Here is a 57,671-nt window from a genome sequence, read left to right on the forward strand (position 1 = left end):
TAGCTCATAAAATTTTTTAAAATTTAAATATACAAAAATGCTTTGTGTTCTTCATTGAAAATTGAATCTTATTAATTTATAAGCTGTATTTATATGATGTGTAACTTTATGTTTTGTTATATAGTTAATTGTATTATATCTATTTATGTTTTTAATATGTCGCTTATGTATTGTCTGTTATTTTTAAGCTCATTTTTACTGATTTGAAGAATTCTATTTTCAATTTTTCTTTTTGTAATTGCCATTACTCGACTGAGCTGTTTTAGCTCGTATGTGCTATTCTATTTATTGGTGGTGTATTAGGTAGAGGAATAGAATATACTGTCTTAAATCGATTAAAAATACTATTACAAGCTATATCCTAGGGCAACAGTATATTTGGTCCTTCTGATTGAATCAACTATGTGGAAAAATAGGCAAAATTTTTATTGATTAAGCGTCTTTTCATCTATATTGCCATTTAGAGGCTTTTTGGCTTCATTGTAATTCCCCGCCGCTATAAGTTTGCTTGAATTTCCATTTATTGCTCTAGATCGCGCTAAATGCCTGCTTAATCGAAAGTAAATACATTGCGACGACCCATGTCGTCTATATCGATCTATATCAATGCAGCATGGATAAGTTTAAAGGGGCATGATATAACTGATCGCTATAGAGCGATGCCGTTTAATACAGTAAAAAGATTGGATAAAATTTTATCCAATCTTTTTATTGTATTAAATAAGCATTATATGTCATTTTAATTGGTAATTTTTCTATTTATATAAGTTACGTAAAATATTGTTTTTTAGATATTAATAATTATTTATTTCGGTATTTTTGCGACGGTATGCAATATCATGTAAAATCACCTTTATAGTCAGTAAATATTAACCTTTTTTTAAAATTTAATCCAAAAGAAAGACGGAGAAAGGGCGGTCAAAGAATGATAAGCTATTAGAAAATGTAATCATTTTCCTTGTTTACAACGCTGCTTAACTAAAATGTGTACTATTTTCAATTGTTTGTATGGGGACTGACCTCATTGTTATACCTGTCTCGATATCATGACTGTTTCTCATGCTTCATGTAACTTATCCGTATATAAGACTATTGTATAAATTGAGGTTAGGGTGTCATAGATACTTTTTTTTTATATAAAAATCTTATTTTCATATTTATTATGTTCTTTATGTCAAGGTTTAGTTGTGCTTATTTAATAAGCACAGGTCGACACAACATTACCTTGAAGACAAGTCTGCCATCATAATGTTTAGTGTTATTATCAAGCTTTATTTGAAAGGATATGCATTTTAGTCAATAGAATTATTCCTTTAAAGAGCTCATTATTGAATTGGCTAACGGCCGCTTTTTGAAGCATTGCCGAAAGCTTTTTTGGTATGATCTTAAACTCATGGTGTAATGGGTTATGTTGCTGTTTTGAACAAAATTATAGCCGCTTACCGCAGTTGGCAAAGTTTTGCTAGCAACCAGCCAAAGAGTTTAGTTTGATTGCAACCGCTTTAGGCTATTCCCAAGTTTTGAGGTTTTTTGGATAAAATGTCCATTCAGGAGTTTTTATTATGTCCTGATCTATATCATACCAAGGACTGAGTTTGCTATCATTCCAATTGTTTAAAATTTGTATATCTTGAGCTGGCATGTAGCTTTGGGCGAGTAGCACAATTGTTTTTCCGCTATTATTCTTGGCCAGATCAACAACGATAACTGCATGGCCAATAGGCGATCCTTTTTGAATAAAAGTGTCTCCAATTTTAACTTCTTGGGTAGTGTTTACTTGATGAAGTTCGTCGTGTAGCGAAGCGGTATTTGCATAGGCGAAGATGTATTCCAAGTACTTCCAATAGGTCGGGTAGGAGTAGTCTCCCTTTGCGTAGTTTGTATACGCTCGGGGTTTGCCATCCGAGAGAAAGTTAAATTTTATATCCTTATAGCGCTTTTGTCCGTATAAATAATCCGCCCTGAGTCGCATGATTGCATCGGCGCACTGATGTAAATCTCGTTTTCCTATGTGCAGTTTTACAACACTATTGTAGATGTTTTCTCTACGTTTAATCTTTCCATTGTAATAATGTACCTCCTGATCGATAGAATAAAGTGGGAGATTTTCAAGAAAACTCCCAAATGCAACAGTTTTGTATTGCAGCCTTTTGAATCCTTCTGGTAATAGAAAGCGTGATTTAATGGTCATTCCATTAGGGTCAATAAATTGGTATCCGTCCGTCCGTATAGCTTCCTTGGATGCCGAATCGATACTTTGTGTTTTCGATGCGGTGATATTGGGCTGTCCACAACCAAGAAAAGCCTGACAAGAGAACAAGGGGATGAGTATAGTTAGTGGTCTCATAGTTCTACATAGTATATTACAATTTAACGAATATACTTAAATTTATGGGGAAATCGGGAGAAGAGTAAGGCTTTAAAATTAAGAAATTTTTAAGCTATTGATTTGCTCTTTGGATCATTTTCTGATGTAGCTTAGCCGAAGTTAATGAGAATACTATTATGTCAGAAAAACAGATTTTTCAGACGTCGAGCAAAAAGCGCTGGTACGCTTTTTCTTGGATGAGCAGGGCATTGGTGATTGGTTTGATCATTGGTGTTATAGGTGTAATTTATACATTAGGTAAGATCCAGATTCCTCCGTTCCCAATAATTAATACCAACACGCCGTTGACTGAAAAGTCTACTGCCAGATTAAAGAAATCAAAACAATTCAAGGAATTTACCATTTTAAAATCCGAATTGGAGAAAATCAAATATGATCGTGATCGCAAGCATCTAAAACATATTGGCTCAAAAAGTAGGATCAATATGGGATTTTACGTCAGTTCCTGGTCAAACGAAGTCCGTGAGCAGTCCCTATCTGATTTACGCCGCAACATCGGTCATTTGGATATGGTCGCCATGGAGTCATTTTTTACAGTACCCAATCAGGATACGGTGGTAGATAAAGCGGATACTGCCGCGCTCAAGGTTATTCATCAGTATAAGCGTAAAGCTATCGCACAGATTTCAAATTTTAGTGGTAACGATTTTGACGGGCAAACCGTAAAAGCAATCTTAGTTGATCCAGAAAAACAACAACGTTTTATAGACGATATTCTGTTAAAAGTGAAGCGAGATGGTTTTGGGGGAGTAAATATTGATTTTGAAAACTTACAATTGGACGACCGGAAGTCATTAAATGATTTTATGGCTCACATTTATACCGTGTTTCATACCGAGGGGCTTCTTGTGTCGCAGGATATTTCGCCCGAAAATGATGATTACGACCCGATTGCCTTGCAGAAATATAATGATTACATAATCTTAATGGCCTATGATCAGCATTCCATTGAAAGTAATGCAGGCGCTATCTCCCATCAGGCATGGGTCGAAAAAAATCTCGATGAGCTCTGTAGTAAGGTCAATGCGGACAAGGTAATTTTGGCGTTGGCATGTTATGGCTATGATTGGCCTAAAGGTAGTGTTGGACAGACATTGACTTATGATAATGCAGTCATTTTGGCGCATAATTACAATGCCAAGATTGCTTTTAATCCCGAATCGGCAAATCTAAGTTTTAGTTATACCGACGGAGGAGGAATGCATCATGATGTTTACTTCACAGATGCAGCAACCTATTTTAATCTTATCCGTAAAGCAGATGACTGGGGATTAGCCGGTATTGCTCTTTGGCGTTTAGGTAGTGAAGACGCCCGTTTATGGTCTTTTATTTCAAGATCATTAAGTCAAGAAAGCTTAAAGAAAGATCCATTTGACTTTGGAAAGATACAACAAATCCTTGTTGGAGGGATTCAATATATTGGCGATGGGGAGATTTTGGATTTGGTGAATAGCCCGGTTCCTGGGGAAGTTAAATTTACTTACGATTCATCGACGCTAATGATTCAGGACCAAGTGTATGTAAAAACACCGAGCAATTACGTTATTAAGCGCTTTGGAGAAAGAGACAAGACGGTGGTGCTCACATTTGATGATGGGCCTGACCCTACTTATACGCCACAAGTATTGGACATCTTAAAAAAAGAACGTGTTCCGGGAGCTTTCTTTCTTGTGGGTATGATGGCTGAGAAAAATATGGATCTGGTCCGTCGCGAATACCAGGAGGGACATGAAATCGGTAACCATACTTTTTTTCACCCCGATATGTCCACAATAGGGCCAAATCGTGTTAAGTTCGAGTTGAACGCGACCCGAAAGATCATTGAATGTATAACCGGTCATAGTACAATTCTTTTCAGAGCTCCTTTTAATGCGGATGCCGAACCACAGACGGTGGCCGAAATTCTGCCCGTGGCCCAGAGTCGTAAAGAGAACTATATCAATATTGGCGAATACATCGATCCCAACGATTGGGTACCTGGCCGTACAGCAGATGAAGTCTATAATGAAGTCATCAAACAACGCGATAATGGAAACATTATCCTATTACATGATGCTGGAGGCAATCGAGAAGCGACCATAGCCGCCCTGCCACGTATTATTCATTATTTTAAATCTCATGGATATAAATTTGCAACGATTGGTGATTTAATGGGCAAAAAACGAGATGAATTGATGCCACCTGTTGAAAATGCTTCCGATTCGGGATTTAGTGGATCTTCCAACCGCTTGTTCTTAGGAACCTTGTTTTATGGTAACATCTTCTTGAATCTGGTTTTTTCCATTGCGATTGTATTGGCAATTTTTAGAACAGCAATGATCGCTTATTTGGCAATCCGGCAAAAGCGAAGGAGTAAAAAGGAACATTCCCAATTGATAGTTGATCCTCAAGACAAGGTGAGCGTTATTATTCCTGCCTATAATGAAGAAATAACCGTACTGGCGACGATAAAAAGTCTTTTGAATTTGGATTATCCAGATTATGAATTGGTTTTTGTGGATGACGGATCGAAAGACAAAACGTTTGAGCTGGTTAGTAAGGTGTATGGCGACCATCCTAAAGTAAGGCTGTTTACCAAACAAAATGGGGGCAAAGCTTCTGCGCTTAACTATGGTATCCAACAATCCCAAGCGCAGTTTGTGCTCTGCATCGATGCCGATACGCAACTAAAGACAAATGCATTAAAAGAATTGATGAAGTATTTTAATAAGGACCAGGTTGCAGCGGTTGCCGGAAGTGTGAAGGTCGGTAATGTACATAATATTTTGACGCATTGGCAATCGATCGAGTACATCACGTCACAGAATATGGATCGACGAGCCTTTGATCTGCTCAATATGATATCGGTAGTGCCTGGAGCAATTGGCGCCTTTCGTAAATCCGCTCTTTTGGAGGTGGGGGGATTTACAACCGATACCCTGGCGGAAGATTGTGATTTAACCATGCGTATATTAAAAGCCGGCTATATCGTTCGTAATGCATCAGAAGCAATCGCGTATACCGAAGCGCCAGATACGGTTGGCATGCTCTTTAAGCAAAGATTCCGCTGGAGTTTTGGTGTATTGCAAAGTTTTTGGAAGAATAAACAGACCTTATTAAATCCGAGATACGGCTATTTTGGTATGGTTGGAATGCCCAATATCCTGATCTTTCAGATTATTCTTCCGCTATTTGCACCTTTGGCCGACATATTTATGCTGTTCTCCTTGGTAAGCGGTCTTTTCTCCCTAAGTGAGGTAAATGGTATCAGCTGGACAGGAATTGCCGGATTGTTTTCATTGCATACGGGTTTTGGTCAGGTGATGTTCTATTACTTCCTATTTGTTGCCGTCGATATTTGCTTTGCGGCTATTGCGTTTAAATTGGAAGGAGAAAAGCTCGTCAACTTAATTTATTTGTTTCCACAACGTTTTTTCTGGCGCCAATTGATGTACTTCGTCTTATTTAAGTCGGTCAAAAAAGCCATTAAAGGAGAATTAAATACATGGGGTACCCTGAAACGAACTGGAGGAGTGAAGCAGGTCACCGCAAGTGAATAGAAAGCGCTCATTGACAGCGAAAGCTTGGATCTGCATGTACATCACTATCCTTAGCCAAAAAGTATACTGATATTTTTATTTGATCTCAGGATTAGTTACTTTCAATAAAAATAAGAAGAACGATGAAGATACTATCCGCTCAGCAAATGAGGAGCATCGATGGCGAAACATTAAAAGATCAAGGTGTCAACAGCCTGGATCTTATGGAGCGTGCTGCAACTGTTGTTTTCGAGGAAGTTAAAAGACTTCATTCCCGGATGGAGCGTGAAACATTTTACATTTTTTGTGGCAAAGGGAATAATGGTGGTGATGGCCTGGTTCTTGCTCGCTTATTGAATCAAGAGCAGGCAATGGTAAAGGTCTACATCGTCGATGTGGAGGAGTATTCCGCTGACAATCTTGCTAATCAAAAGCGTTTGTCCAACCAGGTAATCCAAAAGATCAATCCCGAAGAGCAAGTGGATATTCCTTCCAATGCAATCGTACTGGATTGCCTGTTTGGTTATGGGTTAAATACAGTCCTCACAGCAGAATGGAATGGTATTATTTCGAGTATAAATGGATGCGGTGCAAGAATATACTCAGTGGATATGCCTTCTGGGCTTCTAGCGGATAAAAATACGCCGCCTGATGCTCTAGTTGTTAGGGCAGACTTTGTGTTTACCTTTCAGGCGCCCAAGCTCGCCTTGCTACTGCCGGAAAACCAATGGTATGTCAAAGACTTTAAGGTGTTGGATATCAATCTCAGTCGGCTGGCCATTGACGAAACAGAAACTGATCTCTTTTATGTTGATCAGCTCCTTGTCGCTTCTTTTTATCGAAAGCGACGGAAATTTGATCATAAAGGGACATTTGGTCATACGTTGATTATTGGCGGGAGTAAGGGTAAAATGGGAGCTGTGCAGCTTGCGTTACGAGCAGCCCTTCGCGCCGGATGCGGTTTAGCCACAGCATATGTGCCCGCTTGTGGCCATACGATCTTACAGACTGCTGTGCCCGAAGCAATGATCTTGACAGATCCTGAAACGGATTTTATTACCCAAATCCCCAACATCACGAGTTATCAGTCTATTGGTATGGGTATTGGTATGGGTACAACGCAATATACTATTGATGCCTTAAAGGTATTTATTTCTACTAAAAGTAATACCCCGTTGGTATTAGATGCCGATGCATTGAATATTCTAGCTCGAGATCCTGATCTATGGGCATTTGTACCGGCAGACAGTATATTGACTCCACATCCAAAAGAGCTTAGTCGAATATTGGGTCCTTGGAAGGATGATTTCGAAAAGATGGAAAAAGTAAAAGCTTTCGCCGTCAAACACCAATTTTATATGCTGGTTAAAGGGGCCAATAGCATGATGGTTATGAACGATGGGGCACTCTATTTCAACAGTACAGGGAATGTTGGGATGGCGACGGGTGGCAGTGGCGATATCCTGACAGGTATCATCGCAGCGCTTCTAGGACAGGGGTATTCATCCAAACAAGCTCTAATTATGGGTGTATATATCCATGGGCGTGCAGCAGATATTGCGGTAGAGAAGATTGGAGTCTATTCCTTGTTGCCTTCCGACACAATCAACTATCTTTCCAGTGCACTGATTGGATTAGAACAGGAGTATGATGGATTGGTACATTGAGCAAGTTTTTGCTGCCCGAACTTGGAAACTGCGAAAAGAAGTCTTTTCTCCCGAGGGGAAGCTTGGTGAAGTAATGCTAGATGGCGATTTTGAAGCCACGCATTTTGCAGCCTACGATGGAAATGATGTCGTTGGTGTTCTCAGCCTGATTTCTCTCGGCGATAACTACATCATCCATTTTCTTGCCGTTGCCCCACATGTTAGAATGCAGGGGATAGGCACGGCATTATTAGGCTACGCTAGACGATTTATAGGTACATTTAATGGTAAAATTGTGCTAGCCGAAGCCCTTCTTGATCAACAGCACTTTTGGAAAAAGAACGGTTTTGATGCGGTAAAGCAAAAGGATACCACCGTCACCTATTCATTAGCGCTAAGGTAATTTTATTCGCCAAGGTCAGTAAATACAATAATAGGGTGCTCCTGGTTCATCCAGCATGTGTGGCTTTACTAACTTTCGACGTAGTCGATTCGATCCGATTCAGTTATCGGGCGAAGGATCCGGCAAGGATTGCCAGCCGCTATGACGTTTGATGGAATATCTTTAGTAACGACTGATCCAGAGCCAATCACCGAATTTCTTCCAATCCGCACGCCGGGATTGACAACAACATGCCCACCTATCCATACGTTATCTTCGATAACGATTGGAAGCGCAAATTCCCAGCCTTGATTTCTTGCTTCAAAATGAAGGGGGTGACCGGCGGTGAATAGGCTCACATTGGGTCCAAACAGTACATTATCGCCGATAGTAACTGGAGCACAGTCTAAAATAGTGCAACTATAATTGCTGTAAAAGTTTTCACCAATAGTAATGTTATAGCCGTAGTCACAACGAAATGGAGGCTCAAGAAAAAAACGATGTCCTGTTGCGTTAAATAGTTTCTGAATAATCTGTTTTCTAAATTTGATTTGTTTAGGTTCCGAATCGTTAAATCGCTTAAGCTCTTCTTTGGCGTATTGCCTATCTTTAAATAACTGTCCATCCGAATCAAGATAGGGAAGGCCGGCAATCATTTTTTCTTTTGGTGATTTCATTCAGTACTTCCTTTTAGTTGGCAAACATAGACAAATTGATGTTTAAATACAATACTAATCTAACGACCGTTCATAGGGGATTCACCCCCCAAGTACCTTTTCTTTGAATTCCTCCCTATGTGACAAAACAATTTTCGTCCGAAAAGCATTTAGATAATGTAGCACACATCTGCTTCAGCCTAGTTCTGGGCTTTATCCAATAATTATTATTGCAATGAAGATCGCTTATATAAGTACCTATTTACCGAAAGAATGTGGTATTGCCACCTTTACATCAGATTTGTTGCAGGCTGTTTCGCTGCATAATGAGGAATTGACACAACATGTTTTTGCTGTTGCGGACCGGGATTATGTATATCCCAATGAAGTTGTTTTCCAAATAGACCAACATGCTCAGCTGTCGTATATCGAAGCGGCCAACTATATTAATGAAAACGGTTACGATTGTGTGATATTGGAGCACGAGTACGGTATCTTTGGTGGTAATAGCGGGATGTATATCTTATCCTTGATCAATGCACTGCATATTCCATTACTGGTTAATTTTCACACCATCCTGGAAAAGCCGAATGTCGATGAGAAAGCTATTCTTATTGAAATTGTTAAGCGGGCTTCGATTGTTACTGTGATGAGCAATTATGCGATAACATTACTCAAAAATATTTATAGGGTCAATACGACAAAAGTTGTATTAATACATCACGGAGTGCCAGAATTTACCTTGGATCATGAACTTGCAAAGTTTAAAAAAGGCCTGTCAGGGAAGAAGGTTCTGTTAACTTTTGGTTTTTTGGGACGAAATAAGGGTATTGAAATGGTGATTGAATCTCTACCCGAAGTGGTCAAAAATGAGCCTGATCTAGTATACCTCATCGTTGGTAAAACACACCCGAATGTATTGGCGCATTCGGGGGAGGAATATCGGGAGTATCTCGGCAGTCTAGTAGAAGCCTACCATTTGGAGGAACATGTCCGATTTGTTAATTCCTTCGTCAGCCAGTCCGATCTTGTCGAGTATCTATGCGCCTGCGACGTCTATGTCACTCCTTATATTAACGAGGCGCAGATTACCAGTGGGACATTATCGTATGCCATCGGAGCGGGAGCAGCGGTAGTGTCTACTCCTTATTGGCATGCCAAGGAATTGCTTGCCGATGGAAGAGGAGTACTGGTTGAATTTAAAAATTCAGCCGGAATGGCTGAAGTGCTTAAAAATCTGTTCTCAAATTTAGATTATCGCACCACATTGAGAGAAAATGCGAGCGCGTTCGGAAGAGAGTTAACCTGGAAAAATATAGGCCTTCGTTATACGCGGGTTTTGGAAAGAATCATTCCAACCTCCGACAGCCTGAAAGAAAATGTAGCCTTTACAAAAGATGAAATGCCCAAATTCAGTTGGAAGCATATTGATCGACTTACTAATCAAGTCGGTATCTTGCAGCATGCAACGTATTCACTGCCAAACTACAAAGAAGGCTACTGCATCGACGATAATGCCAGAGCACTTCTACTCACCTTATTGGCTCAAGATGATTTTGCTGATAAGAAGTTAGATCGTCGTATCTCCACTTACCTCAGTTATATCTATTATCACCAGCGCGAAGATGGACTATTTCATAATTTTATGGATTTCCAGCATAATTTTCTCGATGACGTTGGTTCGGAAGATTCTTTTGGGCGGACAATATGGGCCTTGGGCGTACTTCTTCGTAAAACTGAATTGACTAGCTACTATCAATTGGGACGCGAATTATTTTTTAGAGCTGTGCCAAATTTCAGTCAGTTGCGCTCCATCCGTGCGATAGCATATACCGTATTGGGAATTGCAGAATATTTGCATGACCAATCCAACGATGAAGTAATGATAGAGTTGATGCGTACTCTTATTGGTAAGTTGGTGTGGGAATATGACGCCAGTTCTGATGAACATTGGCAATGGTTTGAATCAGTATTGACTTATGACAATGCGATATTGCCCTATGCGTTGTTGGCCGCAAGTTCATTTTTAAACGATGATAAAATAAAACATTTAGGACTATCTACACTCAAATTTCTCGAAAGCATAACCATACAAAATGGCACGCTTTCATTGGTTGGAAATCAGGAATGGGCCAAGCAAGGCAAGCATATCAGCAAATTTGGCCAGCAGCCTCTTGATGTAACGGCGATGGTATTTATGTATCGCGAAGCATTTAAACTGACGAAGAAGAAAATCTATTTTAACCGAATGATTGCCTCGTTTCGCTGGTTTTTGGGAGAAAATGATCTTCGTCTTGGACTTTATGACGAGGAGACCAAGGGTTGTTGCGATGGTTTGGAATCGTATGGCATCAATAGAAACCAAGGGGCTGAAAGCACCCTGTGTTTCTATTTAGCTTATATTGAAGTATATCGTGCTTTTAAAGATACCGATCAGGGTTTAAGATAGCGAGTAGTAAATCTTCGAGTTTGATAGTTGCGTAAGTGGACTCATAATCAGACATTGCATACGGTAAAATGAGGTAGTCATTGTGTACAATCGCTCCACAAGAATAAATGACGTTAGGTACGTATCCTTCTCGTTCTTCATCATTTGGTGTCATCAAGGGGCTATGTAGGCGACCAATTTCAACATGGGGGTTATCCAGATCCAAAAGGGAGGCCCCCAAAACATACTCACGCATTGGCCCTACGGCATGGGTAAGGATCAGCCAGCCATATTGTGTTTCTATTGGCGACCCGCAATTACCAATCTGCACAAATTCGTATGGATATTCGGGCTCTTGAATGCGGATTGCCGTTTCCTGCCATATATTAATATTATTAGAGTAAGCAATATAATTGTTCTCACCGTCGATGCGGCAGAGCATGGCATATCGTCCGTTTATTTTTCGTGGAAATAATGCGGCACCCTTATTGGCGATTTCACCATAGATAGGTTTCACTTTAAAATGGTAAAAATCTTTTGTGGTCAATAGCTTAGGGAGAATGCTAAATCCGTCATAGGCGGTATAGGTTGCATAATATACGCTCTCACCCTTCTCATCTTTGAACTGCACAAACCGGGCATCTTCAATACCTCTTTTTTCGGTGTCAGCGAGCGGAAATATCACGCGTTCTGAAATAGAAGTGTCCCAGGAGAATGTCATTTCATAATGCGAGGAAGCGAGCCAGAATGCCTGCTGTAAAAATGTCACATTTTCAAGGTTTTCCTCGCTATCATGGCGCACTTCATCAATATACCGCTTCAATTCCTCGTAAGTAAAGGTATCTGTCAGTTTTGCCTCCAGTTTAGACTTTACTTCAGTGGGATCGGCATGTAACTCATTCATTTTCTTTAAGAAAGATTCTTTATGATAACGATGATTTTTGACCTGAATAGGTTTGTCCAATAAACTACCGACATAGTCAATATGAATATTATTGTTAACATCCAATGTGCCCGAGCGAAAAACGATGGAAGAGACATGGCCTTCGCCAGTGGCCCTGAAACTTAGAATAACACGTTTTTCCCCTTTAAACAATTCTGTCTGGTCCGGATGTTCTATTATGGACGGATTGAACAACGCCGCAGACTCTATCGAATACTCCATGGTAAAGTAAGAGCCAATCAGTAACTTGTCAATATGACTTAGTTTCTCTTTTGAAAAAGGAATCTTTGCTAATAAGTGGCTTACCCGGTCAAAATTTCGTTCAAAGATATGAACAATGCTCCGATGCCTTTTCGTATAGCTCCGCAGGACCTGCCCAAAGACTTCTTTCCGCTGCGATTCTTTAAGGGATAAGATGCGTTTAATGACTTTGATTGTGCGATCATCTCCTAAAAAAAAGAAACGTGCTAGCACTCTTTTTTTATCTGGCTTAAAGTAAATATCTTTTCGTTCAACTTGTACTGGTTTATGCATAATATTATGTTCATGTTTACATCCTTATTAGAACGAATGGCGCCTGTCTTTTGTTTTTATTCCCAGTCAATAATCAAAGGATATCTGATAAAAATCGAGTACCTTTGGCTTAGGAAAATTTTAAGATATGATTGAAAATAGTTTAGATACGTTAGAGCCGAAAGCAATTTGGAGGAATTTCTCTGCGCTAAATGGGGTGCCAAGAGCTTCAAAGAAAGAAGCACGCGTAATTGCTTTTATGGTAGACTTTGGAAAATCACTAGGGTTGGCGACGAGCGTAGATGAGATTGGAAATGTGCTTATTAAAAAGCCCGCTACTAAAGGAATGGAAAATCGTAAAACGATTGTATTGCAGTCGCATTTAGATATGGTCCACCAAAAAAACAACGATACTGTTTTTGATTTCGATACCGAAGGTATAAATATGTATGTGGATGGTGACTGGGTAAAAGCAGACGGCACCACTTTAGGCGCGGATAATGGTCTTGGCGTCGCGACAATCATGTCGATTTTGGAATCATCTGCTATTGTGCACCCAGCTATTGAAGCTTTATTTACCGTTGATGAAGAGACCGGAATGACAGGAGCGTTAGGATTAAAAGGTGGCGTGCTTTCGGGCGAAATCCTGTTAAATTTAGATACCGAAAATGACAGCGAGATTGATATTGGCTGTGCAGGAGGGATTGATGTAACGGCAACACAGTCGTATAGTGCAGAACCTTGTCCTTTTGACATGCTATCATTTGAACTTACGGTGAAAGGACTGCATGGAGGACACTCCGGAATGGATATCCATAAAGGTTTCGCGAATGCAAATAAGGTGATGAACCGCTTGCTCTATAAAGCTTATCAGCAGTATGGGCTTCGAATTGCGTCGCTTTTAGGCGGAAGCCTCCGCAATGCTATTCCGAGAGAAAGCGTTGCTAAGGTGGTTGTTGTCAAGGATAAGGCAAGCAGCTTTGTTCAGAATCTGACTCAATTGGCGCAGGATATTAAAATGGAATTTGCCACAACGGAACCGGCTATGGAAATTGTCGTAAAGCAAACTGATGCTGCTTATGCAACAGTAGTTCCAGTAAACGTGCAGGAAAACCTGATCAACAGTGTTTATGCAGCCTTGAATGGAGTATACCGTGTGAGTGCCGATTTTGAAGACCTAGTAGAAACCTCCAATAATATTGCTAAAGTTGAAGTCGGAGGCGAAAAGGTTTCCATCAAATGTTTAACGAGATCTTCTGTCGAAACATCTAAATTTGATTTAGCCCAATCTTTGCAGGCTGCATTCGAACACGGTAATTTTAAGGTTGATTTTTCGGGTAATTACCCCGGATGGGCCCCTAATCCGAATTCTGAAATTTTGGAAGTTCTAAAATCCATTTACACGGTACAACACGGTGAAGCGCCAGAAGTCGTAGCCTGTCACGCTGGACTTGAGTGTGGTATTTTGGGTACAAACTACCCTGGAATGGATATGATTTCCTTTGGTCCCACAATCTTAGGAGCACATTCGCCAGCAGAGCGCGTCTCCATTTCTTCCGTGCAGAAGTTTTGGAGGTTTATCCTCGAAATTCTTAAAGAGATTCCGAAAAAGCAAAGTTAAATAACAGCATCCTTAGTCCTTGACAGATAGTTGATAAAATACGGCAATAGATCATGAAAAAAGAAAGGTATGGTAATAAGCCATACCTTTCTGCTTTATACTAATTTTTCTTTTTTTAAGAAAAAATGAAAAAATATCCTTACTTTGAAATTGAAAAAACGATTTACTAGACCAAAATAATATGTAATCTCTGCATTTGAGAGAATCCTAATTATGATATAATGACTATACTCCTCATTGTAATCAGCATTTGTTTGCTTATCCTTTGCATAACTTATTTTAAGATCAATGCCTTTCTCGCTTTTTTAGTTGTTACCCTACTCAGCGGACTTTGTTTGGGTATTCCACCGGCACAGTTGGTGGGTACAGTTGAAAAAGGTGTTGCAGGCGTCATGGGAAGCCTAACTTTAATCATTGTTTTGGGCGCAATGTTGGGGAAAATTGTTGCTGAAAGTGGGGCCGCTGAGATAATTGCTGAGCAAATGGTCCGCCTGATGGGAGAGCGATACTTGCAGTGGGGGCTTATGTTGACGGGTTTTATCGTTGGAATACCGCTATTTTATGGAATCGGATTTGTCTTATTAGTCCCCTTGATATTTTCGATTTCCTACCGCTATAAGTTGCCGACAGTATATATCGGATTACCGATGCTGGCAGCCCTGTCTGTGACACATGGCTTTATTCCGCCGCATCCTTCCCCGGTTGCATTAGTTGCTCTGTTTCACGCTGATATGGGACTGACACTTATCTATGGTCTTTTGATCGCCATACCCGCTATTATTTTGGGTGGGCCAATTTTTGGAAGAAGCCTCAAAAATATACGGGCAAGTCAGGAATCAATTTTCCGCGAGAAAGATCATTCGGAGTCAGCGCAGTATCCGCGCCCGACAGTGGGGGTAAGTCTGGCCGTTGCCTTGCTGCCGGTATTGCTCATTGTCTTATTTACATTGCTTCCTTATTGCTATCATACAAGCAATATAGTGCTGCAGGAGGGATTGAAATTCGTCGGTAACCCTACCGTTGTTATGGTTATTGCGGTCGGTGTAGCAACCTATTTATTAGGATTGAAATTGGGGCGATCGATGGCCAATGTGATGAAAATCTATGAATCTGCAGTGAAAGATATTGCCATGATCCTACTGATTATCGCTGGCTCGGGAATCTTTAAACAGGTGATGGAGGATAGTGGTGTGAGTCTATTATTGGCCAATACCCTGCAGCAGCTGTCGATTTCACCGCTACTATTGGCTTGGTTAATTACAGCTGTTATCAGAGGTTGTGTCGGCTCGGCCACAGTAGCCGCTTTAACGGCCGCTGGTGTGCTGCTACCGATTGTTACAGGGGGAAAAGTGGATCCCAACCTTATGGTGTTGGCGATAGGAGCCGGCAGTTTGATGTTTTCCCATGTTAATGATGCCGGATTTTGGCTATTTAAAGAGTACTTTGGACTTAGCATAACGGATACCTTATTTTCCTGGTCCATCATGGAGGCGATTGTTTCCATTGTTGGGCTGCTTGCTGTTTTACTATTGCAATTAATTTTATATTAGCTATTATTTTAAACTTTAAAATCGTTAAAGATGTACAACGCAGATGAACAATTCGAAAAATTAGGTTTGACATTCCCACCAGCACCGGCACCTAAAGGTGTCTATAAACCATACGTCATTGACGGCAAGTACCTGTATCTTTCTGGTCATGGTCCTGTACAAGATGATGCTACATTAATTATCGGTCGAATTGGAAGTGATATCAGTCCTGAAGAAGGCAAACTTGCGGCGAGACAAGTTGGTCTAACTATGTTGTCGACCATTAAAACCAACTTGGGCTCATTAAACAAAATCAAGCGTGTGATCAAGGTATTGGGTATGGTCAACTGTACCTCGGATTTTCTTTATCATCCAGGCGTAATTAACGGCTGTAGTGAGCTATTCGCTGCGGTTTGGGGAGAAGAGAATGGTATTGGAACACGTAGTGCAGTTGGATTTGGTTCTTTGCCCGATAATATTCCCGTAGAAATCGAAGCATTATTTGAGTTATACTAATCGGAATTGTATGGAAACTTGGTGCCATATACATGATGTCGATGAGGTCGATTCGCCAGCTTTGCTGGTCTACCCTGATCGCATTGTCAAGAACATAGATCGCGCTTTACATATTGTGCATGGGCGGGCTGATCGATTGCGGCCGCATATCAAAACGAACAAGTGTCGGGAAGTATGCCAACTGATGATGGATAAGGGGATTACAAAGTTTAAGTGTGCAACTATTGCAGAAGCTGAACTATTGGGTGTTATCGGTGCAAAAGATGTTTTGCTGGCATACCAGCTCGTAGGGCCAAAGATAGATCGTTTTTTGAATCTTGTAACCGCCTTTCCAGAGACACATTTTGCCTGTCTTGTGGATCATGTCGATGCAGCACAGGAGATTTCAAAGCGTAGTCTGTCGAAAGGCTTACGCAGCGCTGTTTATCTCGATGTTAATATTGGCATGGGCCGTACAGGAGTAGCTTTAGAAGGTATTGAGCGTCTCATTATGGATATCCATCTTTTGGAAGGTATTCAGTTGGTAGGTGTGCATGGTTATGACGGTCATATTCATGACAAAGATTATAAACTTCGCGAAAAGCAATCCCAACATTCGTATAGTATACTCGAAACCGCCTATCTTATGGCGCAGGGGTCTACTTCTAAACCGTTGACTAAAGTTATTGGCGGTTCGCCAAGTTTCCCTTTTCATGCCGAACGAAGCGATGTAGAATGCAGCCCCGGAACGTTTGTGTTTTGGGATTTCGGCTATGCCGAAAATTACGAAGAACAGGATTTTATGCTTGCGGCGATACTTCTGACGCGTGTCGTCTCGATTGTTGATCACAAGCACCTTTGTTTGGATCTGGGGTATAAATCAGTTGCATGTGAATCGCCGCAGCCCCGCGTCAAGTTTTTCGATCCCCGTATAGGCGAAATAAAAATGCAGAGTGAAGAGCATTTGGTTGTTGAAGTTTCCAATACTGCACAATTTAATATCGGCGATGCCCTTTATGCCGTGCCAAGGCATATCTGTCCGACAGTAGCTTGTTATGGCGAACTTCAAGTTGTCCATGAACGGCAGGCAGATCAAATTTGGACTGTTTATGCGCGAAATAAAAAAATAAATTATTGATATGTACGAATTTGAAATGCCATTTCTGGTCGATGCACATTTGGATTTGAGTATGAACGCCATGGAATGGAATCGGGATCTTCGGTTGCCGATTACTGAACTGAACCGTAGGGAAAAGGGGATGTATGACAAGCCCGATCGGGCTAAGGCGACAGTCACTTTTGACGAATTGCGTCGTGGTCATATTGGTTTGGTTGTTGCGACACAAATCGCCCGTTTTGTAAAACCCGAGAGTGCTTTGCCAGGCTGGTACTCGCCGGAACAAGCATGGGCACAAACACAAGGGCAGCTTGCATGGTATAAAGCAATGGAAGCCGATGGACAAATGAAAATGATCTGTACAAAAACTGATCTGGACCAACATTTGGCGCTCTGGTCAGATGATGGCGATCATGCCGATAAGCCAATCGGGTACCTGCTGAGTCTGGAAGGTGCCGATTCCATTGTAGATATCAGCTATCTCGAAACAGCCTATAACTATGGTTTAAGAGCGATTGGACCAGCACATTACGGACCGGGTCGATATGCCAATGGGACAGACTCGTCGGGTAAGCTTAATGAGCAGGGAATAAGGTTATTGGAAGAAATGGAGCGATTGGGGATGATATTGGACGCGACACACCTGAATGATGATGCTTTTTGGGATGCTGTCCAACGCTATCAGGGTGCGATTTGGGCCAGCCATAATAACTGTCGCAAGTTTGTGGACCATAACAGGCAGTTCAGTGATGAAATGATCAAGGCTCTTGTAAAGAAAAAAGCAGTGATCGGGGTAGCGCTCGATGCTTGGATGATGGTGCCGAATTGGGTCCGCGGTGTATCCGATCCTAAAACAAGCAATTGCTCCATGAATATCATGGCCAACAATATTGATCATATTTGTCAATTGGCAGGAAATGTCGATCATGTTGGCGTGGGCAGCGACTTAGACGGCGCATTTGGCCGTGAACAGTGTCCTTATGATCTGGAAACGATTGCTGATATCCAAAAAGTATTTGGCATCTTGTCAAAAAGGGGGTATAATAACACCGATCTTGAAAAGATTGCCAGCAAGAACTGGCTTAATTTTATGCGAGATGCATTGCCCGAATCTTAAGAATAAAATAGAGTTCTATTTGAGCTTGTATAGAGCAATGACAACCGAAGACAATAGCCTGATTAATCGATAGTCACTCGAGGACAACGAGCGCGTTACTTCAGTAATCATGTCTCTCTATATTGTTTTGAATATCAATAATATAAGGTGTCTATGTGGTCATTTAAAACCGATGAAATAAATCAAAACAAACACCTCCAACACCAATTAATAGATGAAACCAGTATTACGCGTGCAATTGTCCCTGATGATGTTTTTAGAATATTTTATGAAAGGGGCTTGGTTTGTAACTTTGGGAACATACCTTATTAAATCGCTAAATGCCTCGGGTATGGAGGTCGCAAATATTTTTGCGACACAATCCCTTGGTGCTGTATTTGCTCCTTTTTTTGTGGGTTTTGTCGCCGACAGATATTTTAATGCCGAGCGGGTACTTTCAGCATTACATCTCCTTGGAGCTGCACTACTTTACGGGATGTCGCAGGCACCCGATGCGACACATTTTTATCCCTATGTATTTGTTTATTTTATGGCTTACATGTCTTCGCTATCCTTATCCAATGGGATGGCATTCCGGCATATTGAAGACGCGAAGAAGTATTTTCCGGGGGTACGCGTGTGGGGAACGATCGGTTGGATCTGTTCGGGACTAGTGATCAGTTATTTGTTCCGTTGGGATGCTCCCGAATCGATACAGGCAGGTGCCCTGCATAATACCTTTATTATGGGCGCGGTTTGTTCGTTGTTACTGGCATGCTTTAGTCTGGCCCTGCCAAAAACTCCACCTCAGGTGAAACTCAGGGATGAAAAATTTGATTTTGGAAACGCAATTGGTTTGGATGCATTGAAGCTTTTAAAACAGCGGAGTTTTCTGATTTTTTTTTGTAACAGCAATTGTCATCTGTATTCCCATTTCGTTCTATTATCAAAATGCGAACCCATTTTTGGTCAACGCCGGAATACCGAACCCCACAGCAAAAATGGCGTTGGGGCAATTTTCCGAAGCCATCTGCCTGTTGTTGATTCCATTTTTCTTTAGACGCTTGGGGTATAAAAAGATGATTTTACTGGGCATTGCGGCCTGGGCACTTCGCTATTTGTTTTTTGCCTACGGCGACGGACAGGAACGGTCATTCTTATTGCTATTCGGAATTTTATTGCATGGCATCTGCTATGATTTTATGTTCGTAGTGGGGCAGATCTATACCGATCGAATTGCTGGTGAAAAATACAAAGCTTCTGCACAGGGGCTTATTACCATTGCGATGTATGGTGTTGGGATGCTGATCGGATTTTGGGTTGCCGGTGCTGTTTCAGATTACCTGAAAACAGCTTATGCTGCTCAATTTTGGGAATATCTTTGGTTTATTCCGGCAGGTATTTCTGGTTTTTGTCTTTTGCTATTTGCCCTGTTTTTTAAAGAGGAGAAAACGGTGCCGGATATGAAAGCCAGTTAAAGATGCGCTATGTTCAATTAGAGCTAGAATGTTCATAAAAAACGATAACATGGAGCATCTTTGATGGGAAGGCGCTCCATGTCTTGAAAATGCCTATTAGATCATATTGAACCATTCCTGGTATTTTTCACCGATGAAGGGGAGTGGTTTCCGCTCTCCGGAAAATGCGGATATTAATCCTAATATAAGAGCAATAAGTAGGAGCAATCCAACAATACTAATGGCGATTCCGCCAATACCTGGAACAAAACGTAAAAGTCCCAAAGCCATTCCTGTTACTGAAATGCCTATACTTTGTCGGATATGGAATTGCGCTAAAGCAGTCTTTTCCTTGTTGTTCATGATGATGGCTGCAACAAGGCCGATGATGGTTAAGTAAGAAATAATAGCAATTGTTTTTCCGTCATTTGACGTAGCTTTCTGAATAGGGGTTCTCTCCATGATCCTTTATTGTAAAATGTTTGACTTAAATATTTAAGACAAATTTAGGAGAGATATCCCTTCTATCCTTTAGCTGAATTCAGGGATATTTTAATTATCCTTCGACACTTTCCAGTAATTGCTTTTCATGGAGTTCAAAATATTCACCTCTTTTCTCCATCAATTCAGCATGTGTACCCTGTTCTACAATTTCGCCTTGATCCATCACCAATATATGGTCTGCATTCTTGATTGTCGAGATTCGATGGGCAATAAAAATACAGGTCTTGCCTTTCATGATGCGGCTTAGCGAACGAAGAATTGTTTCTTCTGTTTTTGTATCCACGGCTGAAAGACAGTCATCAAAAATCAATACTTTGGGTTCCTTAATTAAAGCGCGTGCGATGGAAACCCGTTGTTTTTGTCCACCGGAGAGGGTGATACCACGTTCCCCAACGGCGGTTTCAAATCCATCTTCAAAAGCTATGATATTGTCGTATACAGCGGCATCTTTGGCGGCCTGTTCCACTTGTTCCTGTGTAAAGTGGTCTAAACCAAAGCCTATATTATTGGCAATGGTATCTGAAAATAGGAAAACATCTTGTGGGACAAATCCAACTTGTTGGCGCAAGCTTTTGAAATCAAGGTTTTTAATTTCTAGACTATCATAATGAATACTTCCTTTGTCGATATCATACATCCGAAGGAGTAAGTTGGCCAGCGTGGATTTTCCGGAGCCTGTTTTTCCGATAATAGCAAGTGTTTTGCCAACCGGAATTTGGAACGATATATTTTTAATCGCCTGAATACCTGTTTCCGGATAGGTAAAGGAGATTCCATCAACCTTGATCTCACCCGCGAGTTCTTTGGTAGCTGTTCCGTTAACAATAGGAGATTCCGTTTGAAGGAATTCGTTGATGCGTTTTTGTGAGGCCGCAGCACGTTGTACCAATGAGGTAACCCAAGCCAAAGACATGGCCGGGAAAGTCAACTGGTTGACATAGATGATAAACTCAGCGATGTTTCCGGCAGTCACTGTTCCTTTGGCAACTTCAATTCCACCGATATAAATGGTGATTACCGTACTAAGCCCAATAAGCAATAGAATAAGCGGAAAGAAAACAGCCTGCACTTTGACGAGATCAAGAGCCGTGTTGCGGTAAATGGTACTTTCCTTCTCAAATTCCTGCATTTTATTTTGTTCTCTGGTATAGGTCTTGATGACGCGGATACCTGCAAAAGTTTCCTGCACGAAAGAAGAAAGCTTCGCCAGTTGTTTCTGTATTTTTAAGCTACGCTTGTTAATAATCTTGTTGACAAATAAAATAATAACCGATAGGACCGGTATTGGCGCCAATGCATAAGTAGCCAAGCGTCCATTGACACTATACATCGCATAGATGACCATGATCGATAAAACTACGGTATTGATCGCATACATGATGGCGGGTCCGAGGTAGTTACGTACCTGATTGACATCTTCGGTGGCTCGGCTCATGAGATCTCCGGTATTGTTTTTCCGAAAGAAACCGAAGTTTAAATCTTGGTAATGATTATAGATCTCATTTTTGAGGTCGTATTCAATATAACGCGACGTTAAAATGATCGTCTGACGCATAAAGAATAAAAATATGCCCCGCAAGAGCGAAAGTAGGAGAACGACGAAACCAAAAAATAGGAGACTGGTGCCAAATACCTGGTAGATGAGTTCCTGTCTGTCGAAACCATCAAATAGACGGTATAGATAGATATTTTCCTGTACCAAATCAAATGCTTCGCGGATTACCTTTGCAGGCAATACCCCGAAATAGTTGGAGATGATAACAAAAATAACCCCTGGAACCAGTTTCCAGCGGTATTTATAAAAGTACTTATTTAAGTAGGCGAGATCCTTCATATTACGAATACAAAAGTAGGACTAATTCATCAAAATGCTTTACGATTTAAGTGAATTTACTGTCATTCGGAAATCAAATGTTAAGTCTTGGATAAAAAAAGTTGTTATGCACAACGAATAATTTTCCTACTTTTGCATCAAGTACCTTAAAAAATTAAAACAAATTAGAGTAGTACATTTTATGTCAACATCTCAAAATTCTATTTTTGAATTGATGAGCCAGTCTGGCCATCAAAACTTATTTTTCTGTAATGATGAATTGGTGGGCTTGAAAGCTATCGTTGCGATCCATGACACAACCTTAGGGCCAGCGATAGGAGGGGTTCGTATGTTACCATACGAAAGTACAGAAGAAGCTATTGAGGATGCTTTACGTTTATCCAAGGCCATTACGTATAAATCAGCCATCACTGGATTGAATTTAGGCGGTGGTAGTGCTGTTATTATTGGGAATAGCCGTTTGGACAAATCTGAGGTTTTATTGCGCCGTTTTGGCCAGTTTATTGAAGGATTGAATGGTAATTTCATTGCTTCTTTGGATGTAGGTACCACACAACGCGATTTAGAACATATTTATACCGAAACTGACCATGTTGCTGGTTTACCAAAAGCAATTCATGGCAGTGGTGTCGGTGATCCTTCGATCTTCGCTGCTCAAGGTGTTTATTTCGGTATAAAAGCCTGCTTAAAGGAATTATACGGATCGGAAAATGTTGCTGGTAAAAAAGTTATTGTGCATGGCGTAGGTGGAGTTGGCGAGCGTTTAATTGCAATGTTACGTGAAGAGAATGCGCGTGTATATGTCAGCGATATTACGGAAGAAAAAATGTTGAAAGTAGCGGCCAAGTACAAAGCTGAGCCAATACCTTACGGTGAAGTATTTGATCACGAATTTGACGTATATTCTCCCTGTGCATTAGGTGGTACGGTAAATCCAGAATCCGCGCAGAAAATGCAATGTAAAGTTATTGCCGGTTCGGCGAATAATCAATTGAAAGACGAACATGTTACAAGTTCTATCCTTCATGAAAGAGGTATATTATACGCCCCTGACTATTTGATCAACGCCGGTGCATTAATTGGCTGTTATTCAGAAATTCAAAATTATGGCGTAGATCACACTGAATTTGTGATCAAAAATATTTATAATGCGACTAGAGACGTATTGAAAAAATCAAAAGAAGAGAATATTTCTACTTTTGAAGCGGCTAATCGCATCGCGGAGAAGCGTATCCAAGATATTAAAAAAATCAAGCGATAGTCTTCATCCCAAAATCGTTCTTATTTATTATTTTATAAAAAAATCGTTCTTTAAATTACTATGTTAAACAGGAGACACCTGAGGGTAAAAGTAGTGCAAACGCTTTATGCGTACAGTCTTTCAGAAGATAAAGACATCAAAACATTTGAGAAAGCACTATTAAAAAATGTGGATGAAGTTTATGAGATGTATATATGGACACTGAATCTTTTAGATGAAGTATCTGATTATGTCTTAATAGATGCAGAGGGTAGGGCTAATAAGTTTTTACCAACTGAAAAAGACTTGTCTTTAACGACCAAGTTAAGTACAAACACTTTTATTGAGTCATTGAGACAAAATCCACAATATGGGGAAGGTGTCAAAAAATATAAGATTTCCTGGAGCTTTGATCCGGAGATCGTGCGCACTGTATTTTTGCAGTTAAAGGATTCTGAAGCTTATTTGGAGTACTTGCAACAAGAAGATCGCTCGATCGGTACGGAAAAGGATATCATCAAGCATATCTTTAAAAAGATCATCTTAAAATCGCCGGTTATTGAGCAGGTTTTTGAAGAAAAATTCATCAACTGGCCGGTGGATAAAGAAGTATTGCAGGCTTTGATCGCGAAGACTTTTAAGAATTTTAGTTCTGAAGATCCACGAAAAAATAAACTTGCAGAAATTACGCAAAATTGGAATGATGATAGCGACTATATTATTGCATTGTTGGGTAAAACAATCCGCAATACAAATGAGTATCAAAAGCTTATCTCGGAGAAAACCAAGAATTGGGAGTCAGATCGTATTGCTTTAATGGATACATTATTGATGCGTATGGCAATATGTGAGTTGGTTAATTTTCCATCGATTCCTGTAAAAGTAACAATAAATGAGTATATTGAAATTTCTAAGGTATTCAGTACATTGAAAAGTAATACATTTATTAATGGTATCTTAGATAAAATATTGAGCGATCTGAATCAACAGGGAAGAATCCAGAAGGCAGGTCGCGGTTTAAAAGATTAAAACCAAACGCGCATAAATAATTTATACGAATGAAAAACTTTGGCAAATATTCAGTTTTAGCGTTGTCGGCAGTACTTTTATTTTCTTGCGGAAATGCACAAAAGGGAAAAGAAGAAGGAACCAAGACAGCGACTGAAACAGCAGCTGCAGATAGCCTTTCTAAGGCAGCGGCACAATTGGGAAAAGTAGAATTTGAAGAGTCTGCATTTGATTTCGGTCAGGTAAAGGAAGGCGCACAGGTAAAACATACCTTTGTGTTGAAAAATTCGGGTGATGCACCTGTTATTATCTCGAAAGTGACTGCTTCATGTGGTTGTACACAGCCTGAGTTTTCGAAAAGTCCTATTTTGCCAGGTGGAAAATCTGAGATCCATGTAACTTTCAATAGTGAAGGACAAGTTGGTAAACAGCAGAAGATCATTACGATTCAATCCAATGCTTCCAATGGCTTAACAACGGTGCAGCTCAAAGGCGAAGTATTAGCGAAATAACACATTATTAAAAGATATAATTACAAATGAACACAGTATTATTACAAGCAGCGGGTGGCAATTTGATGAGTTTTCTACCAATGGTTTTGATTATCGTGGTATTTTATTTCTTCATGATTAGACCGCAGATGAAGAAGCAAAAAGATCACAAAAAATATATTGAAGAACTTGGTGTAAACTCTAAAGTAGTAACGACAGCTGGTATTCACGGCCGTATTGTAGAAGTATCAGACACGACTTTCTTAGTAGACGTAGGTTCGGGTGTAAAAATCCGTTTTGACAAGTCAGCAATCGCGTTAGATGCTTCTAAAGCTGTTAACAACACAGAGAAGAGCGCTTCATAAGCTTTTTCGAGAAAGAAATAAAGCCAGTTTTCTACGAAAACTGGCTTTTATTATGCTCTTAACAGTACCGACTGTTAAGAGCGTTAATATATTGTTATCATAAAAATGCTTTAGACTACTCCACAATAAATGAAAAGAGAAAAATGCAATGAAGCTGTCGGTTTCATTAGAACACGGCACTTTCTGATGCGGTTTCCTGTAAAAATAGGGTTTGCATGTTTCTAAGTTAGCTTAATTTTGAGATAAGAGAAATTTGGCACCATACTGTTCTGTATCTTTTTTCTTTATTCCATATCAAGAATGTCTCCGGGCTTGCAGTCCAGTACTTTGCAGATGGCCTCTAAGGTTTCAAATCGGACACCTTTAGCCTTACCCGTTTTTAAGATGGAAAGATTGACAAGGCTCAAACCGACTTTCTGCGATAATTCTGTCAAAGACATTTTACGCTTAGCTAAGACAACATCTAAATTAATTATAATGGGCATGTTTAATTAAATAAAGGATTCATTCTCCCTACGTAAAGCGACACCTGATTTAAAAGCTGCGCCAAAAGCCAATAATACTAAACCAATAACTGTCTCTGTATCGAAAAGATGTGCTCCATTGTGTAGCACATAGTTCGAATTATTTAAACTTAATTTTGTAATACAATTAAGGAAAAATTCCTGTGTAATCCATCTCATAACAGGCAAAAGCATTAGGCAGAATGAGCTAAAAACGATTAGTGAAGCATTTTTATCGGTAAAAAATGTATTATTACTGAACGATTTAAAAAGTTTCTGAACAACGAGAATTAATAAACCGATTAGAATCCAGTAAAACAACTGTGCGGTTTGATAAAGAATAGATGAGAATGAAAGTAACTCTCTCGGGGATTGAAATCTCAGCTGAACTAAGCCCTTGCCTTGATACGGACTGATGATCAATGTGTCCTTGAACCAGTGATCCAATGCTTGAGAAACATTCTTTGGTTGTTTTGCTTGGCTATTTGTGTCTTTGGGTATAATATTAACATTACGAACCTCATAAGCTTTGAGGCCACTACCTGCGGCCGGTATACCGGAATTAAATAAATTTGATGCCAAAAATAGGATGTAAAATACCATTACTATGCAGGAAAGATAGTAGAGATATCGCGCTGTGTTGTTATTGGATGGTTTCATAATTGATTTTGTTGATTGGTACAAATTTAGTAAAATTTAAAATAAAACACTTATTATTTAATGTTTTATTTTAAATTTTTATTGAATTGTACTATTTATTTGAGCTATCAACCTATCTTTTCGTTTTGACCAAATTTTAAGCACCTCTTATTTGAATAGATGCATGCGATTGTTTTTTTACGTTGGGTGAGGGTGTCTTCCCTTACGAACAGTCAAGTGCTCTTCCTTAACAAAGGTGTTCATGGATTTTTTTGGTGGCAAGTGAGTTGTCCGTCAGCACGTAAGTTTTTATCTACCTATGGGCTGATTTTTACGCAAATTGATTAAGTTTGTATCATGGCGAATACAGTTCGAATAAATAAGATCCAACGACGCAAGATTAATATCTTCATACGTTGTGTTGGAATTTCGTTGTTAGCTTGGCTATTATTTTCGATCTCCAACCAATATACTGTATCCGTCAAGGCGGCAATTGAATACGTTAATCTGCCAGAGAAACGAGCGTTCCACCCGCAGCAGTCTGATACTGTAAAAGTTAAGCTGGAAATGACGGGATGGCAATTTTTATTTTCAAAAGTTACTTTGGAAACACCTAAAGTTCAGGTCGACCTAAGCTCATTAAAAACCAAAGATTGGGTCGTTTTTTCTAATCAGCTAGGATTTATAAATCGGCAATTTCCACATGAACAGCGGGTCGTGTCGGTCAGTCCCGATACCTTGTTTTTTGATTTTTCGAAACAGACACAACGTAAAGTGCCTGTAAATCCTCTAGCTAATATTTCATTTAAACGGGGATACGGTTTTATCGCTGAAACCAAAGTTACACCAGCTTATGTTACCATCACCGGGCCTTACGAGGATGTTTCGGCAATTGAGTACTGGGAAACCGATACCGTCCGGGGGAAAGACGTGGAGACTGATGTACGAACTGTTGCAAATCTGGCGAGAAATCAAAAAGGGAATATCAATGTTTATCCAACGTCTGTTGAGGTGCTGATGCCAGTAGGTGAATTGACCGAGAAAATAATCGAATTACCTGTCAAGGTGGAAAATGGACAAGGTTATAGTTCGGTCAGGCTTAGTCCAAGTAAAGTTGTTGTCACGGTATTGATGTCCGTGAAAGATTACAATAGATATACTTCGCGCGATTTCGAGGCAGTGGTAGACCTTTCAGATTGGGAGAAGAATCAGGTACAGTACTTACCCATTTTATTGACCAAAGTTCCTGAATATTGTCAGATAATCAGTATTGTGCCGCAAAATGTAGACTTTTTTGTACGTAAATAACGATATTTTCATGAAGATTGGAATAACAGGCGGAATTGGATCAGGTAAAACTTTTATCTGCAAGCTATTTAAAGCCATGGCAGTACCGGTTTATAACGCGGATGAGGAAGCTAAAAAACTGATGAATACCGATATTCGGATTAAAGAGCGCTTAATCGCGGAATTTGGAGCGGAGACTTATCCGGACGGGAAGCTGGATCGAGCTTTCTTAGCTCAACGTATATTTTCGGACAGCGCGAAGCTCGAACTTGTGAACGGAATTATACACCCTATCGTTATACAGGAGGCCAAGGAATGGGCAGCACAACAAAAATCCCGTTATACACTCAAGGAGGCTGCTTTACTCTTTGAAAGCGGTTCTTATAAGGATCTTGATTATACTATTCTGGTTACGGCACCTTTATCCGTTCGTATTCAACGTGTTATAAAACGCGATAAGGTTACGGAAGGACAGGTCATGGAGCGAATTAATAAGCAACTCTCTGACGAAGAAAAGTTAAAATTGGCCGACTTCGTCATCGTTAACGATGGTACCACACCACTATTGCCACAAGTGTGGAATCTACATCAAAAATTTTTAAAATAATAGTATGTCTATAATATTGCCTGACTTCTTTGTCAGAAAGCCAGAAGGTTATTACTGTCGTTACGGTGATTTTTTTATCGATGCCAGCAATCCGGTTATGCATAATGTCGTATCTCATGCCCATGGCGATCATGCGAGCTCAGGGCACGATTATGTGTATGCTACCCATGCGACAACTTTGTTTATGAGTCACCGTTATAAGCAAAATCGCAAAGACTCCTATCAGGTTAAATTATATAACAGTTCTTTTAAACTCGGTGCTGTCGAGATTACGTTAATACCGGCGGGACATATTCTCGGGTCGGCACAGATTCTTATGGAGTATATGGGCTTGCGATATTTGTATACCGGGGATTATAAATTACAGTTGGATGAAACATGTGAACCGATCGAAATGCATCAAGCTGATGTATTGATTACCGAAAGTACCTTTGCAAATCCAGCTGTCATCCATCCTGACCCAGCCGAGGAAATCAAAAAATTAAATGGACATGCGAGTAATATCCTGTTGGGTACATATGTGCTAGGAAAGGCACAGCGGATCACCGATTTGATCAATAGGTATTGTCCGGATAGAAAAGTGCTCGTGCATAGTGGTATACTGCCGTACCATCGCCTTTACGATCAGCAAGGGTTAAAGAAATTGTCCTACGAGCCCTACAACAGAAAAGAAATGAAACAGGGCGAACAGAATAAAGTTTATCTGGTCCCCCCAATGACATTTAATAGCTACTTCAGAGCGACCAAAGTATTGCGGGCGTTCGCTTCGGGCTGGAAGCGCCTGCAGGCACAGAATGATATCGAACTCTATATATCCGATCACGTGGACTGGAACGACATTCTCCAGTATATCAAAATGGTTGATCCTCGGGAAGTATGGACACTCCACGGTGATGGAACGATTCTGAAAAGTTATTTCAAAGATAAACTGATCGTCCGCGACGTCTTTCTGGCACAAGCGTGAAGCAACTAATATATTTTGGCGTATCTATAACAGCACCATACAACTGATTTCGACCGCTCATCTGAAAACTTCGCTGACCATACAGCGAAGTTTCTATTTCATATTAACAATCTTGTCAACAACATAGACAGTATTTCCGCGCCAAGGAAGTACTCCATGATACTCTTTGTAACGTAGATCGAAATATTTTCCACTGTTGAGCTCCAATTGTTGGAAAACTGAATCGTCTTCGATAGAAAATTCAAATTGATTGCTGGCTATTCCTCCAGTTTTGATGCTTCCAAATCCTTCTTGTATGAGCTTGCCCTCGTATGTCTTAAAAATATTACCTTTTCTTACAGCGTAATTAAGATAGCCAGACTTGACACCCTCACCGAATACATAATAATATTTCCAGTAGGCATATGAGCCACCTCCGACGAGGATAAAGAGGATCAGGATGAGCAAAAATTTTTTTAATCCGGATTTCTTCTTTTGTTGTTCAGGTAAATTTTCCATTATGTATTTGAATTAAAATGGTTTCAAACAATTTGTAAAGCAGTTAAAAATGTATTCTTCGATACCCTATTGTAAAACTTGATCTAAAGATAAATAATGAACCGCATAAATGCTAGTGGTTTTTACTATAAGTCAATGAAAAAGGTGATTTGTTGGATGCTAATTCTATTAGTTTCTTTATCCTTCGTACGTGCTGTTATGCTAATTTTTGTAAATTTGTCCAATGGACTCAGACCAGATATATCGCAAGATCATTCATTTAGATATGGACGCATTCTATGCGTCTGTAGATCAGCGCGACTTTCCCGAATATCGGGGGAAGGCAATCGCTGTCGGCGGATCTCCAGATGGGAGAGGGGTGGTTGCGACAGCGAGCTATGAAGCAAGAAAATTTGGTGTCAAATCTGCTATGAGTTCAAGAAAGGCTCTGCAACTGTGCCCTCATATTATCTTCACTTATCCCCGTTTTGATGTGTATCGCCAGGTTTCGTATCAGATCAGGGAGATTTTTCTACGGTATACTGACTTAATTGAACCACTTTCCCTGGATGAAGCATATTTAGATGTTACAGTGGATAAACAGGGCATTGGTTCGGCAATCGATATTGCCAAAGCGATTAAAGGAGCTATTAAGGACGAACTGAACTTAACGGTGTCGGCTGGTGTGTCTGTCAATAAATTTGTAGCGAAAATTGCTTCAGATATGGATAAACCCAATGGTTTGACGTTTATCGGTCCTTCTAAAATTGTTAAGTTTATGGAGTCATTGCCTGTAGATAAATTTTTTGGCGTCGGGAAAGTGACTGCAAAGAAAATGCACGAACTGGGTCTTTTTACGGGGCTCGATTTAAAAAAACAGCGTGAGGATGATCTGGTCCGTTGGTTTGGAAAGACAGGTCACTTTTTTCACCGTATTGTCAGAGGTATCGATGACCGTCCAGTTGTTCCTAATCGCAGCAGTAAATCGATTGGTATTGAGGATACTTTTGAAGAGGATGTAGAAGCATTTGAAGAATTAAATAGCATTTTGCATCGACTCTGTAAACAGTTGTGGTTACGTATCGGCAAAAAGGAAGTTTCTGGACGAACGTTAACTTTAAAAGTTAAGTATGCGGATTTTGTTCAACTTACACGTAGCACGACCATAGAAAGTAGTTTCGACTCCGAAGACAAAATTTACGCCACTGCACATCGTTTGTTAAACAAGGTTGAGCTGCTAAACAAGGTGCGGCTATTGGGAGTTTCAATATCCAACTTTGTGGAAGAAAATGATTTTCCAAAAGAAGGTATACAGCTAAACCTTTTTGAGCATCGTCTTTAATCAATAACCCGCACTATTTTTCAACTTTTGATAAGCTACAGGATATACCGCATGTGAATTAAGCTTGTTACAGGCAAAATCATCGTTATTTGTCACAATTCTTTATCTTAGCCCAAATAATAATAAACATATCCAAAAAGTAATGAATACGGTATCAAGAGTACTCTTAGGTGCGTCGATCGTTTTTTTTGTGCACGAGACTGGTGTTGCGCAGAAGAAATTGGATTTTGCGCAGTCCTGGGGGCAAAAGCAATCTTTGACAGTTCGCACCAATCAGTATCCGGGCTGGGCAGACGGGACAGCTTACCTGGAGAATGATGTAAACGATGGTCATTTGTATCAGGTCAACGTTAAATCAGGCAAAAGAAGTATTTATACAATTCCTGCTAAAGATGGAACAGTTGTCTACATCGATAGCAACGATATCTTCCTAAAAAGCAGTGATGGAGCCGTAAAAAAGCTGACCAATTCGCCTGATATTGCCGAACAGAACCCAACGTTGTCACCAGATGGTAAATACGTGGCTTTTACGCGCAAAAGTAATTTATACAGCGTGGATGTGGCGTCCGGAGAAGAGATGCAATATACACATGATGGTACTGACGTCATTTACAATGGTTGGTCATCTTGGGTGTATTACGAAGAGATTCTTGGGCGTCCGACAAAGTACAAAGCTTTTTGGTGGTCTCCAGATAGTCGTAAGATAGCATTTATGCGGTTCGATGATACAAAGGTTCCGATGTTTCCGATTTATTCGTCCAAAGGCCAGCATGGTTACCTGGAGGAGACAAGATATCCCAAAGCCGGTGACCCAAATCCGGAAGTGAAGGTAGGAATCGTTCACCTCGAAGGGGGCAACGTTACCTGGGCTGATTTCAACGAGAAAGACGATCAGTATTTTGGCCAGCCTTATTGGGCCTTTGATAGTAAAAATGTGATGGTACAGTGGATGAACCGGGATCAGAACAATTTGAAGTTTTATCAAGTGGATCCGAATTCAGGTTCGAAAAAAGAAATCTATGATGAGCGTCAGGCTTCATGGATCAATTTGGATCACGATGAGCGTATCACGTATCTGGCGGACAACAAATATTATATCCTAAAATCGGATAAGACAGGCTGGGCGCATTATTACCTCTATAAATTGGATGGAACATTGGTCAATCCAATTACTTCCGGCGAATGGCAGGTAACGGAATTAAAACGGATTGATGAAAAAAATAAGGTGATCTATTTTACCGCACGTAAAGAAAACTCAGCGCGTTTTGATTTGTACCGCGTGGATTATTCAGGTAAAAACTTAAAACGTCTGACGTTCGGTGAATACTCGCACGATGTGAATGTATCGCCTGACGGCAAGTATTTTATTACCAAATACTCCAATGTGAGTACACCCGATCGGTTCGCTTTGTTGGATAATCAAGGTAAGGTCGTACGTCAGCTAGCGGATAGTAAAGCTGCTGATTTTGCCTCGTATACCTACGGTAAAACCGAATACTTACATCTTAAATCAGATGACGGACTGTTCGATCTTCCCCTAACAATAACTTATCCGACAAATTTTGATAAATCAAAAGTTTACCCGGTTGTTTTCAGTATTTACGGTGGGCCTGACGCGGGAACGGTAAAAGATACCTGGAAAGGAACGGCCAATCAGTACTGGGCCAATGAAGGAATTATTCAAGTCTCTGCAGATCACCGGGCATCTGGTCATTTTGGTAAACAAGGTGTTGCTTATATGCACCGCAATCTTGGTCACTGGGAAATTATTGATTATTCGACAATTGTTAAATGGTTAAAATCGCAACCTTGGGTCGCTAAAAACAAAGTACTTATCACCGGGCATAGCTATGGTGGCTATATGACTTGTTTGGCAATGACGAAGGCGGCTGATGTATTTGATTTTGGTATTGCTGGCGCACCGGTTACCTCTTGGGATCTCTATGATAGTCATTACACGGAAAGATGGATGGATACACCACAGGACAATCCTGAAGGCTATAAAGCCGGATCTGTATTGACTTATGCTAATCATTATAAAGGTGTGCTGCGCATTATGCATGGCGATATGGACGACAATGTACATCTGCAGAATACAATCCAGCTGGTCGATAAATTGACTGATCGAAATGTTCCTTTCGAATTGATGATTTATCCTGGAAGCCGTCATGGATTTGACCGATCGAAAAGTAAATATGATTTTAATGAACGTGCGCGTTTTTACTATCAATATTTACTGGAAAAGCCACTTCCAAAAGAGTTTAAATAACTCTAAGTAAGGCAGAAATAAAGTATCCCCTATCAGTCCGATAGGGGATTTTTATTTTTTGGATTATTTTCATTCATTCACGCTGCCAAATATGCTCTATCGGGTTCTTCTTTATGTTAAATATCACAAAAAAGTGATTTTTCTGTGTGTGTAAATTGTTGAAAATTAAAAAATATGGCATCTTTGTAGAAGTTTATTTAAAGATCAAATGATTCAATTCCTAAAGGAAAGTACTTTTGCCGTTAATGAGGTTTTTAATAAGTCATTGGAGTTGCTGAAAAAGCATTATTTTTCTGTTGCCGGGCTTTGTTTTCTGTTATTTGTGACTTCTGGACTCTCCAATTATCTCGCAACATCGATTAGTGATTTCAATGTAGTGTTGAGTGGTTTTATGGCGTTTTTTTTCATGGTAATGTATTTCGGATTGAACATGACTTTGTTTAAGTATATTTTGAGTCTGATTGATGGAAACCATGATAAGAAGCTGATTCAATGTATCCCAAGTTCAAAAGAACTGGTTTACTTTTTCGGAGCTATGCTCAGTATTATGGTGCTTTCAATAATGCTCTTAATGTTATTGGGAGCAGTTTCTTTACCCTTCCTATATTTGTTTGAAAACGGTGAAAACCGTGTAGAGCTGATGAGCAAGTTTACAATGTTTGTCGTTTTTGTGGCAGCCATATTGACCTTTCTCCTAATCATAAGAGTGGCATTTTATCCGTTCTTCATTATTGATAAACACGCGGGAACTTTCAAATCTTTGCGTTTTAGTTTCGCACTGACAAAGGGTAACGTGTTCAAACTGTTGTTGATTTTGGCTGTGTTTGCTTTCTTTCACTTGCTGCAGATGTATTTTAATTTTCTAGAATATTACATAATTTTTATTATTTTGAACCTCGTTAGTTCTTTTTTGGTTGTACCTTTAGCTTGTATTGTCGTTTCGGTAGCTTATCGTTCAATGATGGCCGATTACCATGGTGGAGAGGACCCAGAGATTTTAAAAAATATATTTTAATAAATAACAAAGGTTTTGAATAAAAAAGGAATTGCCATTTTAGGGGCAACGGGAAGTATAGGCACACAAGCCTTGGATGTTATAAGAGCCTTTCCTAATAAATTTGAAGCAGTCGTTTTGACATGTGGTAGCAATGCAGCATTGTTAATTCAACAGGCTTTGGAGTTTAAGCCCAAAGCAGTTGTTGTAACGGATTCCCTTCAATATGGTTATGTCCAGGATGCCCTAAAAGGGCATAATATTGCTGTTCTTTTAGGTGAAGTGGGGTTGGTTGAAGTGGTTCAATATGAAGATGTTGATATTGTTTTGAATGCAATTGTTGGATCTGCCGGATTAAAGCCTACTGTGAAAGCGATTCAGTCCAAAAAGGATATCGCTTTGGCTAACAAGGAAACGCTGGTTGTCGCTGGCGAGCTGATTATGGCTTTGGTGCGTGAATATGGCGTTCGAATGCTACCTGTGGATTCAGAACATTCGGCAATTTTCCAGTGTTTGACCGGAGAGGAGCATAATCCAATAGAGAAAATCTACGTTACCGCTTCTGGCGGGCCTTTTAGAGGTAAAAGTAGAGCTGAGCTTCGCTGTGTTACCAAGGCTCAAGCATTGAAGCATCCCAATTGGTCTATGGGAGCCAAAATCACCATTGATTCCGCTTCTTTGATGAATAAAGGCTTAGAAGTCATTGAAGCAAAATGGCTTTTCAATTTGTCCATAGATCAAGTCGATGTCATTGTACATCCTCAGTCTATTGTCCATTCCCTGGTTCAGTTTCAAGACGGTTCTATGAAAGCGCAAATGGGCGTGCCTGATATGAAATTGCCGATCCAATATGCGTTGACATACCCAGCACGTTTCGAAAATAATTTTGAGCGTTTTAATTTTATGGACTATCCAACACTCAGTTTCGAAAAAGCAGATTTGGAAACCTTCAGAAACCTGGCTCTTGCTTATGAGAGTTTACGGAGCGGTGGCAATAGAAGTTGCGTCTTGAATGCCGCTAATGAAGTGGTTGTAGATGCGTTCTTGAAAGATCGAGTTGGTTTTCTGGAGATGAGTGATGTGATTGAACAGACACTGGATCAAGTAGAATTTATTGCAGCCCCAACGTTGGATGATTATCTGGAAACGGATCGTATAGCAAGATTAATAACAAAGGAAATAATCAAAGATTAAATTTAAAAAGCATACATGGGTGTTTTAATTATGGTCGGACAAGTGATTCTAGGCTTGTCAATTTTAATTGTTCTACATGAGTTAGGACATTTTTTAGCAGCGCGTGCATTTGGTATCAAGGTAGAAAAGTTTTATTTGTTCTTTGATGCTTGGGGAGTGAAATTGTTTAAATTCAATTATAAAGGATGTGAATATGGTATTGGCTGGTTACCATTAGGTGGTTATGTCAAAATTGCTGGGATGATCGATGAGTCGATGGATACGGAGCAATTGAAGGGCGAACCACAGCCATGGGAATTTCGGTCAAAACCAGCTTGGCAACGTTTAATTGTTATGCTGGGCGGTATTATTGTCAATATTGTAGTCGGTGTTATCGTTTTTTGGATGCTGACTTTTAAAATGGGCAATACAGATATCAAAATGGACCAGCTTGTAAACGGTATTGTGCCGGGATCTATTGGGGAGTCCATTGGCTTGAAAGCTGGAGATAAAGTCATTTCAATTGATGGTCACCGTGTCGAAAATTATTCCGAGCTGATCAGTTCTAAAGTATTGATGGGGGGAGTTACCCTTGCTGTTGAACGTGGTGGTGTGACTGAAGATGTCAAAGTTCCAGCCGATTTATTAAATACGCTTTCTGACAAAAAAGGCGAGAAGTTTATTGAGCCCCGAATTAAGACGACCAGCATAGCGGAAGTAGCGCCAGGTTCAGTGGCGAGCAAAATGGGTTTTGTGAAGGGAGATAGCATTATTGCCGTAAATAATATACAGGTTCCTTTCTTTGACCAATTTAGAGCACAGATAAAAGCGAATATCAATAAAACTGTAACAATTAAAGTCGTACGCAAAGGTAATGAAGTTTCCTTGCAAGGAAATGTCCCTGCAGATGCCATGCTTGGGTTTGGTATTAACCGTGATTATTCCATCAAATCTTTTACAACGCAATATACTTTGACAGAAGCATTTCCAATTGGTGCAAAGAAGGCTTTTACAGTGATTACCGATAATGCCAAAGGATTTGGCAAAATTTTCAAAGGCGAAGTGCGTGCTGATAAAGCCTTATCGGGTCCTATTGGTATAGCTACTTTGTTTGGTACTGAGGTGGATTGGATCCGTTTTTGGTCTTTGGTCGGAATGTTGTCGATGGCATTGGCATTTATGAACCTATTGCCTATTCCAGCGCTGGATGGTGGTCACGTATTATTCTTATTGATTGAAATGATACAAGGTAAGCCATTGAGCGAAAAATTTCTGGAAAAGGCGCAGATGGTTGGTTTCTTTATTCTTTTGGCCTTAATGGTATTTATATTCGGAAACGATATTTTTAAGCTATTTAAATAGCTCAAACGATCGCCAGCCGAAGCTGACGGCATGTATCTCATAAAGTAAAGGGGGGCTTTGAATTTGGCCCCCCTTTACTCTATGTTATCGGTACGATTAAAGAAGAAGGTTTCACGTTCTATAATTATCTGCTAGCTGAATTATCCCTTTATATGTTTTCATCGTATATATTTAAGCCTTAGGATGAAGATTTTTACAACAATAAATTCTCTATTTGTATTGCATTTGAAAAACAAATTTTCTAAGTTTGGTCATGGATGGAAGAAATAGAGCAGATATAAAGCCTGGTATGTTGGTGAATATCATCTTAAAAAAAGATCAACGTACTGGAAATCTTACAGAGGGGATTGTGAAGGACTTGTTGACCTCATCCTCTTATCATTCGAGAGGAATTAAAGTGAGATTGATGGACGGCCAAATAGGAAGAGTGGCCGAAATTATTGAAGATGACTTTTAGCAGGTGTTTTACTTATCTTCCGCTCTTTTTTATTTAATCTTTTCTCGTACTATTGATACTGAAAATTTTGCTGCCTATGATGTCCTTTTGAATAAATTCATGTAAAGACTTTGAGTTATTAATAGTGGGCATTTTGAAATAAAACTTGAATAATGACATTATTACCACTAAATTGTTTCTTTATTTTTTATTTTATTACATATTTATATAATATTATTTTTATAATTACTAAATGACGGTTTTTTCAAATGGATATAAAAAATAAATGTACGATTGTCTATGCTGATGATGCTTTAATTCATCATATACTGATGCGTGCTATGACTCAATCTCATTTATTGAATTTGGTTTATTGTGCTTCTAATGGGATGGACTTAATTGACTACCTCCATGACAACGGACATGAGCTTCCTCAGATATGTATACTGGATCTACATATGCCCGTGCTAAACGGAATAGAAACGGCTAAAATAATGAAAGAAAAGTTCCCTTCCGTCAGGATATTCGGTCTAACATCGAGCAGTGATGAAAATGAACGTATGAAAATGCGGGACGCTGGGGCAGAAGAGATTTTTTCAAAGGAGCAGATGCCTTTATTAATGAAACAACTTGCTTCTTGAATATAAAAAGCTGCACAAAAAAGCCTAACATCTGTCAGGCTTTTTCTTTGGTTTCTAAAGCATCCTTGAATTTTAACAACCTAATCCAGGACGGACATTTACTTAAGTCTTTTTTCCATAAGCTTACATGGATAAAGCTTGTGCTTAAGAAGCGTTGAACGTCAAAGACTTGCATGTCTTGCTGTATTTCTAGCGTATCAGGCAGATCTTTGGATCTAAAATATTCTTGTAATTCCTCTGGAGTCATACAACAAAAGTAAAGTTTTAAATCTTTATCTCCAACCTCCGCCAAGCGCGCGGTAAAGATCTACAAATGCATCCAAATGCTGCTGTCTTAACTCCACAAGATCGAGGTCACTGTTTAATGCATTGCTTTGCGCTGTAATCACCTCTAGGTAAGTAGCATATCCGCTTTTAAAGAGTAGGTTCGCATTTTTGACCGCAAGTTGCGCATTATCCACTCTTTCTTTTGCCAGAGATAATTGTTCACGTTGTTTGTCTACTGTAACAACTGCGTTAGAGACTTCGGCTACTGCCTCCACAACCTTTTGCTGAAACTGAATTTCGGCCTTATCTCGTTCCAATTTGGCTACTTCGTATTGTGTTTTTAATGTTCTGTTTTTGAAAATAGGTGTGGTCAAATTTCCAGTTATTCCGCCGAGTAATGCTCCAGGGATATGGAACCAATTTTTTGGAAGCATGCTATTAACGCCTAATACGCCACCAATAGTTAAGGATGGATAACGCATGGCTTGTTGGATATTAACGTTCGCATTGGCAGCCATCAATTGGAGCTCAGATGATCGAATGTCAGGTCTATTGCGAAGAATCTCTAATGGAGAACCGAGGGAGATGTTTTTGCTCTCGGCGAAGAGATGTTCGTAAGAAGTACCTCTATTGATACTGTCTGGTAATTTTCCGGTGAGCGTCTGAAGGGCATTTTCCTGAATGACAATTTCTTTTTCCAGTTCAGGCACAAGGGATGCAGCCAATAGACGTTGAGATTGTGTCTGTTGGATCGCCAAAGCGGTGATTTCACCAGCTTCATATTGTAACCTGATCATGTGGAGCGTACTATCATTTAATTGCACGTTACGCTTAGCGACTTCTATTTTAGCATCAAGCATCAGAAGATTGAAATAGCCTTTTGCTACCGAAGTTATAATGGAGGTTTGTACAGCGTTTTTTGCTTCCTCCGTATCCAAATATTCGGCCAATAGCTGCTCTTGTTTGCTTCCTATCTTCTTCCAGATATCTATTTCCCAGCTAAAGTTAATGTCTGAGCCAAACATTGACTGATAGACGAACATATCTTGCGGTGCTTTTTCACCTTTTTGATCATAGTATTTGGTCAGTGGGCCGCTGCCAAAATCCTGCGATCGCCAAGTCCGGTTTCCATTGGCAATCGTTGCATTTATACTCGGTAGATAATTTGCCTTATTTTGGGATAATAGCCGGTTTGAAATCTGCAGATTTAGTAAGGCGGTCCTCATCTCAAAATTGTTTGACAACGCAGAATCAATTAATAACTTCAACGTCGGATCATGGAAGAAAGATTTCCAATGAATTAGTCCCATACTGGAGGTGTCTCCGAAGAGGTCCAGTGTATCGCCACGAAAATTTTCAGGAAGTTTTACTTTGGGCTGCACATAATCTTTTCCTACTTTACAAGCATTCATCATTCCTAATATGCCTATGATTATACCGACTCCCAAAATGTATTTTTTTATGTTTTTCATTATTCTTCCTCTTGTTTAGCTAATTTATCATGTAGTTTTTCATCCAAGCTTTTAAATTCGACAAATAATACCGGGATGATGAAGATACCAAACGCTACGCCAAATAGCATACCGCCGGCGGCGCTGAAACTGATGGAGTGATTGCCGATGGCTGATGGCCCTACAGTCCACATCAGTGGTACTAGACCGGCTACAAATGCCAAACTTGTCATCAAGATAGGCCTTAATCTAAGCTTGGATCCATTGATGGCCGCTTCGACAATACTCTTACCATTTTTGCGCTCCTGGACTGCGAATTCTACAATTAGAATTGCGTTTTTGGCCAAAAGACCTATAAGCATGATGAGTCCTACCTGAACATAAATATTGTTTTGAAGTCCTACCAGGTTGATGACAGCGAAAACGCCAATCAATCCTACCGGTATCGACAAAAGTACTGCCCACGGAAGGATATAGCTTTCATATTGAGCCGAAAGCAGGAAGTATACAAAAAGAATACTAAGTGCAAAAATCAGCACAGTCTGGGATCCAGATTGGCTCTCTTCGTAACTCATGCCCGTCCATTCAAATCCATAATTCCCAGGAAGATTGCTATCGGCCATTTTTTGGATAGCCTGCATAGCGTCATCTGTACTGTAACCGTCGGCTGTGGTGATATTTACAGCGATAGCATTGTACAGATTATAACGGGTTATGGTTTCGGGCCCCACCGTCTTTTCTAAGGTCAGGAGGGTATTTATAGGAACCATTTCACCTTTGCTATTCCTTACAAAAATTGAATTGAAGGATTCGGGATCTTTACGGAAATCAAAATCCGATTGAACATAAACGCGATACTGGCGGCCAAATCGATTGAAATCACTCGCTTGTACACGTGCAAAGTAAGATCTGATGGTGGACATAAGATCTTTGATATCGACGCCCAGGGATTTAGCTTTCACAGCATCAATATTGACTTCATACTGCGGGAAGTTTGATTTGAAGCTTGTGTAAGCGCTTCGTATCTCTGGTAAGGTATTTAATTGGTTGATAAATGTGTCGGCAATGGTGTTAAAGTCTCTGATATCGCCACCCATCCGATCTTGAAGAACCATTTCAATGCCGGCAAAATCCCCAAAACCCTGCACAGTAGGGCGAGGGAACACTGTAAACGTGGCTTCATTAATCTGGGATAGATCTTTTCTGATGGTATCCATAAAGGCATTGATATTCTGGATATGCTCACGCTTGGCGTGTGGTTTTAGGGTAATGTAACCAGCAGCAAATGCCGGACTTGAACTGCCATCTAGGGCATTAAAACCGGAAACTGTCGTCATTCCATTGATATCCTCCCTTTTCTTTAGAATACTATCGGCACGGTGAAGTACCTCTGTCGTCCGGCTCAATGAGGCACCAGGAGGGAGGGCGATATTGTATGTAATAAAACCGTCGTCCTCGGTCGGAATGAAACTTTTAGGTGTTTTTATCATAAAAAATGCGCCGAGTGCAGTAATCAAAACTAAACCTGTCCAAGCTATTTTTTTGTTCTTGATAAGGACTGTTACCACGGCAACATACCGTAAAGTAAGTCTATCAAAAGACGTGTTGAACGCCTTAAAGAAGCGATTTTTAAACTGATTTATCTTGCTGGTTTTTTGATCGTTGTGATGTTGTGGCGTTTTAAGCAGGAGTGCACATAGTGCAGGGCTTAAGGTCAATGCATTGAGTGCTGAAATCAGAATTGCCGTTGCCAACGTGTAAGCAAACTGTCGATAAAAGATTCCAGCCGGCCCCTCCATAAAGCCAACGGGCAAAAATACGGCGGCCATGACCATCGTTATTGACAGAATGGCACCTGTAATTTCGGACATCGTCGACAATGTCGCAGCTCGGGCTTTTAATCCTGTGCTGTGCATTTTTTCGTGGATCGCCTCAACGACAACAATTGCATCATCAACCACAATTCCAATGGCTAATACCAAGGCAAACATGGTTAGGACATTCAGTGAAAATCCAAAGAGTTGCAGAAAAAAGAACGTTCCTACCAACGATACCGGGATTGCAATAGCTGGAATCAAGGTAGACCTAAAATCTTGTAAGAAAATAAATACAATAACAAATACGAGGATAAAGGCTTCAAAAAGTGTGTGTTCGACTTGATTGATCGATTCGTCGATCTGGTCCCTTACCGAGTATGTCACTTCGTAGTGTATGCCTTTTGGAAATGTTTTTGATTGTTCTTCGAGTACTTTTCTGACGGCAATATCGATATCATGAGCGTTAGAACCACTAGTCTGTGTTAGATTGAGGGTTAGGCCCGGATGTCCATTTACCTTATTATCGCTACTTAGATTGGTCGCTCCGAATTCTATTCTTGCGACATCCTTTAGATAAAGTACTGATCCATCTTCGTTGGTCTTTATTACAATATTTTGGAATTCCTCTGGCGTCGTGAAGCGCCCTTTATGGCGGATCACCGTCTCAAAGGCTTCGTCTGAGGTCTCTCCAAATTTACCAGGGGCGATCTCAAAGTTCTGATCTTTTATTGCGTCAGTGACATCCTGTGGAACCAAGTTGTAAAGGGCGAGCTTTTCGGGGTTTAACCAAAGTCTCATGGCGTAATCCCTAGCCCCTAGGCGGGACACTTGAGCTACTCCATCTACGCGCAGTAAGGGTCGCATCAGGTTAATCTGTGCAAATGCCTGTAGAAAAGTTTCGTCATAGGCGCTATCTTTATGATCGGAGTATAAGTTGATTGTCATGATGACACCGGTTTGCCTCGGCATGACCGTGATACCCGCTTCATTTACTTCCGCGGGAATGGAGCTAATGGCTTTGGAAATCCGAGTCTGTACATTAACTGACGCAATGTCTGGATTGGTTCCTGTTTTGAAATATACAGACACACTTCCAGAGCCTGAGTTGGAAGCAGAGGATTTGATGTAAGTCATATCCTCTACACCATTGATGGCTTCTTCGATAGGTAATAAAACACTTTTCGCCACTGTTTCAGCATTCGCTCCAGGATAACTGAGTGAAACAAGCACGCTGGGTGGGGCAATTTCTGGAAAGCGCGATACGGGCAGCAATTTTAGGCCTACTAAGCCTAAAATAACCAATATAATGGAAACCACCGTGGCCAATACGGGCCTATTTATAAATGTTTTAAGCATATATATAGAATTTTAAACATGCTACTTTCAGCGTAAAGTTTCACGGGTACAAGTAGCATGTAAAAACGATCAATAATTATTTCTGTAAAATTGGGGTTACCGGTGAACCGTCGGTCAATTTGTCAAAGCCGCTAGTAATAACACGATCGTTTTCATTTAAACCTGAATCGACGATGTAGTTGTTTTTACTTTTGCCCGAAAGTTGGATATTTCGTTTCTGTGCCTTATTGTTTTGGTCCAATATATAGACAAAGGTTTTATCTTGCAATTCGTTTACAGCAATCTGAGGTATTTGGAGAACACCTTTCTTAATTTCAGCGATTTTAAGTGTACCGCTGCTTCCAGATCGGAGAATGTTATCATGATTTTGAAAGGTGGCGCGTAAGGAGATTGCTCCCGTGGTACGGTTGATCTGGCCATTGACCGCATCAACTATTCCCTTTTTCGCATATTCTTCACCATCAGCGAGAACTAAAGTCACCTCAGGAAATACAAGTTTTTGATTTTGGTTGTATTTCTTACCCTCTATGCTATCTTTTTTTGCCTGTGCTTTTGAAAAATACAGAAAATCAGATTCATTCATGGAAAAATAAACATACACTTCCTGAATATCGGAAAGATAGGTGAGAGGTTCTTTATCGCCCTTTGATACCAAATTCCCGATACGCTTTGGGATCCGGCCAATGTATCCGCTTACGGGTGCCGTTATAACCGTAAAGTCTTTACTGATCTGCGCTGAGCGTACGGCCGCGATAGCTTGGTCAAGTGTTGCCTTGGCAACTTGATAATCTGACTTGGCAGAAGAAAGTCTGACATCGGAAATAACATCATTTTGAACAAGCGGTTTCAACCGGTCTACTTCAAGTTGTGCATTTTTAAGTTTGGCTTTAGCGACCTGTTCTGTAGCGACCATGTTATTGAGGTTTTCCTGATAGGTGGAAGGATCAACTTTAAATAGCTTTTGGCCTTTTTGTACAAAGGAGCCTTCATCAACATAAATTTCCTGAAGTAGTCCCTCAACTTGGGGGCGAACTTCTACATTTACCTTACCTTCAATTGTCCCCAAATAATCTTTGATGGTAATTGCATCTGATTTTTTTACGGTATAAACCGGTAACGCTACGCTTTTTTCTTTGCTTTTATTTTCTTTTGAAGAACTTGAAGAACAACTTACCTGAGTGGCTAAGGCTGAACAAATCAATAGAGATACGTTGAAAATAGATAATGTTTTTTTCTTCACAATGATTGATTAATTTTTACGATATATGTGTGTGTAATATGAATATTACAATATAAACGTCAAATAGTTTAATTATTGTGAAGATTAACATTTGTTAACATCTCCAATTGGAGATAGTAATTCTTGAATTATTAATCAATATTAATGATTAATAGTTTCACCTGTTTGATAATGAGTTTTTTAGGGAAGGGATACATCATATTTTCCCTCGGAGGAAAATATGATGTTATTAAGATGGATACTTAAAATTTTAGGTGCTTTACGGTCAGCCCGTTATTAATAAGTTGTTTTAAAGCGTCAATTCCTATGCTAATATGCGCTTCTACATATTTCGCTGTAACGGTTACGTCGCTGACAGATGTTTTAACTCCTTCCGGAACCATTGGTTGATCCGAAACGAGCAGTAAAGCACCGGTAGGAATTTTGTTGGCAAAACCGACACTGAATATCGTTGCGGTTTCCATATCAACGCACATCGCGCGGATTGATTTCAAATATTTTTTAAAGGCCTTATCGTGTTCCCAGACTCGTCTATTTGTCGTGTATACCGTTCCTGTCCAGTAATCCCGTTGATGATCCCTTATCGTAGTTGATATAGCCTTTTGCATAGCGAAGGCAGGCAGGGAGGGGACTTCGGGTGGGAAATAATCATTCGATGTTCCTTCGCCACGGATAGCAGCAATCGGTAAAATCAATTCACCCACTGGAATCTTTTTCTTGATCCCACCGGTTTTACCCAGAAATAGTACTGCTTTTGGCGCAATAGCCGATAATAAATCCATAATGGTTGCGGCCATAGGGCTTCCCATACCAAAGTTGATGATAGTGATTCCGCCAGCAGTGACCGATTGCATCGGCTTATCTTCACCGTAAATGGGCGCATTATCATGCATTTCGGAAAACAGCTGTATATATTTAGAAAAGTTTGTCAAAAGAATGTATTCTCCAAACTCTTCTAAAGGTCTTCCCGTATACCTCGGAAGCCAATTGTTTACAATTTCTTCTTTACTTTTTAAACCTGGTGTTATCGGACTATTTACGGTACTTTTGGCACTTTTCTTTTTTGTCATAGTCATTGTATTTAGTTTTTCGAATCTATTATATTCCTATAAACACTCCATTATGGGGATGTTATTATTGTAATATAAGATTTTTAGTTCTTTAAAAAAAAATCCCGTTCAGCTGAACGGGATTTTTTTAAGCGACTTTAAGCTTTTTCAAATCGGACTTCTCGAATTTTTTCTTCGCGTATTCCAGGGTGATTTCCAAAGCTTTTTGTCCCGTCTGCTCTTTTGTTGATGGAATCTCAAACATCGCATCCAGCATAATGGCTTCACAGATACTGCGTAAACCCCTAGCTCCGAGTTTGAACTCATCTGCTTTATCGACAATAAAGGTATAAACATCAGGATCAAATTTTAGTTCGATACCTTCATATTCGAACAACTTCTTATACTGCTTTACCAATGCATTTTTGGGTTCAGTCAAAATGCTTAGTAAAGTTTCTTTATCCAACGGATTCAGATAAGTCAATACCGGTAGACGCCCTATTAACTCTGGAATCAAACCAAAGTTCTTTAAGTCTTGAGGAGTAATATATTTGTATAAGTTATTCAAATCAATTTCCTCTTCGTCTTCATTCATTTTATAACCTACTGTCTGTGTACGTAAGCGGTTTGCAATTTTCTTTTGGATACCATCAAATGCACCGCCACAGATAAAGAGTATATTACTAGTATTTACCGCGATCATTTTTTGATCAGGATGCTTCCGACCACCTTGAGGTGGAACGTTGACCACTGTACCTTCTAGAATCTTCAACAAAGCCTGTTGTACACCTTCACCTGATACATCTCTAGTAATAGAAGGATTATCGCTTTTACGTGCAATTTTATCTATTTCATCGATATAGATGATTCCGCGCTCTGCCGACGCTACATCGTAATCTGCTGCTTGAAGTAAGCGTGTCAAAATACTTTCTACATCTTCCCCAACATAACCTGCCTCTGTCAGCACTGTCGCATCTACAATACAAAATGGTACGTTTAATATCTTAGCAACTGTCTTTGCTAACAATGTTTTACCCGTACCTGTTTCTCCAACGATAATTAGATTCGATTTTTCGATCTCAATTTCGTCTTTATCCACTTTCTGATTTAAACGTTTATAGTGATTATAAACTGCTACCGAAATTACTTTTTTTGCATCATCCTGACCGATCACATATTGATCCAAGTGAGTTTTGATCTCAAAAGGGCGGATCAACTTTAATGCAGTCTGTAATGTTTTGCTTTTTCGTTGTTTTAATTCTTCTGCTAAGATTTCGCCTGCCTGCTGGATGCATCTATCACAGATATGTGCACCGTTGCCTGCAATGAGCATCTGAGCTTCATTTTTGCTTATCCCACAAAACGAACAATGAATGTCTCTATCGTTATTCTTTGCCATTGTTATTTAATATTCTCCTTCTTAGGAAGTAAAATCTCATCAATCATACCGAATTCTTTCGCCTCATTGGCTTTCATCCAGTAATCCCGATCAGAAGATTTTTCTACCCATTCGTAAGTTTGTCCAGAATGATCTGAAATAATGGTGTATAATTCTTCTTTTAATTTCATCATTTCACGTAAGTTGATTTCCATATCGGCTGCGACGCCTTGAGCGCCACCAGAAGGTTGGTGAATCATAACACGTGAATGACGTAACGCTGCGCGTTTCCCTTTCGCACCAGCAACCAAAAGCACAGCTCCCATCGAAGCAGCAATACCGGTACAGATTGTTGCTACATCTGGCGTGATATATTGCATGGTATCATAAATTCCCAGCCCAGCATACACACTCCCGCCTGGAGAATTAATGTAGATCTGGATATCACGTTGTGCATCGGTTGACTGTAAAAACAAAAGTTGTGCCTGAATAATGTTGGCAACCTGATCATCAATGCCGCTGCCTAAAAATATGATGCGATCCATCATCAAACGTGAGAATACATCCATCTGTGCAACGTTCAATTGACGCTCTTCAACAATGTATGGTGTAAGATTTGTAGGAATGCTTGTCTCTGTGCGAGCAATGAAGCTGTCAACGTGTTGACTTCCAATACGGTGATGCTTTACTGCATATTTTCTGAATTCGTTTTTATCTATATTCATCTTTTTATTTTTTTCTGTTCTGTAGGACTAATATAAAACTATATTTTATAAATCAAATAAATTGAAAAGATGTTTTACATCTACTTTACATTTTTTTTGTGGGCTCGACTCACCGCCTGGCGATTAAGGTATAGACTACCTCCCTTTTTATGTGTTTCATGCATAGCTCCTTAGCCAAGTTCGTTATAGCTGGGGAGGTCTTCTAAAAATTCATAGGACTCAGTCTTAAAATTAATTTTACAATAGTAATGATTTATGCCATTGCTCACTACTAAGTAGGGGATGCGATGAACGGTGTTATAATTTGCAATTTGCTCAAACACTTGTTGAGTAATTTTTATATGCGGTGCCTTAAATTCGGCCAAAACGATCTTATGTCCATTGCTGTTGTAAATTAACAGATCACTTCTTTTCTGAAGGTTATTTAATTTTAATCCGCCTTCGATATTCATCAGTGATTTGGGGTAATTTTTATTGAGTGACAGATAGTTTATCCAATGCTGTCTAACCCACTCTTCTGGAGTTAAGACCAGATTCTTTTTTCTGAGCTCATCAAAAATGTAAATCGCATTGTTTTTTTGGGATATTTTAGCTTTAAATGGAGGTAAGTTCAGTGGAGTGGGTGAAAACATGAACAAATGTACTAAAATTTTGGTAATACTAATAAATTGCCTAGTTCGGAAATATGCTGTTTTTTTTATAAACTCTGTCTTTCTACGGCAAAGAAGTAAACCAACCGCGCTAGTTTGCCAGCTGCATTTTCTCGCCTTTAAAGCAGTCAATTACTGCAAAGCTAAGTAATGAACAGAGATATAAAAGTATAACTTTGGGAAGTTCCGGTTTGATTTGCTATTAAAATTGTAATTTTGCTTCTCATGCACGCGCGTTTTTACATATGAACATACATCCGATCTTATCCGATATTAAAAATAGGGTTTTTAATCCCGTATATCTATTGCAGGGGGAGGAAAGCTATTTTATCGACACCATTGCTGAAGCGCTTGAAGCGACGGTATTGACCGACGCCCAAAAAGGCTTTGACCAATCCATTTTTTATGGAAAGGATGTTGATATGTCTACAATAGTCAATTCGGCTAAACGATATCCTATGATGAGCGATAATCAGGTTATCATTATTAAAGAGGCGCAAGAGTTAAAATGGAAGTCCGATACCGAGGAGCTGTTGACCAAGTACCTGGAGCATCTTACGCCAACGACTATTCTTGTTTTTTGCTATAAACATGGCAAATTTGATAAGCGTAAAAAAATTTACAAAGTCTTTGAGAAAGCAGGATTGGTGATTGATGCTGCTAAACTTTATGATGATAAGGTAGCGCCCTGGATCGGATCCTACATGAAAGACGCAGGTTGGCGTATTCATCCCCAGGCTAGCGTACTGATTGCAGATTATCTCGGTAATGACTTGTCCAAAATATCCAATGAACTGGATAAGCTTATGCTCAATGTTCCCAAAAATCAGGAAGTGAGTACGGATGACGTCGAACGTAATATTGGTATTTCTAAAGATTATAACGTGTTTGAATTAAATACTGCATTAGCAAAACGGAATGCCTTAAAAGCGTATCAGATTGTCGACTATTTTGTGGCAAATCCCAAAAATAATCCTTTGGTTATGGTCATCGGTCAAGTGGCGACCTACTTTACTAAAATTCTAAAATATCATTATCTTATTGATAAGACCGTCGCCGCAAAAGAATTAGGTGTCCATCCATTCTTTTTGAAAGAATATGAACTTGCGGCAAGAAATTACAACCGTAGAAAAACGTTCGACGTGCTCAATGTTCTAAAAGAGACTGACTTAAAATCGAAAGGTGTTAATGTTCCAAGTAACTTTAATAGCGCAGAGATTCTCAAAGAGATGATCTATCGGATACTCAATTAAGTAGCCAAACCGAGTATTAAATAAACAAACAGACTTGCTCAGCTCTAAGACACCCGTCAAGGTGTCTTTTTTTTACATAAATTTAATAATTAAACATTTGTTTAAATTAAACGTTTGTTTAAATTTGTCCCGCATTTAATAGCACTGCGATTCGTTTCGTTGCTTAAGATGCGATTGTATCTTTAAAGAGGTAGTTGTTTATAATGGAATTTAACGAAAAACAGATTGATATACTGCTAGCAGCAGAGCGTCTTTTTGCAACAAAAGGGTTTGATGGAACTTCCGTCCGTGATATCGCCAATGAAGCGAATGTCAATGTGGCGATGATCAACTATTATTTTGGTTCTAAAGACAAGCTATTGGATACTTTCTTTGAATGGCGTGTTCCCGATTTCATGATCAATGTGGATGAACTTGCGGGTATTGATCATGCGTTGGATAAAATTGATGCGATGGTGGATCGATCAATTAAATCGATGAACTCTCACCGAAAGCTATATCACATTATTACCATCGAAAGTTCACTAAAGCAACGGATGCTTATATCTGAGGCTTTTAGGAAACTCAAATTACACAATTTAGAAGTGATCTCTTCCGTCATCAGTGATGGGGTTGCTCAGGGGGTATTTAAAGCGGGGTATGATCCAATTTTGATTCACTCGATGATGATGGGAACTTTTATGAATTTCCAGATGAACCATAGCTTTTTACAGGATCAGTTGCATATCAATAATGATAAAGATTACGCACATTATATAGAAACAACTTTGACAGAATTTATACAGAAAACAATTAAAGCTTTATTGACATATGAAAAATAAGTTGGCCAATTTAAGTGCTTTATTACTTCTAAGTCCCATGGGTTTGTTGGCACAAGACAATAAGCATATGACTTTGGAAGAGATAATTCACTTGGCCGCAAATCAAAGCGTGGAAGCGAAGTCCGCTGATACCAAGATATTCGGAAGGCAGCTCGAAGTCGAAACTGCCAAATCAAAGCAACTTCCCGACGCAAAATTGGGTGGACAATACATGGCCATGACTACTCCAAATGTGAATTTAAAGTTGGCATTGGGTGAGGGAGGGGCTACGCCGGATATTGCAGCAAATCAATTGTGGTTAGGACAGGCTTCGGTAAGCCTGCCAATCTATACCGGTGGCAGAATTAAGGGCGGCATTGATATTGCAAAGGATGTATTGAAAGCTGAGGAATACAATGCTGTAGCGAGCAAAGAACAATTGGCTATACGTGCAGTAAATCTTTATTTGAGTCTTTATAAGGCTCAGCAAACAAATTTGTTGATTGCTGAAAATATCAAGCAGTCGGAGCAACGTGTTTCGGATTTTAAAGCAATGTTGGATAATGGTTTGATCGCACGTAATGACTTATTAAAAGCAGAACTGCAGCTTTCAAACTATCAGGTTTCGCTTCAGGAAGCACAGAAAAATATCAAGGTGCTGAATTATCAATTGGCTAACTTCTTGAAAATTGATGAAGATACCCAACTGGATCAGATCAATTTGGGCGAAGTCACAGGTGTGGATTTGGGCTTAAAAGCATCATATGATGCAGCAAAAACCTCGCGCTCAGATCTAAAATCGATGGAATCGCAACGTTTGGTTGCTGAAGATCAGCTGAAAGTCACAAAAGCGGCTGCCATGCCAACTGTTGCTGCAACTGCTGGATACAATGCTTTTGGTCTTCAAAAGGTGGTTACCGTTACGAATGCTGCCATGGTTGGCATCGGCGTTTCTTACGATATCGGTTCGCTTTACAAAAATAAAAGGGAAGTGAATGTGGCAAAAAACCGTATCAAGGAAATCGATGAACATATTGAACTATTAAATGACAGGGTAAAAGTTCAAGTACAGCAGGCCAACGAAAACTACATGTTGGCACAGAAGCAGGATGTAGTATATCATCAGGCGCTGGATCAGGCAGTTGAAAATTATCGTATTACCAAGGATAAATATGACAACGGTATTGCAGATACAGATGATTTGTTGACGGCAGATGTACAGCAACTTCAAAGTAAAATAAACCTCGCGATCAGCAAAGCAAACACAATCGAAAAATATTATGACCTTCTATTGGCAAATGGGTCGTTAAACATCAAATAGCAATTAATCTAGACATGGAAAATACAATAGAAAACGCACCTGAGAAAAAAGGTACAAATAAGAAATTCACCATTGTTTTGGCTGCACTCATTATTTTCGGTGGGGCTTACGGTGGCTATAAATACTTGCATGGTCAGGCGCACGAAACGACTGATGACGCACAAGTAGAAAAAAACATGAGTCCGATTATTCCCCGTGTTGGTGGATTCATTTCAAAAGTCTACGTAAAGGACAATGATTTGGTTAAAAAAGGGGATACGTTATTTACCATTGAGAGTCAAGACTATCAGGTTCGTGTGGACGAGGCATTAGCAGCCTTGGCAGCAGCTCAAAGTAGCTTTGATGTTTCAAAGGCAGATGTATCTGCGTCTTCGGCAAATGTAGCGATCTCTGATGCAACGATCCAATCGAATTTAGGCAGCATTGAAGCAGCACGTATCCGTGCGAAACAGGCAAACAATGATTATATCCGCTACCAAAACTTATACAATAACCAATCCATTACGAAACAGCAGTACGAGCAGGCATTAACGGCTAAATTGGAAGCCGACAAGCAGGTTGAAATTTTGCAACAGCAACGCAATGCCAGTGCGTCGCAACGTAATGCAATCGTCAGTAAGACTACAGTGGCTTCAAAACAAACTTCTGTTGCTGAGGCGAATATAAAAAGAGCGAATGCACAGCTTGAGGCGGCTAAATTGAACCTTTCTTATACCGCGGTACTTGCATCGGTTGATGGGCAGGTGTCTAACATTAAGGTTCAGCCCGGTCAAATGGTCAATCCAGGTCAATCTTTGTTCTACATTGTCGATAATATTGAAACTTGGGTCGTTGCCAACTTTAAAGAGACGCAATTGGAAAAAATGAAGCCTGGTCAAAAGGTGGGAATCAAAGTGGATGCTTATCCTAATATCGAATTTGAAGGTGAAGTAAATTCTTTCTCACCGGCGACAGGATCGCGTTTTTCTTTATTGCCGCCAGATAATGCGACTGGTAACTTTGTGAAGACTGTTCAGCGTTTACCTGTAAAAATCAAATTGACAAAAGACAATAAAGCAGAAAATGTGGCTTTGCTCAGACCGGGCATGAATGCTGACGTAGATGTGCATGTTCAATAACTATGGAAAATTTAAATCAACAAGATAGTCTGGTTGAATATGGTTTTCGACGTGTTGTAATTACGATTACAGCGGTGCTTTGTGCGCTGTTGGAAATCGTGGATACAACCATCGTCAACGTGGCTCTGAACGACATGAAAGGTTCGTTGGGGGCGACCTTGACCGATGTCGCTTGGGTTATTACCGCGTACGCGATCGCCAACGTAATTGTGATTCCGATGACCAGCTGGTTGTCCCAACAATTTGGACGGAGAAATTACTTTGCTGCGTCTATTATCATATTCACGGTATCTTCATTTTTATGTGGTAACGCGACCAATATTTGGGAGCTTGTTGCATTTCGTTTTATACAAGGGATGGGCGGTGGAGCTTTGTTGGTAACAGCACAAACCATCATTACAGAAAGTTATCCGAAAGAAAAACGTAGTATGGCTCAGGCCATCTATGGTATGGGGGTTATTATTGGTCCTACATTAGGTCCTCCTTTAGGTGGATATATTATCGATAATTTCTCCTGGCCTTATATATTTTATATCAATGTGCCCTTAGGTATTATTGCTACATTGTTGACCTTATCTTTTGTACGCAGCCCCAAATACAGCCAAAAACAATCTGCAAAGGAGGTGGATTGGTTTGGTATGATCTTTTTAATCATGTTTATCGGTTCTCTTCAATTCGTTTTGGAGCACGGACAGCAGGATGATTGGTTTGACGATCCATTGATTTTAGGCCTATCAATCTTGTCTGTTTTCGGACTATTATTCTTTATCTGGCGGGAACTGGTGTACGACAAACCCATTGTTAACTTGCGGGTATTGAAGGATAAGAATTTGCAGGTGGGTGTAGTGATGAGCTTTATCCTCGGTTTTGGCTTATTCGGCTCGACTTTTATTATTCCAATCTATACCCAGTCGATATTGGGATGGACGGCCACAGACGCAGGTTTGTTATTGTTGCCAAGTTCGATCATGACCGGTATCATGATGCCTTTTATAGGAAAGATGATCCAAAATGGTGTTCCTCAAAAATATATGGTTGCCGTGGGGCTTAGTATCTTTTTTGGATTCTGTTTTTGGATGTACAGTCTCATGACCAATGATACGGGATCTGAGCACATGTTTTGGCCCCTGATTCTACGTGGAGTTGGCTTAGGATTGTTGTTCGTACCTGTCATGACACTCTCACTATCGACATTACATGGTAAGTCAATTGGTGAAGGTGCTGCCTTTACAGGGATGATGCGCCAGTTGGGTGGTTCATTTGGAATTGCTTTGATCACGACATTTATTGCCCGTGATAGCCAAAAACATCGTGTTGACCTGGTTGCCAATTTAGATCCAAGTAAATTTGATGTGCAACAACGGGTGCAACAATTGCAAATGAGTTTTCAGTCGAAAGGCTTTTCGCCTAATGAGGCGCTTGCCAAAGCGCATCAAATATTAGACATGAGTGTGATGAAGCAAGCGACCGTTTTATCTTATATGGATGTGTTTTTGTATCTCGGGGTTGTCTTTCTGATTTGTGTTCCTTTTGTATTGATGATCAAACAAGGGAAAACACAGATCGATATGTCCAGTGTACATTAGTATTGGATTCTTCTGCTGCGCTGTTATCATAGTGCACCATCCGTGAAGAACAATTTATCGTTCAATTAAAAAGTCCTCAAAAAGTGTTTAACTTTTTAAGGACTTTTTTTATGCACCAAGCAAGCAAGTTCTCTAAACAAAGCCTTTTGAAGAGCTTTTCCGCGTGGATGACAGATGCAGTCAACTTGATGCGGTATTACGGTCAATTATTTATCTGCTGCTGTAACTAAGTCTGCAAATGATTGGCAATAGGATCTAGCCATAATATCCCAGCTATATTGTTTTAAGGTATTCTGTTTAAATTGTAGGCTTAGCTTTTTATAGTGGACTGGATCTGCTAAGATGGCTTGAAGTTGTTCGATCCATGCGTGTTGGTTTTCGCTTGGCAGGACAAGCCCATTGTAATTGTGTGTAACGGCGCTCGTAATTCCTTCTAATTCGGCGGCGACAACAATTGTGCCTGCTGTGGAAGCTTCTAGGCAGACGAGCCCAAAGCCTTCCATATCACCGGCCACTTCAATATTGGGCATCAAAAAGGCCTGTGCGTTGGTCAGAAGGCTTTGCAGTTGTTCGAATGGAACTTTTCCAAGATGTTCAATTTTTTCGGGGTATGCTTTCAGTAATTTTCGGATGGCCCCTTGATCGGTGGGAAATCCTAGGAATAGGGTGATTAAATGATTTATCTTTTTTGGTGTAAGCTGCAATAGGCGTTCTTTCCATGTCGGTTTTTGATCGAATGGCCCCACCATTAGTAATTTGAAATCGCACTGAATCGCGGGGATGACATGTTTCATCAACCACGAGAAGCCCTTCCGCTTAACAGGGCGTCCCAAAGTGATAAAATAGGGCCTGCTTTCGCAGGTTGGTTCATTGTTTTGAGTGGAGCAGTGTATCGGATCTACACCGTTGGGTATAACAATAATTTTGGATGGATCGATACCACGTAACTGGGCGGCGGCGGCGGTAGCTTGGCTCACCGCAATAAGCTGATCAAATGTATTAAACCGCGGTATGATCTTACGTTGAAAATAACGAAGTGGAAAAACGATATCCAGACCGTGAAGCGTGACAGCACGTTTTAAATGGGTATATCCTTTATGAAAAGAGGCTAAGGACGCAATTAATCCATCGTTAAAGTGGATAAGCTTGATGCCGGGGTTATCGTTAATTTTGGCGAGAATGCGGCGATTCAGCTGGAAGAAGAAGGCTAAAAGAGGTTCCTTATTGTCATAGACTAAGGTGTGTACCTTCAAGTAAAGAGCTGCGGTATTGATGAGTTCAAAGCTTTGCTTTTCCATACCGCCAACACTTGGGGGATATTTGTGGCTGACAAATAGTATTTCTATTTCAGATGGGGACATGAACTGGTTTCTTTTTGATGCATAGATAAAATATAAAACCCAGCGCTACCCAGATAAGCTGTCGGCCGCGACGTAATAATGAAGCACTGAGCCAAATACTACCTCCTGTAATACCGATCATATGGAGTAGGAGCTTATTGGCGATTTCTTCAATACCCAGTTGCCCTGGAATAAAAGCACCGATGCTTTTCAGCACAATGACACTCATATCTACTATTAAACCATGTATTGGTAGAACTGCGACACCCAAAAATTTTAGAATATAATAGAATTCAAGGCTGCCAATAATCCAATGTAGTGCAAAAAGTAAGTAAGAATACCAAAAAACCTTATTTTGATGTTTATAAAAGTCTTTTACACTCCAAAGTAGTGATTGAACATGCGCTTGTGCTTTTCCAAAAGGTGTTGCTGTTGAAGCCTTGGTTTGTGAGGGAATTTTTGCAGCTATTAACCAGTAAAGTATCAAGATCATCAAAAGAAATAAAAATAGACAGATCATATAAATTACTGGGCCTGCGTAGCGTATAATTTCATTTTTTAAAGGAGAAAATATCAACCAAATCATAGCAATAAAAAAGAGTGTCAATTGAGACAGTACGGCAGTAATACGGGATATTGCAACCGAATTTAATCCTTCTTTTAAAGGAATGTCATAACGGGTTATCAATTGTGCCTTTAATAAATCGCCACCGATAATGCTTGTGGGATTGAATAGTCCAACGGTTTCCCCGATTTGACGGACGGCAAAGAGTTCGAGCAGATTGACCTTCTTTTTTGCAGGGCCTAAACATATCCACCAAGCTAATGTACCTAAAAAATAGGCCGCGCAAGTTGTAAACAAAATAACGATGAAGCGATAACCAACAGAGGAGAGCTCTTTTTTCAACGCATTTAAATCGCTTTTCGCTAAAAAGATCGTGATGGACGCCAGAATCAAAAGTAAAAAAACACCTTTGATGAGTTGGCTTGGGTTTGTTAATTTGCCCATGCCAAATCGACTTCCTGTGTTTTGTCTATCAATAGTTCAATGTCATTAAAATAGCGTCCAGCTAGTCTATTCCAATCCAGTTGCCCAACATAGGATAGACCTTCAATGACGAGATTACTTTTTAAGCTTGCGTCGGAGAGAATTTTTTTGAGGTAGTAAACATATCCAGCCGCATTTTCAGGTTGACACTTAAATCCATTTTTTCCGTGCTGAATCAAGGACGCCGAGCCTCCGCCGTTGGCGATAACACAAGGAAGTCCGGATGCTAATGCTTCGACGACGACGTTTCCATACGTTTCTGAGACCGACGGAAAAACAAAGACATCGGCCGAAGCATATAAAATTGCGAGCTCATCATGGCTTTTCTTTCCTAAGAAAATGGCTTTAGGCATCTCTTGCATCGCAATTATTTTGGCTGTTCCTTCACCGACAACAATGAAATTATAGTCGAGGTTTTGGGCATGTATCTGTTGATAGATTTCAATAAGCGTTTTAATATTTTTTTCCCAGACGATACGACTGACAAAAAGGATTGTTGGTTTGTCATTCTTTGTGATGGTCTGCAGTTGAGATAGATTCTTTTTTTGGGGGTTAAACAGAGCTGTGTCTATTCCTCTTTGCCAGAGCTTTAATCCTTCTTGTTGTAAGCCGATCTGCTGTAATTCATTTAGAATGGATTTGGTCGGTACATAGACAATATCACATTTATTGTAAAAGTTATTCATTGCTTTTTTTATCCATTGTTCAGTCGGTTTGACTAAGGGTAATATGTTTTTGAAATAATAGGCGATGTATGAAATGAAGTGTGTATGATAGATTGTAAGGACAGGAATACCTTTCCGTTTGGCATAATTTAAAGCAAAAAAACCTAAAAGGGAAGGAGTTGCAATATGGATCATGTCGGGAGCAAATTTATCTAAGGCGAGCTCCAGTTTCTTTTTAATAAGCTGTGGAATAGCGAGACAATAATCGTCATTGACCGGTATTTTGAATGTGGGAACCTTGTAAGAATGGAAATTTCGAAATTGCGTAGGGCCGCCGCCATAAATAAAGAAATAGTCATATTTCTGCTGGTCTATACGGTTTATCAACTGAAACATTGTCCGTGATGCACCGTCAAAATCCTCGACGAGTATCTCTGTAAAGAAGGCTACCTTTCTCATGTTATTCTTATTAGGGGTTGTATAAAAATAGTTGAAAGCTTTAACCCCTATGCTATGCAGGTATTAACCTTTTGTCATTATAGTGTTTATAAATTATTAGCTTTTAATGATTTGTGTATAATTATTAAAAGTAGAATTAATTGAATATGATAACAGAGCTAATGTGGGTGGAGTACCTTTGGAGTGAACAAAATATTCAGTCCATGCTATTAGATCTATTGT

50 protein-coding genes and 1 pseudogene (2 of these 51 cut by a window edge) are annotated in these 57,671 nt (G+C 39.9%); 31 read left to right on the forward strand and 20 right to left on the reverse strand.

The window, feature by feature from the left end:
• Together B2107_RS08205 and B2107_RS08210 are read right to left on the reverse strand one after the other, a co-directional pair.
• Positions 1-8 carry the beginning of a hypothetical protein gene (locus B2107_RS08205; RefSeq protein WP_293954870.1) on the reverse strand. Its footprint begins 613 nt before the window's first position, so 8 of the gene's 621 nt are visible here — the first part of the coding sequence; its start codon is at positions 6-8; its stop codon lies beyond the left edge, outside the window.
• Between the two features lie 1,499 nt (positions 9-1,507).
• Positions 1,508-2,347 (reverse strand): DUF4846 domain-containing protein, encoded by an 840-nt coding sequence (locus B2107_RS08210; RefSeq protein ID WP_293954872.1) that lies wholly within the window; start codon positions 2,345-2,347, stop codon positions 1,508-1,510.
• 158 nt (positions 2,348-2,505) lie between these two features.
• On the opposite strand from B2107_RS08210, the gene B2107_RS08215 reads away from it, so the two are divergent.
• The 3 genes from B2107_RS08215 to B2107_RS08225 all read left to right on the forward strand — a co-directional run bounded on the left by B2107_RS08215 (position 2,506) and on the right by B2107_RS08225 (position 7,956).
• Entirely contained in the window at positions 2,506-5,928 is a 3,423-nt protein-coding gene (locus B2107_RS08215) for a glycosyltransferase (RefSeq protein WP_293954874.1), read from the forward strand.
• Positions 5,929-6,050: 122 nt separating this feature from the next.
• Positions 6,051-7,574, forward strand: coding sequence for an NAD(P)H-hydrate dehydratase (locus B2107_RS08220; RefSeq protein ID WP_293954876.1), 1,524 nt, complete (start codon positions 6,051-6,053; stop codon positions 7,572-7,574).
• Positions 7,555-7,956: a GNAT family N-acetyltransferase gene (locus tag B2107_RS08225; RefSeq protein WP_293954878.1), complete on the forward strand. Its 402-nt coding sequence runs from the start codon at positions 7,555-7,557 to the stop codon at positions 7,954-7,956. The genes B2107_RS08220 and B2107_RS08225 overlap by 20 nt, the downstream gene beginning before the upstream one ends.
• 68 nt (positions 7,957-8,024) lie before the next feature.
• On the opposite strand, the gene B2107_RS08230 is transcribed toward B2107_RS08225, so the two are convergent.
• Positions 8,025-8,612, reverse strand: a complete 588-nt coding sequence (locus tag B2107_RS08230) for a sugar O-acetyltransferase (protein WP_293954880.1) — start codon at positions 8,610-8,612, stop codon at positions 8,025-8,027.
• A 214-nt stretch (positions 8,613-8,826) separates the two neighbouring features.
• Between B2107_RS08230 and B2107_RS08235 the strand changes: the two genes are divergently transcribed.
• Positions 8,827-11,040 carry a glycosyltransferase family 4 protein gene (locus tag B2107_RS08235; RefSeq protein ID WP_293954882.1) on the forward strand — a complete coding sequence of 738 codons (2,214 nt, stop codon included), beginning with the start codon at positions 8,827-8,829 and terminating at the stop codon, positions 11,038-11,040.
• On the opposite strand, the gene B2107_RS08240 is transcribed toward B2107_RS08235, so the two are convergent.
• A complete protein-coding gene (locus B2107_RS08240) occupies positions 11,012-12,496 on the reverse strand; it encodes a glycoside hydrolase family 130 protein (RefSeq protein WP_293954884.1) in 1,485 nt (494 codons plus the stop codon). The two genes, B2107_RS08235 and B2107_RS08240, sit on opposite strands and share 29 nt — an antisense overlap.
• A 127-nt stretch (positions 12,497-12,623) precedes the next feature.
• Between B2107_RS08240 and B2107_RS08245 the strand changes: the two genes are divergently transcribed.
• From B2107_RS08245 to B2107_RS21850, 7 genes and pseudogenes are all read left to right on the forward strand, one after another.
• Positions 12,624-14,096 carry an aminoacyl-histidine dipeptidase gene (locus tag B2107_RS08245; protein ID WP_293954886.1) on the forward strand — a complete coding sequence of 491 codons (1,473 nt, stop codon included), beginning with the start codon at positions 12,624-12,626 and terminating at the stop codon, positions 14,094-14,096.
• A gap of 221 nt (positions 14,097-14,317) precedes the next feature.
• The gene (locus B2107_RS08250; protein WP_293954888.1) at positions 14,318-15,646 is read left to right on the forward strand and encodes a gluconate:H+ symporter; all 1,329 of its coding nucleotides are present in this window, start codon (positions 14,318-14,320) and stop codon (positions 15,644-15,646) included.
• A gap of 30 nt (positions 15,647-15,676) precedes the next feature.
• Positions 15,677-16,141, forward strand: coding sequence for a RidA family protein (locus tag B2107_RS08255; RefSeq protein WP_293954890.1), 465 nt, complete (start codon positions 15,677-15,679; stop codon positions 16,139-16,141).
• A gap of 10 nt (positions 16,142-16,151) precedes the next feature.
• A complete protein-coding gene (locus tag B2107_RS08260) occupies positions 16,152-17,258 on the forward strand; it encodes a D-TA family PLP-dependent enzyme (RefSeq protein WP_293954892.1) in 1,107 nt (368 codons plus the stop codon).
• A 1-nt stretch (position 17,259) separates the two neighbouring features.
• Positions 17,260-18,354 (forward strand): dipeptidase, encoded by a 1,095-nt coding sequence (locus tag B2107_RS08265; protein ID WP_293954894.1) that lies wholly within the window; start codon positions 17,260-17,262, stop codon positions 18,352-18,354.
• A 268-nt stretch (positions 18,355-18,622) separates the two neighbouring features.
• Positions 18,623-19,219, forward strand: a pseudogene (locus B2107_RS21845) (MFS transporter); the annotation flags it as partial.
• A 46-nt stretch (positions 19,220-19,265) separates the two neighbouring features.
• Complete coding sequence (locus tag B2107_RS21850) at positions 19,266-19,811, forward strand: MFS transporter (RefSeq protein ID WP_349682262.1); 546 nt, start codon at positions 19,266-19,268, stop codon at positions 19,809-19,811.
• A gap of 96 nt (positions 19,812-19,907) precedes the next feature.
• Here B2107_RS21850 and B2107_RS08275 read toward each other — a convergent pair whose 3' ends face one another.
• A complete protein-coding gene (locus B2107_RS08275) occupies positions 19,908-20,252 on the reverse strand; it encodes a hypothetical protein (RefSeq protein ID WP_293954896.1) in 345 nt (114 codons plus the stop codon).
• Between the two features lie 94 nt (positions 20,253-20,346).
• Positions 20,347-22,128 (reverse strand): ABC transporter ATP-binding protein, encoded by a 1,782-nt coding sequence (locus B2107_RS08280; RefSeq protein ID WP_293954898.1) that lies wholly within the window; start codon positions 22,126-22,128, stop codon positions 20,347-20,349.
• A gap of 181 nt (positions 22,129-22,309) precedes the next feature.
• Here B2107_RS08280 and B2107_RS08285 point away from each other — a divergent pair, with 181 nt between their 5' ends.
• Genes B2107_RS08285 through yajC form a run of 4 tightly spaced genes read left to right on the forward strand, consistent with a single transcriptional unit; the run spans position 22,310 to position 25,232 of the window.
• Positions 22,310-23,389, forward strand: coding sequence for a Glu/Leu/Phe/Val family dehydrogenase (locus B2107_RS08285; protein ID WP_293954900.1), 1,080 nt, complete (start codon positions 22,310-22,312; stop codon positions 23,387-23,389).
• Positions 23,390-23,449: 60 nt separating this feature from the next.
• Positions 23,450-24,397 carry a transcription antitermination factor NusB gene (gene nusB, locus B2107_RS08290; protein ID WP_293954902.1) on the forward strand — a complete coding sequence of 316 codons (948 nt, stop codon included), beginning with the start codon at positions 23,450-23,452 and terminating at the stop codon, positions 24,395-24,397.
• Positions 24,398-24,426: 29 nt separating this feature from the next.
• The gene (locus tag B2107_RS08295; protein WP_182331274.1) at positions 24,427-24,888 is read left to right on the forward strand and encodes a DUF1573 domain-containing protein; all 462 of its coding nucleotides are present in this window, start codon (positions 24,427-24,429) and stop codon (positions 24,886-24,888) included.
• A 26-nt stretch (positions 24,889-24,914) separates the two neighbouring features.
• Positions 24,915-25,232, forward strand: a complete 318-nt coding sequence (gene yajC / locus B2107_RS08300; protein WP_293954907.1) for a preprotein translocase subunit YajC — start codon at positions 24,915-24,917, stop codon at positions 25,230-25,232.
• Positions 25,233-25,516: 284 nt separating this feature from the next.
• Here yajC and B2107_RS08305 read toward each other — a convergent pair whose 3' ends face one another.
• Entirely contained in the window at positions 25,517-25,717 is a 201-nt protein-coding gene (locus B2107_RS08305; protein ID WP_293954908.1) for a helix-turn-helix domain-containing protein, read from the reverse strand.
• Between the two features lie 6 nt (positions 25,718-25,723).
• A complete protein-coding gene (locus B2107_RS08310) occupies positions 25,724-26,395 on the reverse strand; it encodes a DUF2975 domain-containing protein (RefSeq protein WP_293954910.1) in 672 nt (223 codons plus the stop codon).
• A gap of 336 nt (positions 26,396-26,731) precedes the next feature.
• Here B2107_RS08310 and B2107_RS08315 point away from each other — a divergent pair, with 336 nt between their 5' ends.
• Genes B2107_RS08315 through B2107_RS08325 form a run of 3 tightly spaced genes read left to right on the forward strand, consistent with a single transcriptional unit; the run spans position 26,732 to position 29,232 of the window.
• Positions 26,732-27,682, forward strand: coding sequence for a CdaR family protein (locus tag B2107_RS08315; protein WP_293954912.1), 951 nt, complete (start codon positions 26,732-26,734; stop codon positions 27,680-27,682).
• Between the two features lie 10 nt (positions 27,683-27,692).
• Positions 27,693-28,268, forward strand: a complete 576-nt coding sequence (gene coaE / locus B2107_RS08320; RefSeq protein ID WP_293954914.1) for a dephospho-CoA kinase — start codon at positions 27,693-27,695, stop codon at positions 28,266-28,268.
• 4 nt (positions 28,269-28,272) lie between these two features.
• The gene (locus B2107_RS08325; RefSeq protein WP_293954916.1) at positions 28,273-29,232 is read left to right on the forward strand and encodes an exonuclease; all 960 of its coding nucleotides are present in this window, start codon (positions 28,273-28,275) and stop codon (positions 29,230-29,232) included.
• 93 nt (positions 29,233-29,325) lie between these two features.
• Here B2107_RS08325 and B2107_RS08330 read toward each other — a convergent pair whose 3' ends face one another.
• Positions 29,326-29,730 carry a hypothetical protein gene (locus B2107_RS08330; RefSeq protein ID WP_209574508.1) on the reverse strand — a complete coding sequence of 135 codons (405 nt, stop codon included), beginning with the start codon at positions 29,728-29,730 and terminating at the stop codon, positions 29,326-29,328.
• A gap of 223 nt (positions 29,731-29,953) precedes the next feature.
• On the opposite strand from B2107_RS08330, the gene dinB reads away from it, so the two are divergent.
• From dinB to B2107_RS08365, 7 genes are all read left to right on the forward strand, one after another.
• Positions 29,954-31,051 (forward strand): DNA polymerase IV, encoded by a 1,098-nt coding sequence (dinB, locus tag B2107_RS08335; protein WP_293954918.1) that lies wholly within the window; start codon positions 29,954-29,956, stop codon positions 31,049-31,051.
• 142 nt (positions 31,052-31,193) lie between these two features.
• Positions 31,194-33,320 (forward strand): S9 family peptidase, encoded by a 2,127-nt coding sequence (locus tag B2107_RS08340; RefSeq protein WP_293954920.1) that lies wholly within the window; start codon positions 31,194-31,196, stop codon positions 33,318-33,320.
• A gap of 208 nt (positions 33,321-33,528) precedes the next feature.
• Entirely contained in the window at positions 33,529-34,335 is an 807-nt protein-coding gene (locus tag B2107_RS08345) for a beta-carotene 15,15'-monooxygenase (RefSeq protein ID WP_293954922.1), read from the forward strand.
• Positions 34,336-34,350: 15 nt separating this feature from the next.
• Positions 34,351-35,508 carry a 1-deoxy-D-xylulose-5-phosphate reductoisomerase gene (locus tag B2107_RS08350; RefSeq protein WP_293954924.1) on the forward strand — a complete coding sequence of 386 codons (1,158 nt, stop codon included), beginning with the start codon at positions 34,351-34,353 and terminating at the stop codon, positions 35,506-35,508.
• 15 nt (positions 35,509-35,523) lie between these two features.
• On the forward strand, positions 35,524-36,849 hold the full coding sequence (rseP, locus tag B2107_RS08355) for an RIP metalloprotease RseP (protein ID WP_293954926.1): 1,326 nt from the start codon (positions 35,524-35,526) through the stop codon (positions 36,847-36,849).
• Positions 36,850-37,102: 253 nt separating this feature from the next.
• The gene (locus B2107_RS08360; protein ID WP_293954928.1) at positions 37,103-37,306 is read left to right on the forward strand and encodes a YwbE family protein; all 204 of its coding nucleotides are present in this window, start codon (positions 37,103-37,105) and stop codon (positions 37,304-37,306) included.
• 248 nt (positions 37,307-37,554) lie between these two features.
• Positions 37,555-37,926 (forward strand): response regulator, encoded by a 372-nt coding sequence (locus B2107_RS08365; protein WP_293954930.1) that lies wholly within the window; start codon positions 37,555-37,557, stop codon positions 37,924-37,926.
• A gap of 34 nt (positions 37,927-37,960) precedes the next feature.
• Here the strand turns inward: B2107_RS08365 and B2107_RS08370 are convergent, their stop codons facing one another.
• From B2107_RS08370 to B2107_RS08405, 8 genes are all read right to left on the reverse strand, one after another.
• Positions 37,961-38,173 carry a DUF6965 family protein gene (locus B2107_RS08370; protein ID WP_293954932.1) on the reverse strand — a complete coding sequence of 71 codons (213 nt, stop codon included), beginning with the start codon at positions 38,171-38,173 and terminating at the stop codon, positions 37,961-37,963.
• Positions 38,174-38,198: 25 nt separating this feature from the next.
• On the reverse strand, positions 38,199-39,665 hold the full coding sequence (locus B2107_RS08375) for an efflux transporter outer membrane subunit (RefSeq protein ID WP_293954934.1): 1,467 nt from the start codon (positions 39,663-39,665) through the stop codon (positions 38,199-38,201).
• Complete coding sequence (locus tag B2107_RS08380; RefSeq protein ID WP_293954936.1) at positions 39,665-42,817, reverse strand: efflux RND transporter permease subunit; 3,153 nt, start codon at positions 42,815-42,817, stop codon at positions 39,665-39,667. The genes B2107_RS08375 and B2107_RS08380 overlap by 1 nt, the downstream gene beginning before the upstream one ends.
• 76 nt (positions 42,818-42,893) lie before the next feature.
• Positions 42,894-44,057 (reverse strand): efflux RND transporter periplasmic adaptor subunit, encoded by a 1,164-nt coding sequence (locus tag B2107_RS08385; RefSeq protein ID WP_293954938.1) that lies wholly within the window; start codon positions 44,055-44,057, stop codon positions 42,894-42,896.
• A 242-nt stretch (positions 44,058-44,299) separates the two neighbouring features.
• The gene (locus tag B2107_RS08390; RefSeq protein WP_293879326.1) at positions 44,300-45,133 is read right to left on the reverse strand and encodes an AMP nucleosidase; all 834 of its coding nucleotides are present in this window, start codon (positions 45,131-45,133) and stop codon (positions 44,300-44,302) included.
• 121 nt (positions 45,134-45,254) lie between these two features.
• A complete protein-coding gene (gene clpX / locus B2107_RS08395; protein WP_293954940.1) occupies positions 45,255-46,505 on the reverse strand; it encodes an ATP-dependent Clp protease ATP-binding subunit ClpX in 1,251 nt (416 codons plus the stop codon).
• Between the two features lie 2 nt (positions 46,506-46,507).
• Positions 46,508-47,209, reverse strand: coding sequence for an ATP-dependent Clp endopeptidase proteolytic subunit ClpP (gene clpP, locus B2107_RS08400; RefSeq protein ID WP_209574482.1), 702 nt, complete (start codon positions 47,207-47,209; stop codon positions 46,508-46,510).
• A 170-nt stretch (positions 47,210-47,379) separates the two neighbouring features.
• On the reverse strand, positions 47,380-47,841 hold the full coding sequence (locus B2107_RS08405) for a type I restriction enzyme HsdR N-terminal domain-containing protein (protein WP_293954942.1): 462 nt from the start codon (positions 47,839-47,841) through the stop codon (positions 47,380-47,382).
• A gap of 263 nt (positions 47,842-48,104) precedes the next feature.
• Between B2107_RS08405 and holA the strand changes: the two genes are divergently transcribed.
• From holA to B2107_RS08430, 5 genes are all read left to right on the forward strand, one after another.
• Positions 48,105-49,112, forward strand: a complete 1,008-nt coding sequence (holA, locus tag B2107_RS08410; RefSeq protein ID WP_293954944.1) for a DNA polymerase III subunit delta — start codon at positions 48,105-48,107, stop codon at positions 49,110-49,112.
• Between the two features lie 203 nt (positions 49,113-49,315).
• Positions 49,316-49,933: a TetR/AcrR family transcriptional regulator gene (locus B2107_RS08415; protein ID WP_293954946.1), complete on the forward strand. Its 618-nt coding sequence runs from the start codon at positions 49,316-49,318 to the stop codon at positions 49,931-49,933.
• Positions 49,923-51,233, forward strand: coding sequence for a TolC family protein (locus B2107_RS08420; protein ID WP_293954948.1), 1,311 nt, complete (start codon positions 49,923-49,925; stop codon positions 51,231-51,233). Before B2107_RS08415 ends, B2107_RS08420 begins: the two co-directional genes overlap by 11 nt.
• A 14-nt stretch (positions 51,234-51,247) precedes the next feature.
• A complete protein-coding gene (locus B2107_RS08425; protein WP_293954950.1) occupies positions 51,248-52,351 on the forward strand; it encodes an HlyD family secretion protein in 1,104 nt (367 codons plus the stop codon).
• 2 nt (positions 52,352-52,353) lie between these two features.
• Entirely contained in the window at positions 52,354-53,937 is a 1,584-nt protein-coding gene (locus tag B2107_RS08430) for an MDR family MFS transporter (protein WP_293954952.1), read from the forward strand.
• 206 nt (positions 53,938-54,143) lie between these two features.
• Here the strand turns inward: B2107_RS08430 and B2107_RS08435 are convergent, their stop codons facing one another.
• From B2107_RS08435 to B2107_RS08445, 3 genes are read right to left on the reverse strand one after another with little or no spacing between them, the layout of a single operon-like run.
• Entirely contained in the window at positions 54,144-55,298 is a 1,155-nt protein-coding gene (locus B2107_RS08435) for a glycosyltransferase family 4 protein (RefSeq protein ID WP_293954954.1), read from the reverse strand.
• Entirely contained in the window at positions 55,285-56,286 is a 1,002-nt protein-coding gene (locus B2107_RS08440) for a lysylphosphatidylglycerol synthase transmembrane domain-containing protein (protein ID WP_293954956.1), read from the reverse strand. The genes B2107_RS08435 and B2107_RS08440 overlap by 14 nt, the downstream gene beginning before the upstream one ends.
• Positions 56,274-57,449 (reverse strand): glycosyltransferase family 4 protein, encoded by a 1,176-nt coding sequence (locus B2107_RS08445; RefSeq protein WP_293954958.1) that lies wholly within the window; start codon positions 57,447-57,449, stop codon positions 56,274-56,276. The genes B2107_RS08440 and B2107_RS08445 overlap by 13 nt, the downstream gene beginning before the upstream one ends.
• A 146-nt stretch (positions 57,450-57,595) precedes the next feature.
• Between B2107_RS08445 and B2107_RS08450 the strand changes: the two genes are divergently transcribed.
• Positions 57,596-57,671: the start of an endonuclease/exonuclease/phosphatase family protein gene (locus tag B2107_RS08450; protein ID WP_293954960.1), read on the forward strand. Its footprint extends 968 nt past the window's final position; 76 of the gene's 1,044 nt are visible here — the first part of the coding sequence; its start codon is at positions 57,596-57,598; its stop codon lies beyond the right edge, outside the window.

Origin of the sequence: Sphingobacterium sp. UBA7855 (assembly GCA_002500745.1) — a bacterium.
GTDB lineage: Bacteria > Bacteroidota > Bacteroidia > Sphingobacteriales > Sphingobacteriaceae > Sphingobacterium.

Excerpts from the sequence above, each read along its gene's own strand:
- B2107_RS08340 (WP_293954920.1), top strand. The coding sequence starts at position 31,194 with ATGAATACGGTATCAAGAGTACTCTTAGGTGCGTCGATCGTTTTTTTT.
- dinB (WP_293954918.1), top strand. The coding sequence starts at position 29,954 with ATGGACTCAGACCAGATATATCGCAAGATCATTCATTTAGATATGGAC.
- B2107_RS08215 (WP_293954874.1), top strand. The coding sequence starts at position 2,506 with ATGTCAGAAAAACAGATTTTTCAGACGTCGAGCAAAAAGCGCTGGTAC.
- B2107_RS08265 (WP_293954894.1), top strand. The coding sequence starts at position 17,260 with ATGTACGAATTTGAAATGCCATTTCTGGTCGATGCACATTTGGATTTG.
- B2107_RS08440 (WP_293954956.1), bottom strand. The coding sequence starts at position 56,286 with ATGGGCAAATTAACAAACCCAAGCCAACTCATCAAAGGTGTTTTTTTA.
- B2107_RS08445 (WP_293954958.1), bottom strand. The coding sequence starts at position 57,449 with ATGAGAAAGGTAGCCTTCTTTACAGAGATACTCGTCGAGGATTTTGAC.
- B2107_RS08345 (WP_293954922.1), top strand. The coding sequence starts at position 33,529 with ATGATTCAATTCCTAAAGGAAAGTACTTTTGCCGTTAATGAGGTTTTT.
- B2107_RS08430 (WP_293954952.1), top strand. The coding sequence starts at position 52,354 with ATGGAAAATTTAAATCAACAAGATAGTCTGGTTGAATATGGTTTTCGA.
- B2107_RS08315 (WP_293954912.1), top strand. The coding sequence starts at position 26,732 with ATGGCGAATACAGTTCGAATAAATAAGATCCAACGACGCAAGATTAAT.
- B2107_RS08235 (WP_293954882.1), top strand. The coding sequence starts at position 8,827 with ATGAAGATCGCTTATATAAGTACCTATTTACCGAAAGAATGTGGTATT.
- coaE (WP_293954914.1), top strand. The coding sequence starts at position 27,693 with ATGAAGATTGGAATAACAGGCGGAATTGGATCAGGTAAAACTTTTATC.
- B2107_RS08285 (WP_293954900.1), top strand. The coding sequence starts at position 22,310 with ATGTCAACATCTCAAAATTCTATTTTTGAATTGATGAGCCAGTCTGGC.
- clpX (WP_293954940.1), bottom strand. The coding sequence starts at position 46,505 with ATGGCAAAGAATAACGATAGAGACATTCATTGTTCGTTTTGTGGGATA.
- B2107_RS08365 (WP_293954930.1), top strand. The coding sequence starts at position 37,555 with ATGGATATAAAAAATAAATGTACGATTGTCTATGCTGATGATGCTTTA.
- B2107_RS08370 (WP_293954932.1), bottom strand. The coding sequence starts at position 38,173 with ATGACTCCAGAGGAATTACAAGAATATTTTAGATCCAAAGATCTGCCT.
- B2107_RS08380 (WP_293954936.1), bottom strand. The coding sequence starts at position 42,817 with ATGCTTAAAACATTTATAAATAGGCCCGTATTGGCCACGGTGGTTTCC.
- B2107_RS08375 (WP_293954934.1), bottom strand. The coding sequence starts at position 39,665 with ATGAAAAACATAAAAAAATACATTTTGGGAGTCGGTATAATCATAGGC.
- B2107_RS08435 (WP_293954954.1), bottom strand. The coding sequence starts at position 55,298 with ATGTCCCCATCTGAAATAGAAATACTATTTGTCAGCCACAAATATCCC.
- B2107_RS08220 (WP_293954876.1), top strand. The coding sequence starts at position 6,051 with ATGAAGATACTATCCGCTCAGCAAATGAGGAGCATCGATGGCGAAACA.
- yajC (WP_293954907.1), top strand. The coding sequence starts at position 24,915 with ATGAACACAGTATTATTACAAGCAGCGGGTGGCAATTTGATGAGTTTT.
- B2107_RS08305 (WP_293954908.1), bottom strand. The coding sequence starts at position 25,717 with ATGCCCATTATAATTAATTTAGATGTTGTCTTAGCTAAGCGTAAAATG.
- holA (WP_293954944.1), top strand. The coding sequence starts at position 48,105 with ATGAACATACATCCGATCTTATCCGATATTAAAAATAGGGTTTTTAAT.
- B2107_RS08245 (WP_293954886.1), top strand. The coding sequence starts at position 12,624 with ATGATTGAAAATAGTTTAGATACGTTAGAGCCGAAAGCAATTTGGAGG.
- B2107_RS08295 (WP_182331274.1), top strand. The coding sequence starts at position 24,427 with ATGAAAAACTTTGGCAAATATTCAGTTTTAGCGTTGTCGGCAGTACTT.
- B2107_RS08225 (WP_293954878.1), top strand. The coding sequence starts at position 7,555 with ATGATGGATTGGTACATTGAGCAAGTTTTTGCTGCCCGAACTTGGAAA.
- B2107_RS08425 (WP_293954950.1), top strand. The coding sequence starts at position 51,248 with ATGGAAAATACAATAGAAAACGCACCTGAGAAAAAAGGTACAAATAAG.
- B2107_RS08390 (WP_293879326.1), bottom strand. The coding sequence starts at position 45,133 with ATGACTATGACAAAAAAGAAAAGTGCCAAAAGTACCGTAAATAGTCCG.
- clpP (WP_209574482.1), bottom strand. The coding sequence starts at position 47,209 with ATGAATATAGATAAAAACGAATTCAGAAAATATGCAGTAAAGCATCAC.
- B2107_RS08420 (WP_293954948.1), top strand. The coding sequence starts at position 49,923 with ATGAAAAATAAGTTGGCCAATTTAAGTGCTTTATTACTTCTAAGTCCC.
- B2107_RS08210 (WP_293954872.1), bottom strand. The coding sequence starts at position 2,347 with ATGAGACCACTAACTATACTCATCCCCTTGTTCTCTTGTCAGGCTTTT.
- B2107_RS08240 (WP_293954884.1), bottom strand. The coding sequence starts at position 12,496 with ATGCATAAACCAGTACAAGTTGAACGAAAAGATATTTACTTTAAGCCA.
- B2107_RS08250 (WP_293954888.1), top strand. The coding sequence starts at position 14,318 with ATGACTATACTCCTCATTGTAATCAGCATTTGTTTGCTTATCCTTTGC.
- B2107_RS08415 (WP_293954946.1), top strand. The coding sequence starts at position 49,316 with ATGGAATTTAACGAAAAACAGATTGATATACTGCTAGCAGCAGAGCGT.
- B2107_RS08360 (WP_293954928.1), top strand. The coding sequence starts at position 37,103 with ATGGATGGAAGAAATAGAGCAGATATAAAGCCTGGTATGTTGGTGAAT.
- rseP (WP_293954926.1), top strand. The coding sequence starts at position 35,524 with ATGGGTGTTTTAATTATGGTCGGACAAGTGATTCTAGGCTTGTCAATT.
- B2107_RS08310 (WP_293954910.1), bottom strand. The coding sequence starts at position 26,395 with ATGAAACCATCCAATAACAACACAGCGCGATATCTCTACTATCTTTCC.
- B2107_RS08325 (WP_293954916.1), top strand. The coding sequence starts at position 28,273 with ATGTCTATAATATTGCCTGACTTCTTTGTCAGAAAGCCAGAAGGTTAT.
- B2107_RS08280 (WP_293954898.1), bottom strand. The coding sequence starts at position 22,128 with ATGAAGGATCTCGCCTACTTAAATAAGTACTTTTATAAATACCGCTGG.
- B2107_RS08330 (WP_209574508.1), bottom strand. The coding sequence starts at position 29,730 with ATGGAAAATTTACCTGAACAACAAAAGAAGAAATCCGGATTAAAAAAA.
- B2107_RS08255 (WP_293954890.1), top strand. The coding sequence starts at position 15,677 with ATGTACAACGCAGATGAACAATTCGAAAAATTAGGTTTGACATTCCCA.
- B2107_RS08405 (WP_293954942.1), bottom strand. The coding sequence starts at position 47,841 with ATGTTTTCACCCACTCCACTGAACTTACCTCCATTTAAAGCTAAAATA.
- nusB (WP_293954902.1), top strand. The coding sequence starts at position 23,450 with ATGTTAAACAGGAGACACCTGAGGGTAAAAGTAGTGCAAACGCTTTAT.
- B2107_RS08230 (WP_293954880.1), bottom strand. The coding sequence starts at position 8,612 with ATGAAATCACCAAAAGAAAAAATGATTGCCGGCCTTCCCTATCTTGAT.
- B2107_RS08260 (WP_293954892.1), top strand. The coding sequence starts at position 16,152 with ATGGAAACTTGGTGCCATATACATGATGTCGATGAGGTCGATTCGCCA.
- B2107_RS08275 (WP_293954896.1), bottom strand. The coding sequence starts at position 20,252 with ATGGAGAGAACCCCTATTCAGAAAGCTACGTCAAATGACGGAAAAACA.